General features: G+C 71.9%; 13 protein-coding genes and 1 tRNA gene (2 of these 14 cut by a window edge). 10 read left to right on the forward strand and 4 right to left on the reverse strand.

The window, feature by feature from the left end:
- The 9 genes from cydB to AB3X07_RS13435 all read left to right on the forward strand — a co-directional run.
- On the forward strand, positions 1 to 695 hold the 3' portion of the coding sequence (gene cydB / locus AB3X07_RS13395; RefSeq protein WP_369939094.1) for a cytochrome d ubiquinol oxidase subunit II. 457 nt of this gene lie to the left of the window's left edge; 695 of the gene's 1152 nt are visible here — the last part of the coding sequence; the start codon falls outside the window, past its left edge; the stop codon is at positions 693 to 695.
- 34 nt (positions 696 to 729) lie between these two features.
- Positions 730 to 840, forward strand: a complete 111-nt coding sequence (cydX, locus tag AB3X07_RS13400; RefSeq protein ID WP_145700529.1) for a cytochrome bd-I oxidase subunit CydX — start codon at positions 730 to 732, stop codon at positions 838 to 840.
- 60 nt (positions 841 to 900) lie between these two features.
- Positions 901 to 977, forward strand: a tRNA-Pro gene (locus AB3X07_RS13405).
- A gap of 485 nt (positions 978 to 1462) precedes the next feature.
- Positions 1463 to 2377 (forward strand): hypothetical protein, encoded by a 915-nt coding sequence (locus AB3X07_RS13410; RefSeq protein ID WP_369939095.1) that lies wholly within the window; start codon positions 1463 to 1465, stop codon positions 2375 to 2377.
- Between the two features lie 1278 nt (positions 2378 to 3655).
- Complete coding sequence (locus AB3X07_RS13415; RefSeq protein WP_369939096.1) at positions 3656 to 5428, forward strand: ABC transporter ATP-binding protein; 1773 nt, start codon at positions 3656 to 3658, stop codon at positions 5426 to 5428.
- 54 nt (positions 5429 to 5482) lie between these two features.
- Entirely contained in the window at positions 5483 to 33274 is a 27792-nt protein-coding gene (locus AB3X07_RS13420; RefSeq protein WP_369939097.1) for a non-ribosomal peptide synthase/polyketide synthase, read from the forward strand.
- Positions 33255 to 49535 (forward strand): amino acid adenylation domain-containing protein, encoded by a 16281-nt coding sequence (locus AB3X07_RS13425; protein WP_369939098.1) that lies wholly within the window; start codon positions 33255 to 33257, stop codon positions 49533 to 49535. The genes AB3X07_RS13420 and AB3X07_RS13425 overlap by 20 nt, the downstream gene beginning before the upstream one ends.
- 44 nt (positions 49536 to 49579) lie before the next feature.
- Positions 49580 to 50845 carry a pyridoxal phosphate-dependent decarboxylase family protein gene (locus AB3X07_RS13430; protein WP_369939100.1) on the forward strand — a complete coding sequence of 422 codons (1266 nt, stop codon included), beginning with the start codon at positions 49580 to 49582 and terminating at the stop codon, positions 50843 to 50845.
- A 31-nt stretch (positions 50846 to 50876) separates the two neighbouring features.
- Positions 50877 to 51095 carry an MbtH family protein gene (locus AB3X07_RS13435; RefSeq protein WP_369939101.1) on the forward strand — a complete coding sequence of 73 codons (219 nt, stop codon included), beginning with the start codon at positions 50877 to 50879 and terminating at the stop codon, positions 51093 to 51095.
- Between the two features lie 84 nt (positions 51096 to 51179).
- On the opposite strand, the gene AB3X07_RS13440 is transcribed toward AB3X07_RS13435, so the two are convergent.
- Entirely contained in the window at positions 51180 to 53096 is a 1917-nt protein-coding gene (locus AB3X07_RS13440; protein ID WP_369939102.1) for a CocE/NonD family hydrolase, read from the reverse strand.
- A gap of 146 nt (positions 53097 to 53242) precedes the next feature.
- Between AB3X07_RS13440 and AB3X07_RS13445 the strand changes: the two genes are divergently transcribed.
- Positions 53243 to 54469: a sensor domain-containing diguanylate cyclase gene (locus AB3X07_RS13445; protein ID WP_369939103.1), complete on the forward strand. Its 1227-nt coding sequence runs from the start codon at positions 53243 to 53245 to the stop codon at positions 54467 to 54469.
- Between the two features lie 289 nt (positions 54470 to 54758).
- On the opposite strand, the gene AB3X07_RS13450 is transcribed toward AB3X07_RS13445, so the two are convergent.
- The 3 genes from AB3X07_RS13450 to proB all read right to left on the reverse strand — a co-directional run.
- Positions 54759 to 55532: a hypothetical protein gene (locus AB3X07_RS13450; protein WP_369939104.1), complete on the reverse strand. Its 774-nt coding sequence runs from the start codon at positions 55530 to 55532 to the stop codon at positions 54759 to 54761.
- Between the two features lies 1 nt (position 55533).
- A complete protein-coding gene (locus AB3X07_RS13455; RefSeq protein ID WP_369939105.1) occupies positions 55534 to 56781 on the reverse strand; it encodes a glutamate-5-semialdehyde dehydrogenase in 1248 nt (415 codons plus the stop codon).
- Between the two features lie 113 nt (positions 56782 to 56894).
- Positions 56895 to 57671, reverse strand: the 3' portion of a protein-coding gene (proB, locus tag AB3X07_RS13460) for a glutamate 5-kinase (protein ID WP_369939106.1). Its footprint extends 414 nt past the window's final position; the window shows 777 of its 1191 coding nt (coding positions 415-1191); its start codon lies off the right edge, out of view; it ends in the stop codon at positions 56895 to 56897.

Below are 57671 nucleotides of genomic sequence, written 5' to 3' on the forward strand. Positions count from 1 at the left end.
TCGACGACACCCTGCGGGTGTTCTACACCGGCAGCTTCTTCGGCCTGCTGATGCCGTTCGCCCTGCTCGCCGGCCTGCTCAGCGTGAGCATGCTGGTGGCGCACGGCGCGGCGATGCTGGTGCTGAAGACCGACGGCCCGGTGGCCGAGCGCGCCGCCCGCTACGGCAGCGTGGCGGCGCTGGTGGCCTGCGCGCTGTTCGCCGGCGCCGGCGTATGGGTGGCGATGGGCCTGCCCGGCTATGCGGTGACCTCGCAGGTGATCACCGACGGCGCCACCAACCCGCTGCTGAAGACCGCGGTGCTGGGCGAGGCCGGCGGCTGGATGCACAACTACCAGACCATGCCGCTGACCGCGCTGGCGCCGGCGGTCGGCCTGCTCGGCCTGCTGGCGAGCGCGCTGCTGCTGCGCCAGCGTCGCGGCGGCCTGGCCTTCATCGCCTCCGGCAGCGCCATCGCCGGCATCATCCTCACCGTGGGCTTTGCGATCTTCCCGTTCCTGCTGCCGTCGTCCAGCCAGCCCGGCTCCAGCCTGACCGTCTGGGACGCCTCCAGCAGCCGCCTGACCCTGTGGATCATGCTGCTGGCCACCGCGGTGTTCCTGCCGATCATCATCGGCTACACCACCTGGGTGTACCGGGTGCTGAAGGGCAAGGTCACCGCCGCGTCGATGGACGACAACCCCAACGCGTACTGACGCGCCCCTCCCTGACCGCTTTAGGAGATTGACCATGTGGTACTTCGCCTGGATTCTCGGTGTCGGCCTGGCCTCCACCGCCGCCATCCTCAACGGCATGTGGTTCGAGGCCCGCGAGGGCGCCGCCCCCGACGCCAAGGACTGAACTTTTTTCGCAAAGGATCTTGCAGGATACGGATGACCCCCGTATCATGTGCGGCTCCTTCGGGGTGTAGCTCAGTCTGGTAGAGCGCTACGTTCGGGACGTAGAGGTCGCAGGTTCGAATCCTGTCTCCCCGACCAGTTTCAAGGTCACAAGAAACCTGGAAAACGCGAGTTTTCCGGGTTTTTTTGTGTCCGCGGTATTGCCTCCACGCAGCGCGCGACCGGCTCGGCCCGCGCGCACCACCGCTCTGGCGGCGCAACGCAGCGCTCAGATCTTGGCGCTGCACAGGCGAGATGCCGCCGCCGCAAGGCGCCTAGGGGACGCACGCGGCGCGGCGGTGCCCGGCTTCGGCAAGCACCCCCACGGCATCGCAAGAAGAGCCAGCATGCACCTGCGCAACGGAACCACATCCGATCCCCGCAGGAGCGAGCACACGCCACTCCCCGCGCCTCGACACCGGCAACCTCGGCACGCGCACCCTGACCGGCATGCAGCACCGGCCGGATCGCCATGCCGTCGCGGTCGAGCGGTTCCCTGATGCTCCTACGGGAACAATTCCTACGACATGTCGGCGCGAACAGCGTCCATGCCTTGGCTAGACTTGTGCGCAAGAGCGACTGGCATGGGAGCCGGCATGGTCACTGGAAGAACAGCAGGCAAGAACGTCACGCGCGCCGCCACAGGTCCGCTCCGATACGCGCTGGGCGTGGCATTCGCGGTCGCGCTGGGGTCCGCGAGCGCGGCCGACACCAAACCCGCGCCCGATGCCGCGCAACGCAGGCTGCAGGACACCGCGTGGGTCCTGTACCAGGTCAACGATGCACATGGCAACGCCATCGCGCCGTTCGCGCAGGGCGCGGATGGCAACAGATCCATCCTGCCGGTGCTGTTCCGCGCCGACTACCTGGAATTCGCGACGGCCTGCGGCAGGCGCGTGGCGCCGTACCGCGAGGAAAACGGACACGTCGTCATCGCGCAGGCCTATGCATCGCAGGACGCCTGCAAGGCGGACGCGGCACTCGCGCCGTCGATCGCGCGTTTCCGCGGTGAATTCTCCATCTCGTTCGTCCGGATCGCCGGCACCGACAAACCGGCCCTGCGGCTCAAGGCGCCATCGGGCGAGGAGTTCCTGCTCTACGACAACGGACAACTGCGTTTCACCGATCCGGCCGACGTTCTTCCGCAGCCGCGCGTCCTTTACCTTCAAGTCGGGCCAGACACCATGGGCTGCGGGTACAACGGGCCAGATATTCCGGGACGCCCGGAAAACGTCTGCGTCGTGGCGCGGACGGTAACGCAAGGCGCCGACGGCGCATGGCACGCCGACTCGACGCCGTATCCCGTCATGCCCTTGATCCGAGGATTCGAGCCGCCCCCTGGAAGTCGAAGCATCGTGCGCATCCTGCGTTACGAACTGGCCGATCCCGACATCCATGCCTCACGCTATCGCGACGTGCTCGACATGGTCATCGAACAGGAGCTTCCCGAGAAGCCGCCGACGGAGTATCGCAACCCTCCTTATCACTGGATCCCGTGATCGGTCTGCCGGCACACGCATCCGCGCGCGCGCCGGCGAGGAGTGAGTCCGCAGGCGTGCAGCACGCCATGAAGCGCGCTTGCGAGACGCCATCAGACAATGCCGAAGACCTCCACGTTCGATACAACCTCAAAAAGCACCAGCGCTTAACACGGCGATGATCGCGATGTCGCCAGTCCTCGCCGCGTCCTCCCCGACCACCCTGCCGCGACATACACACCGACACGGCACTACTGCCGACCTCGGCCTGTGACCTCGACAATCGCCATCGCAGGGACCAGCCATGCACGCCACTCCCCTCAACTGGCGGAGCACAAATGCACTGGAGCGCGGATGACATCGAACCGTGTCGACATGATGCGACGCACAACGCCGTAATAGCGGACCAATGCGACAACATCATGTCGCATCGCGCGCCAAGATCAGCAAATGAATCATGCGCATCGAAGCCTCCTCGATGCACGATTCGCCCATGGCAACAAGCCGAATCCATCGCTGCCGCGCCTAGCACCACACTGCACTCACGATCGCTTCCGTCATGAAACTGCGTCGCGCGCCATGTGACAACGGCATACGCATCTGCGCTCTTCTGCATTCTTCACACCGCGGCATCACGTTTGCGCGCGACATGCGGAAGCGTACACAAGAAGTGTCTACGCCACCGTCCATGTGCACACATCATTTGCTTCACACTAGTTTCGCGACAGGGGAAAAGAACTTCCAAGAATGGAAGTGAGCAGCAAAGAACAGGAGCCGTCATGACGGACGTAGTGTTCGGACAGCATTCCCCGGGCGTGTGCTGATGGATTGTTTCGCGCGACACGCCTCGCATCCTGATCGTTCGCAAGCATGCTGTGCAGCGCGAACACCGCGATCACCTCGCCGACGTTGGCGCCGTGCTTCGACGCCCCCTTTGGCACCGGCGGCCCCTGCGAACCGCGCCGCGCTGCGTGCGGGCAAGCCTCCGATCCTTGGCATCGAGCTTCGCGACACTCGCCGTTGCGGCAGCGCGCCCGCCACCACCCGCAGCCGGACATGCGACCTCAATGCCGGACGGGAACATGCCATGCCGCTTGATGCCAGAACACACGCGGCTCGGTACTTCGCACGCGCAAAACTCCGGCCATGCAGTCTCCGTTCGCGATGCCCCGCGCACGGCATGCACGCCGATGCATCGCGGCGGCAAATCGCCACGAACACGCCAACACTGCAGCATGCGGACGCATGCGATCGCGCGCACGGATGGCCGATGCCGCCAGCGCACGCTGCGGAACTGCCATGACCTCGTCCTCCAACCGCGACCTCTGGCGCCTGCTGCGCGGTGCCCGCCCGTCGCCCGCTGCGCTGGCCATGGCCACGGTGATGGCGATGGCATCGGTCGCGGGAACCTTGTTCTTCCCCATCCAGACCAAGGCGATGATCGATGGCTTCGGCCGCAATGGACTCGATCCGTGGCCGATGCTCGGCCTGGTCGGGATTCTGGCCGCCGCCGCATTGCTCAATGCCGGTTCGGCGTATCTGTTGGCGCGGGTCGGCTACCAGGTGGTCGCGCAGCTGCGCCTGCAACTGGTCGACAAGTTGTTGCGCCTGCCGATCGCTTCGTTCGACAGCGAGGGCAGCGGCGAGCGCGTCAGCCGCGTGGTGCGCGACTGCGAGTCGATCTCCGAGTTGATCGCGCGCCAGACCGTGAATCTGGTCACCGGGATCCTGCTGCTGTTGGGTTCGGTCGTGGTGCTGCTGCTGCTGGACGTGCGCCTGACCCTGACCTTGCTCGGCTCGATCGGCGCGGCCTTCGCGATCATGATTCCGATCGCCTTTCTGCTCGATGGCCTGTCGCGCCGCATCCAGGACCGCACCGCGCGTTTCAGCGGCATCCTGACCCACATCTTCCAGGAAATCCGCCTGGTCAAGGCCTTTACCGCCGAGCGCCGCGAGCGCGACCGCAGCCGCACGGAGATCGACGGGCTCAAGCGCCTCGGCCTGCGCGTGGCGCGGATCAACGTATTGTTGGAGCCGCTGATGGGCCTGGCGATGACCCTGGCGATCCTGGTCATCCTGGTCTATGGCGCCGCGCGCGTGTCCGCCGGCGAGATCACCGTCGGAACCCTGACCGCGTTCATCCTCTACATTTTCAATGTCGCCACGCCGTTGATGCAGCTGACCCATTTCACTGCCGAACTGCAGAAGGCCAAGGGCGCCTCGGTGCGCATCGCGGCGATGCTGCGCGAAGACGAGGAAGAGGCCCGCCCTGGCCGCGCCGAACGCAGGCCGGGCAAACCCCTGGAATTCCAGGACGTGTGCTTCGCCTATCCCGGACGCGCCACGCCGGTGCTGCGCGGCATCGATCTGCGCCTGGAGCCCGGACAGACCGTGGCCCTGGTCGGCGCCAGCGGCAGCGGGAAGTCCAGTTTGCTGGCGCTGATCGAGCGTTTCTACGAACCCAGCAGCGGGCGCATCCTTTACGACGGCCACCCGATCGGCGAGTTCCCGCTGCGGCAGTGGCGCGGCAGCATCGGCTATGTCGCGCAGAACGCGCCGGTGATGCCGGGCAGCGTGCGCGACAACATCGTCTACGGACTGGAAGGCGAGTTCGGCGACGAACAAGTACGCTCGGCGGCGCATCGCGCCGGCGCGCTGGACTTCATCGAGGCCATGCCGCAGGGGCTGGACACGGTCCTTATCGAACAGGGCAACAACCTCTCCGGCGGCCAGCGCCAACGCATCGCCATCGCCCGCATGTTCCTGCGCGATCCGGACATCCTGATTCTCGACGAAGCGACCTCCGCGCTCGACAGCGAGACCGAGCATCAGGTCAAGCTCGCTCTGGACGAGCTGATGCAGGGCCGCACCAATATCGTCGTCGCGCACCGGTTGTCCACGGTGATGCACGCCGATCGCATCTGCTTCCTCGACGGCGGCTGCCTCTCCGGCATCGGCAGCCACTTGCAACTGTTGGCGACCCACCCTCCCTACGCGCGCCTGGTCGAGCGCCAGTTTCAGCGCCCAACGCACGCCGAGTCCGTCGCCGAACCCACGCTCGCCGCGAATTGAACCCGCGCGCGCGCCTTGCGCCGCGCCTCTCCGCATCCGATCCATGGTGACCCCATGAGCTGCGCATTGAAGCAACCGTTGTGGCACCCGTTGTCGGCTCCGCAGTTGGAAATGTGGTTCGCGCAGGCGTTCGAGCCGACCAATCCGTACTACGACGTCCGTGGCTACCTGGAGATCCATGCGGCAATCGATGTCCATGCCTGGCGCGAGGCGGTGGTCGCTTGCGTTGCCGAGACCGACGCACTGTGGTTGCATCTGGAAACCGGCGAAGCGGGGCCACGCCAGCGCGTGATGGAGCAGCCTCCATGCGTCGCCTTCGATGTTGTGGACGTGTCGACCGATCCCGATCCGCGCGCGCGCTCTCTCCGGCTGATACACGACAGAGCCGCACGCGTGCTGGAGCTGCCCTGCTCTCCGGGCGGCGCGCCCGCGTTCGAACATGCGCTGTTCAAGCTCGGGCCCGCGCACTACCGCTGGTACCAGCGTTATCACCATGTCGCGATCGATGGCTATTCCTATTCGTTGCTGACCGCTCGACTGATCGAGCTGTACGACGCGAACAGGCGCGGCGCCCCGATGCCGACGCCCCGCTTTGGAAGCGTACTGGCGTTGATCGCCGAGGACGCCGACTATCGCGGGTCCGAGCGCTACGCCAAGGATGCGTCCTACTGGCTAGAGCGCATGCGGGGCGCCCCCGAACGCGTGGCCCTAGATGGCCGCGCACCGCGGACGACGCCGGGTTTCCATCGCAGCACCACCCCGCTGCCTACCTCGCTCGTGGAAGCGCTACTGCGCACCGAGGCGAGCAGCGGAATCAAGTGGCCGCAATTGATGACCGCCGCTGTCGCGGCGTATCTGCAACGCATCGCCGGGCGCGAACGCATGCTGTTCGACTTCCCCGTTGCCTCGCGCTCGCGCACCAGCCGCGACATTCCCGGCACCGTCGCCAACGTGCTGCCGTTGTTGCTGGACTTTCCCGCCGATGCCACGCTGCAGACGGTCGCGACCGAGGCCTCGCGCGAGATCGGCCGCAGCCTGCGACATCAGGCCTACCGCGGCAAGGATCTGCTGCAGGCCATGGCCGACGGCGGCCAGCAGCGCTGTTTCGGTCCGCGCATCAACATCATTCCGTTCGATTACGCCTTCGATATCGAAGGTGGCAGTGCGACGGTGCATTCGCTTTCCAACGGCCAGGTCGGCGACGTGGCGGTGAGCCTGCAGGGAAAGATCGACCGGCCGGGGTGTGAGCTGCACCTCGACGGCAATTGCGAGGCCTACGCGCAGGCCGAGGTCGAAGCACACATGCGTCGTCTTCTGCGCTTCGCCGAGACCACCCTGACCTCGCCGGAACGCGCGTTGCGCGACATTCCGCTGCTCGATCCGCACGAGCGGCGGACCGTGCTGGAGACTTGGAACGCCACCACGCACGAGGTGGCGGTGGAGTCGGTGGCGGCCGCGTTCGCGCGCCAGGCCGCAGCGACGCCGGACGCGATCGCGGTGGTCGGCGAACACGTCGCATGGTGCTATGCCGAACTGGAGCGACGCGCGGATGCGCTCGCGCACGCACTGCGGCGGCACGGCGCCGCCGCCGAGCGCGGCGTCGGGATTCTGATGCAGCGCTCGCCCGAGCTGATCGTCGCGGTGCTCGCCGTGCTCAAGACCGGCGCCTACTACGTGCCGCTGCACGCCGCGCATCCGGACGCCCGCCTCAGCGCCCTGCTGGCCCAGACCGGCGCGCAGTTGCTCGTCGCCGACGCGTCCGCGCACGGACGCAGCATCGCCGCCGCCCACACGGTGCGCGTGGACGCCTTCGGGTTCGACGTGGCCGAGCCCGACGACCGGCCCGCTGCCGCCATCCACCCGGAGCAGTTGGCCTACGTCATGTTCACCTCCGGCTCCACCGGCATCCCCAAGGGCGTGGCCGTGCGCCAGCGCGACATCGTCGCCCTCGCCCGCGACCGCCGCTTCGACCACGGCCATGCCACCGTCCTGCTGCATTCCAGCCACGCCTTCGACGCCTCCACCTACGAACTGTGGGTGCCGTTGCTGCGCGGGGGCCGCGTCGCCGTGCTCGATGCCGACGCCGGCGATGCCCGCGACTACCAGCGCGCCATCAAACGCCACGGCGTCAGCGCCCTGTGGCTCACCGCCGGCCTGTTCCACGAGTTCGCCGACGCCGCGCCGGACCTGTTCGCGCCGCTGCAGCAGGTGCTGGCCGGCGGCGACGTGCTGCACCCCGCCGCGATCCGCCGCCTGCAGGCCCGTCATCCGCGCCTGCGCATCGTCAACGGCTACGGCCCGACCGAAACCACCACCTTCGCGCTCGCCGGCGCCGTCGAGCCCCTGGGCGAGGACGCCCCCAGCGTCGCGCTCGGCACCCCGCTCGACAACATGCAGGTCTATGTGCTCGACGCGGCCCTGCAGCCGGTGCCGGTCGGCGCGACCGGCGAGCTCTACATCGCCGGCGCCGGCCTGGCCCGCGGCTACCTCGGCCAAGCCGCGCTCAGCGCCGAGCGCTTCGTGGCCAATCCGTTCGCCGCCGGCGCTCGCATGTACCGCTCCGGCGACCTCGCCCGCTGGCGCGCCGATGGCCGCATCGACTTCCTCGGCCGCAGCGACCAGCAGGTCAAGCTGCGCGGCTTGCGCGTGGAGCTCGGCGAGATCGACGCGGCGCTGGCCGACCTGGGCGACGCGCCGGCCGCCACGCTGCTGCGCGAGGACCGGCCGGGCCAGAAGCAGCTCGTCGCCTATCTGGTCGCCGACGCGGTCGATGCCGATGCCCTGCGCGAGCGGCTCGCGCAACGTCTTCCGGCGTACATGCTGCCGGCCGCCTTCGTCGCCGTCCCCGCCCTGCCGCTGACCGCCAACGGCAAGCTCGACCGCCGCGCCCTGCCGGCGCCGTGCTTCGCGCCGGTCGCCGCGCGCGCCCCGCGCAACGCCGACGAAGCCGTGCTCTGCGAACTCTTCGCGCAAACGCTGGGGCTGGAGAACGTCGGCATCGATGACGATTTCTTCGGCATCGGTGGCCAGTCGCTGCTGGCCACCCGGTTGGTCGGCCACGCCCGGGCCGCGCTCGGCACCGAACTGAGTCTGCGCGACGTGTTCGAGGCGCGCACCCCCGAAGCGCTGGCACGCCGCTTGGCGCCCAGCCGGCACGCGCGCGCGGCGCCGACCGCGCAGCCGCGCCCGGCGCGCCTGCCGCTGTCCTACGCACAGCAGCGCCTGTGGTTCCTGCACCGGCTGGAAGGCCCAAGCCCCACCTACAACATCCCGCTCGCGCTGCGTCTGCAGGGCGCGCTCGATCTGCCTGCCCTGACCCGGACGCTGGCCGATGTCGTCGAGCGCCACGCCCCCCTGCGCACGGTGTTCGCCGATGGCGCCGACGGGACGCCCGAACAGCGCGTGCTGCCTGCGTTCGTGCCGGCATTGCATCACGCGCAATGCGCCGAGGACGAGGTCGCCGAGGCCTTGGCCGCGGCCGCGCGACACGCTTTCGACCTGGGGCGCGACGCGCCGCTGCGCGCGTCCCTGTTCGCCACCGGCGAGCGCCGCCATGTCCTGTTGTTGCTGTTGCACCACATCGCCGCCGACGGTGCTTCGCTGGCACCGCTCTGCGACGACCTCGGCCATGCCTATGCCGCGCGCGTGCGCGGCGCGGCGCCGGACTGGGCCCCGCTACCGCTGCACTATGCCGACTACGCGCTGTGGCAGCGGGCCACGCTCGGCGACCCGGCCGACCCGGATTCACCGTTGGCGCGCCAGCTCGCGCACTGGACCAGGGCGCTCGCCGAACTGCCCGAATACACCGAGCTGCCACGCGACCGTCCCGCCCCGGCCACCCCCAGCCAGCACGGCCGCAATCTGCGTTTCGCGCTCGACGCCGAGCTGCACGCCGCACTGCGACGGCGCGCCGGCGACTGCGGCGCGAGCGTGTTCATGCTGCTGCAGGCGGCACTCGCGGCGACGCTGAGCCGGCTCGGCGCCGGCAGCGACGTCGCCATCGGCACACCGGTGGTCGGACGCGACGATCCGGCGCTGGAACGCCTGGTCGGCATGTTCGTCAACACCCTGGTGCTGCGCACCGACACCTCCGGCAACCCGCGCCTGCAGGACCTGATCGAGCGCGCCCGCGCCAGCGCGCTGGCGGCCTATGCGCATCAGGACCTGCCGTTCGACCACCTGGTCGAGGCGCTGAACCCACAGCGCAGCCTGTCGCGCCATCCGCTGTTCCAGGTGATGCTGTCGCTGCAGTCCGGCACCGTGCCCGCGCCGCGCCTGCCGGGCCTGGAGTGCGCGGTGCTGGCATTCGACGCCGACGTCGCCAAGTTCGATCTGAGCTTCGACTTCACCGAACGCGGCGACGGCGGCGGCATCGACGTGCAGCTCGAGTACGCCACCGAACTCTTCGAGGATGGCACTGCCCGCGCGATCGCCGAGGCATTGCAACGCATGCTGCGGGCCATGGTGGAGGATCCCCGCGTACGTCTCGGCGACGTCGTCCTGGCCGACGCCAAGGAACTGCAACGCCGCCTGCTGGCCTCGCAGGGTCCGGATCTGGCCTGGGACGAGACCCTGACCCTGGCCGATGCATTCCAGGCCCAGGCCGCCGCGATGCCAGAGGCGGTGGCCCTGGTGTTCGGCGAGGAGGAACATCGCTACGTCGAGCTCGAGCGGCGCGCCAACCGCCTGGCGCAGGCACTGATCCAGTCCGGTGCCGGTCCCGGCGATCTCGTCGCCATCGCCCTGCCGCGCAGCGCCGACACCGTCGTCGCCATGCTCGCCGTGGCCAAGGCCGGCGCGGCCTGGATGCCGGTGCAGCTCGACGGCGACGTCGCGCGCCAGCGCGACCTGCTGGACGCCGCCGCGCCACGGGCGATCGTCGCCGACCGCGCCGGCGCGACCGTGCTCGGTGCCGACCCGGGCCGCTGCCTGCTGCTCGACGATCCCGCCTTGCAGACGCGCCTGGGCACCCTGCCCACGCATCCGCCGCGTGCCGGCGAACGCCGGCGCGCGCTGACGCCGGGCCATCCGGCGTACCTGATCCACACGTCCGGTTCGACCGGCAAGCCCAAGGGCGTGCTGGTCGCACAGGCCGCGCTCACGCACCTGTTCCAGCATCAGCGGGCCACGCTGTTCCGCGCCGCCGCCGCCGACGCCAGCGAACCGCGCCTGCGCGTCGCCCTGACCGCGCCGTTCGCCTTCGACACCGCGATCGAGGGCTTGCTGTGGCTGTGCGCGGGCCACGAACTGGACCTGATCGACGACGACGTCCGCCGCGACGGCGAACTGTTGATCGCGCACCTGCGCCAGCGCCGCATCCACGCCGTCGACCTGACCCCTGGCCACTTCGAGCAATTGCATGCGCGCGGCCTGCTCGACGCCGACCATTGGCATCCACGCAGCGTGATCCTCGGCGGCGAAGCGATCGCGCCGCACGTGTGGGCGCTGCTGGCATCGAACCCGCACGTCCGCGGCTACAACGTCTACGGGCCGACCGAGTACACGGTCGATGCCGCGTGCGCGGCCATCGCCGGCGATCGGGTCCAGGTCGGCCGGCCGCTGTCCGACACCCGCGCCGTGGTGCTGGACAACTGGCTGCGCCCGGCCGCCGACGGCGCCGCGGGCGAGTTGTACCTGTCCGGGCCAGGCCTGGCGCAAGGTTATCTGGGCCGCGCCGCGGCGACCGCCGAGCGCTTCGTCGCCGATCCGTTCGCACCCGGCCAGCGCATGTACCGCAGCGGCGACCGCGCGCGCCGCTGCGCCGACGGCGCGATCGAGGTGCTGGGCCGCGCCGACGAGCAGATCAAGATCCGCGGCTTCCGCATCGAGCCCGGCGAGGTGCGCTCGGCGCTGGCCGCGCTCGGCTTCGCGTCCAGCGCGGTGCTGGCGTTCGCCGACCATGCCGGGCGCAAGCGCCTGGTCGCCTACCTCGTCGCCGAGGCGTTCGACGCGGACATGGTGCGTGCGCAGTTGGCGACGCGGCTGCCGGACTACATGGTGCCCGTGGCGCTGCTGCGGGTGGACGCATTGCCGCTGACCGCCAACGGCAAGCTCGACCGCAAGGCGTTGCCGGTGCCTGACCTAGAACGCGGCGCGGGGCACGGCATGGCGGCGCGCAACGACACCGAGCGGGCGCTCGCCGCCGCCTTTGCGCAGGTCCTCGGCCTGCACGAGGTCGGCATCGACGATGGCTTCTTCGCCCTGGGCGGGGACAGCATCAGCTCGATCCAACTGCTCGGCCGCGCCCGCGAGGCCGGCCTGGCGTTGAACGCGCGCGACGTGTTCCAGCACCAGAGCGTGCGCGCGCTGGCGGCCATCGCCGTGCCGCTGGCGCCGCAGAACGCGACGCGGCGGCCGCAGGTTGCGCGCGACGGGCAGTTCCCGGCTCTGCCGGCGATGGCCGAGTTGTTCGCGCAGACCCGCCATTACCACCAGTTCCAGCAATCGCTGCTGCTGCGCGTGCCGATGCTGCAGGCCGACGTGCTGGAGGCCGCATTGCGCGCGCTGCGCGACACCCACGATGCGCTGCGTCTGCGACTGGACGACGATCGCGGCCCGCGGATCGAAGCGGCGGACGCCGCGCAGCCGGTCGCATTGCGGCGCATCGACGCCCTCGCCCTCGATGCCACAGGGCTCGAGCGCTGCATCGCCGAGCAGGCCCAGGCCGCGCAAGAGCGGCTGGACCCGCATGCCGGCCGCGTGCTGGAAGCGGTCTGGTTCGACCGTGGCGCCGATTCGCGCCTGCTGCTGTGCGCGCACCATCTCGCGGTGGACGGGGTTTCCTGGCGGATCCTGGTGCCGGATCTGCGCAGCGCCTACGCGCAGGCCGCGCGCGGCGGCGATATCGCGCTCGCGCCGGTGCCGACGTCGCTGCGGCAATGGGCACTGGCCTTGCCGCGCGCCGCGCAGGAGCGTCGCGCGCAACTGGACGGCTGGATCGCCGCATGCGCCGGCGAAGATCCCTTGCCATTGCCGCGCACGCCCGATCCGAGCCGCGACACCCTGGCCACGCAGCGCCGCCTGAGCCTGCGGCTGGACGCCACCACCACCCGCACGCTGCTGACCCACGCGCCCGAATTGGTGCGTGGCCGCGTCAACGACGTGCTGCTGACCGCCTTCGCCCAGGCCCTGAGCGGCTGGCACGGGGGCGATGAGGCCTGGATCGACCTGGAAGGCCACGGCCGTGAAAGCGGCCTGCTCGAAGGCTGCGACCTGTCGCGCACGGTCGGCTGGTTCACCAGCGTGGCGCCGCTGCGCCTGCGACTGCCGGCCGGCGGCGATGCGCTGCGCGCGCTGAAGTCGATCAAGGAGCAATTGCGGGCGGTGCCCGACAACGGCGTCGGCTACGGCCTGCTGCACTATCTCGACGACATCGGCCGCGCCGCGCTGGGCGCATGCGCGGCGCCGGCGGTCGGGTTCAACTACCTTGGCCGCTTCGATCTGGACGGTGGCGGCGACTGGAGCGTCGTCGACAGCGCGGCGCTGGGCAGCGGCGGCGAACCGCAACAGGCGCTGGCGCACGCACTGGAACTCAACGCGCTGACCGTGGCCGGCCGCGATGGCCCCGAACTGTGCGCGCACTGGAGCTGGGCCGACGGACTGCTGGAGGAAGCGCAGGTGCGCGCGGTCGCCGACGCCTGGTTCCAGCGCCTGCGCGCGATCGTCGCACTCGCCGGCGCGGACGCGACGCCGCGGCTCACGCCTTCGGACCTGGAGCTGGTGGCGCTCGAGCAGGACCAGATCGAGCACCTGGAGCGCGAACGCCCGCTGGCGGAGATCCTGCCGCTGTCGCCGCTGCAGGATGGCCTGCTGTTTCATGCCCTGTTCGACCGCACCGCGCCCGATGCCTACCTCACCCAGATGGTGTTCGCGCTCGATGGCGCGCTCGATCCGGACCGGCTCGAACGCGCCGCCAACGCGTTGCTGGTGCGCCATCCGCACCTGGGCGCGGCGTTCGCGCACGCCGGGCTGGCGCAGCCGGTGCAACTGATCGCCCGGCACATGCGCGCGCCTTGGCACATCATCGACCTCAGCGCGCTGAGCGACGCCCACCGCGAAAGCGAACTGCAGGCGCGACTCGCCGACGACGCGCAGCGCGGCTTCGATCCGGCCCGGCCGCCGCTGCTGCGTTTCAGCCTGCTGAGGCTGGAACCGGCACGCCACCTGCTCGCCTTCACCAGCCACCACCTGCTGCTCGACGGCTGGTCCTCACCGATCCTGATGCGCGAACTGTTCGCGCTGTACCGCGACGATGGCGATGCCGCACTGGCGCCGGCCACGCCGTTTCGCGATTACCTGCGCTGGCTGCGCTCGCGCGACACCGAAGCCGCCGCCACCGCGTGGCGCGAGGCGCTGGCGGACCTGGACGAACCGACCCGCATCGCCCCGACCGCTACCGCCACGCCGGGGGCGGCGGTGCAGGTGCACGCGCACCGTCTCGACGCCGCGCTGAGCGCGCGCATCGACGCGCAGGCACGGCAGCTGGGCGTGACCAAGGCGACCCTGATCCAGGCGGCCTGGGCGCTGGTGCTCGCCCAGTTCGCGCACTGCGACGACGTGGTGTTCGGCGCCACCGTGGCGGTCCGTCCGGCGGAACTGGCCGGCGCCGAGGACATGGTCGGCCTGTTCATCAACACCTTGCCGCTGCGGCTGCGGCTGCGCCCGCGGGAGCGCGTGGCGCAGTTGCTGCGTCGCCTGCAGAACGCGCAATCGCGATTGCTCGAACACCAGCATCTGGGCCTGAGCGAGGTACACCGACTCAGCGGCCATGGCGAGCTCTTCGATACCCTGGTGGTGTTCGAGAACTTCCCCATCGGCGGCGATCCGTCCGGCGCGGGCGATGCCGGACCGGGATTGCGCGTCCACTTCCACAGCCATCGCGGCGGCGACGCCTCGCACTACCCGCTCGGCCTGACCGCGGTGCCGGGCGAGCGCCTGCACTTGAAGATCGGCTACCGCCCCGACCTGTTCGGCCGCGGCGCCGTGCAGGCGCTGGCCGCGCGCCTGGAGCGCGCGCTCGACGGGCTGGCCGACGATCCGCAGCGACGCGTGGCCGCGATCGACCTGCTCGGCGAGGCCGCGCGCGCGCAGGCGCGCGCCTGGAACGACACCGCGCACGCGTTCCCCGACGCCACCTTGCCGGCGCTGTTCGCCGAACAGGCCGCGCGCACGCCCGACGCGATCGCCGTCGCCTTCGATGGCCAGTCGCTGCGCTATGGCGAACTCGATGCGCGTGCCAATCGTCTGGCCCGCGTCCTGGTCGCCGAGGGCGTCGGCCCGGAGTGCGTGGTCGGCGCGGCCTTGCCGCGTTCGCTGGACCTGATCGTCGCGCTGTACGCGATCCACAAGGCCGGCGCCGCCTATCTGCCGCTGGATACCGACTATCCAGCCGAGCGCCTGGCGTACATGCTCGCCGATGCGCGCCCGCAGCGCGTGCTGACTCGCCTGGACGTGCGCGCGCGGCTGCCGGCCGAGGCGCCCATGCTGTGCCTGGACCAGGCCGATTTCGCCGCGCGCGTGGCCGCCGCCGACGCGCGGCCACTGGTCACGGCCGAGCTGCGCGCGCCGCTGCGGCCACAGCATCCCGCCTACGTGATCTACACGTCCGGCTCGACCGGCCGGCCCAAGGGCGTCGTCAACAGCCATCGCGGCATCGTCAACCGCCTGACCTGGATGCAGCACGCCTATGCGCTGCACGCCGACGACGCGGTGCTGCAGAAGACGCCATCGAGCTTCGACGTCTCGGTGTGGGAATTCTTCTGGCCGTTGCTGCACGGCGCGCGCCTGGTCGTGGCCAGGCCCGACGGCCACCGCGATCCGGCCTACCTGGCCGAGCTGATCGAGCGCGAACGCATCACCACCGTGCACTTCGTCCCGTCGATGCTCGACGCCTTCCTCGCGTCCTTCGCTGCGCGGCCCGGCGCCGACCCCGCCGCGGCCTGCGCCAGCCTGCGCCGGATCCTGTGCAGCGGCGAAGCCCTGCCCGGCGAACTGCGCGACCGCGTGCGCACGTGCATCGGCCGGCCGCTGCACAACCTCTACGGCCCCACCGAAGCGGCGGTGGACGTCACCGCCTGGGCCTGCCGCGACGACGAGCATGACGCCTGCGTGCCGATCGGCGCGCCGATCTGGAATACCCGCCTGTACGTGCTGGACCCTGCACTGCGCGCGCTGCCGGCGGGCGTGCCGGGCGAGCTGTATCTGGCCGGTGCCAACCTCGCCCGCGGCTACCTCGGCCGCCCGGGACTGAGCGCGGAGCGCTTCGTCGCCGATCCCTTCGCCGCCGACGGCAGCCGCATGTACCGCAGCGGCGACCTGGCGCGATGGCGCGAGGACGGCGTGGTCGAGTACCTCGGCCGTGTCGATCAGCAGGTCAAGATCCGCGGCCTGCGCATCGAACTGGGCGAGATCGAATCGGCGCTGGCCAGTGCCGGTTACGCGCACAACGCCGTGATCGCGCGCGAAGATCGGCCTGGGGACAAGCGCCTGGTCGCGTACGTCGCCGCGCCTGCGTTCGATGCGGACGCGGCTCGCGCGCACCTGGCGCGCGCCCTGCCGGACTACATGGTCCCGGCCGCGTTCGTGCGTCTGGATGCGCTGCCGCTCTCGCCCAACGGCAAGCTCGAGCGCAAAGCGCTGCCAGCGCCGGAGTTCCAGGCCGCCGCGTCGACGCGCGGCCCGCGCGATGCCAGCGAGGCGCGGCTGTGCGCGCTGTTCGCGCAGGTGCTCGGTATCGAACGGGTGGGCATCGACGACAACTTCTTCGCCCTCGGCGGCCACTCGCTGCTGGCGACGCGGCTGATCGGCCGGGTGCGCGCCGAACTGGACGTGGAACTGCCGATCCGCGCGCTGTTCGAAGCGCCTACGGTCGCCGCCTTCGCCCAACGGCTGCGCGAGGGCGGGCGCGCGCGCGCGCCGTTGCGGCCGCGCCCGCGGCCCACCGTGCTGCCGCTGTCCTATGCGCAGCAACGGCTGTGGTTCCTGCATCAGCTCGAAGGCCCGAGCGCGGTCCACAATGTCGCGCTGACGCTGCGCCTGCGCGGCGCGCTCGACCCGCTGGCGCTGCAGCGCGCGCTGGACGACGTGGCCACGCGCCACGAAATCCTGCGTACCGTGTTCGATGGCGGCGATACCCCGAGCCAGCGCGTGCTCGACCGAGGCCCGGCGACGCTGCATCGCGCCGCGTGCTCGCCCCAGGATCTCGACCACGCCCTGCAGCAAGCCGCGGCCCACGCCTTCGACCTGGAACACGAGGCGCCGCTGCGCGCGACGCTGTTCGCGCTCGACCGGGACGAACACCTCCTGCTGATCCTGCTGCACCACATCGCCGCCGACGGCGGTTCGCTGGCGCCGCTGCTGGAGGATCTCGCCTGCGCCTACGGCGCGCGCATCGAAGGCCGCGCGCCGGCCTGGACGCCGTTGCCGGTGCAGTACGCCGACTACACGCTGTGGCAGCGCGAACTGCTCGCGCGCGACGCCGCCGACGGCCCGCATGCGCGGCAACTGGCGTGGTGGCGCGAACGGCTGCACGGCCTGCCCGAGCAACTGAGCCTGCCGAGCGATCGGCCGCGCCCGGCGCGCGCCAGCTATCGCGGCGGCAGCCTGCCGCTGGCGATCGAGCCCGGCCTGCACCGGCGCCTGAGCGAACTGGCCGCGCAGCGCCACGCCACCCTGTTCATGGTGTTGCAGGCCGCCCTGGCCGCGCTGCTGACCCGCCTGGGCGCAGGCACCGACATCACCATCGGCAGCCCGATCGCCGGCCGCACCGATGCGGCGCTGGAGCCGTTGGTCGGCCTGTTCCTCAATACCCTGGTGCTGCGCACCGACACCGCCGGCAATCCGTCCTTCGACCAATTGCTTGCCCGCGTGCGCGAGGCCGACCTGGCCGCCTACGAGCACCAGGACCTGCCGTTCGAGCAACTGGTCGAGGCGCTCAATCCGGCGCGCTCGATGGCCCACCACCCGCTGTTCCAAGTGATGCTGGTGCTGCAGAACCACGCACCGGCGCAACCGCGGCTGCCTGGCCTGGCATGCAGCGAACACCCGCTGCCCTCGCGCAGCGCCAAGTTCGACCTGAGCTTCGATTTCGCCGAGCGCCCCGCCGCCGGCGGGATCGACGGCACGCTCGAGTACGCCCTGGACCTGTTCGACGCCGACAGCGCGCGGGCGCTCGGCGAGCGCTTGTTGCGCGTGCTCGACGCGGCGGCCGCGGCACCGTCGCGGAGCATCGCCGCGATCGACCTGCTCGGCGTGGACGAGCGCCGGCGCCTGTTCGCGCATGCCGAGTCCACGGCGCGTGCCCAGCCCGGACAGACGCTGCCCGCGCTGCTGCAGGCGCAGGTGCGGCGCAGCCCCGACCGCGTGGCCGCGCGCTGCGGCGACGCGGCGTGGAGCTATGCGGCGCTCGATGCGCGCGGCAACCGGCTCGCCCACGCGCTGATCGCGCGCGGCATCGGTGCCGAAGACATCGTCGCGGTCGCGCTGCCGCGATCGCTGGACATGCTCGCGGCCCTGCTCGGCACGCTCAAGGCCGGCGCCGCCTACCTGCCGCTGGATCCGGACTATCCGGCCGAACGCCTGAACGACATGCTCGCCGACGCGCGTCCGGCCTGCGTGCTCGGCGACCGTGCGACGCTGGCGCGGCTGCAGACCGGCGCCTGCCCGTCGCTGGCCCTCGACGATGCGGCGGTCCAGGCCGAGCTCGAAGGCCGCCCCGCGCACGTTCCCGACGACGCCGAGCGCCCGCGCGCGCTGCATCCGCGCCATCCGGCCTACGTGATCTATACCTCCGGTTCGACCGGCCGGCCCAAGGGCGTGCAGATCGAACACCTCGCCCTGGAGAACTTCCTGTGCGCGATGCAACGCGCACCGGGCCTGCGCGGCGGGGAGCGGCTGCTCGCGCTGACCCCGATCTCGTTCGACATCGCCGCGCTCGAGCTGTTCCTGCCGCTGCTGTGCGGCGCCGAGGTGGACATCGCCCCGCGCGCGCTGGCCGGCGACGGCGAACGCCTGCGGGCCCACATCGAAGCCACCGCGCCGACCACGATCCAGGCCACGCCCGCGACCTGGCAGATGCTACGCGGTGCCGGCTGGATGCCGTCGCCCGCGTTGCGCGCCCTGTGCGGCGGCGAGGCGCTCCCGGCGGAACTGGCGCAGTTCCTCGCCGCTGGCGCCGGCGCGCTGTGGAATCTGTACGGTCCGACCGAGACCACCATCTGGTCGCTGGCCGGTCCCGTCCACGGCGGCCAGCCGGTGCGCATCGGCGTGCCGATCGACAATACCCGCGTCTACCTGCTCGACGCCGCGCTGCAGCCGGTCCCCATTGGCGTGAGCGGCGAGCTGTATCTGGCCGGCGACGGCCTCGCCCGCGGCTACTTGCACCGTCCAGGCCTGAGCGCGGAACGCTTCGTCGCCGATCCGCATGCCGGCGCCGGGCGCGCCGGCGCGCGCATGTACCGCACCGGCGACCTCGCGCGCTGGTGCGCCGACGGCAGCCTGGAGTTCCTCGGCCGCGTCGATCACCAGGTCAAGATCCGCGGCTTCCGCATCGAACTGGGCGAAATCGAATCGGTACTGGCCGAACTCGGTCATGCCCGCAACGTGGTGGTCGCGCGCGACGACGCGGACGGGTTGAAGCGCCTGGTCGCCTACGTCGTGGCCGACTCGCTGGATGCCGTCGCGCTGCGGCGCGCGCTCGCCGTGCGCCTGCCCGAGCACATGCTTCCCTCCGCGTTCGTCGCGCTCGCGGCGCTGCCGCTGACACCGAACGGCAAGATCGACCGCCTCGCGCTGCCCGCACCCGGGCGCCAGCGCGAGGCCTACCGCGCGCCGCGCACACCGCAGCAACGGCACCTGTGCGATCTGTTCGCGCAGGTGCTGGGACTGGATGGCGCCGATGGCCAGGCCATCGGCCTGGACGACCACTTCTTCGCCCTCGGCGGCCATTCGCTGCTCGCCACCCGCCTAGTCAGCCGTATCCGCGCCGAACTGGCCGTGGATCTGCCGCTGCGCACGCTGTTCGAAGCGCCAACCGTCGAGGCCCTGGCGCAGGCCCTGGCCGGCGCCGACGGCGCGCGTCCGCCGCTGCGCCCGCAGGCGCGACCGCCGCGACTGCCGCTGTCCTACGCGCAGCGGCGGCTGTGGTTCATCCAGCAGTTCGAGCGCCAGTCCGGCCACGGCGGCGCCGGCGCCGGCGCCGGCGCAGCCTACAACATCCCGATGCCGCTGCGCCTGCGCGGACGCCTGCAGCGTGGCGCGTTCGACGCCGCCGTCGCCGACGTGCTGGCGCGCCACGAAAGCCTGCGCACCGTGTTCCCGGAGATCGACGGCACGCCTTGCCAGCACGTCGTCGCCGCCGAGGACGCGCGCAACGTGCTCCAGTTCGCCAGCGTCGACGCGCGGGCGCTGGACGAGGAACTGCGCGCGCGCGCCCTGCACGTGTTCGACCTCGCCGCCGAACTGCCGCTGCGCGTCGCCGTGCTGAGCGTGTCGGACGACGACCACGTGCTGCTGCTGGTGCTGCATCACATCGCAGGCGACGGCTCCTCGCTGGCGCCGCTGGCGCGCGACCTGGGTCGCGCCTACGCCGCGCGCCTGCAGGGCGCGGCACCGGACTGGGCGCCGCTGCCGGTGCAGTACCCCGACTACACCCTGTGGCAGCAGCGCCTGCTCGGCAGCGAACGCGATCCCGCCAGCCTGATCGCGCGGCAGTTCGACTACTGGCGCGGACAGCTCGCCGGCCTGCCCGAGCGCATCGAACTGCCGACCGACCGCCCGCGTCCGGCGGTGGCCAGCCTGCGCGGACGGCAGTGGGCCCTGCGCATCGACGCGCCGCTGCACGCGCGTCTGTTGCGCCTGGCGCTGCAGCACAATGCCAGCCTGTTCATGGTGTTGCAGGCCGGCCTGGCGGCGCTGCTGCACCGGCTCGGCGCCGGCGAGGACATCGCCATCGGCAGCGCCATCGCCGGTCGCAACGACCAGGCGCTGGACGACCTGGTGGGCTTCTTCGTCAACACTTTGGTGCTGCGCGCCGACCTGTCCGGCCGCCCCGACTTCACCACCCTGCTCGGCCGCGTGCGCGCCACCGCGCTGGCCGCCTACACCCATCAGGACGCGCCGTTCGAGCGGCTGGTGGAACTGCTCAATCCAGCGCGCTCGGTCGCGCACCACCCGCTGTTCCAGGTCGGGCTGGTGCTGCAGAACGTCGAGGAGGCCATGCTGGAACTTCCGGGCCTGGAGGTCTCTGACTACCCGGCCGACTTCCGCACCGCCAAGTTCGACCTTTTCTTCAACCTCGGCGAGCGCCATGCGGCCGATGGCGCGCCGGCCGGCCTGGACGGCAGCATCGAATACGCCAGCGATCTGTTCGACGAGGCCAGCGTGGCGCGGCTGTGGCAGCGCCTGGTGAGGCTGCTCGAGGCGGCCTGCGCCGATCCGGCGCGCCGCATCGCCGACATCGCGCTGCTCGATGCGGACGAACGCGCCGAACTGCACAAGCGCGCCAGCGACGGCGCGCCGGCGCCGGCGCTGGCGACCATCGTCGAACTGTTCGAACGCCAAGTCGCGCGCCACCCCGACGCGCCGGCGCTGCTGTACGGCCGCAGCCGCCTGAGCTATGCCGAACTCGACCGCCGCGCCAACCGCCTGGCGCATGCGCTGATCGCGCGCGGCGTCGGCGCCGAGGACCGCGTCGCCATCGCCTTGCCGCGCTCGCCGGAGATGGTGATCGCCGCGCTCGGCGCGCTCAAGGCCGGCGCCGCCTACCTGCCGCTGGATCCGGACTATCCGCCGGAACGGCTGGCCTACATGCTCGCCGACGCCAAGCCCGCGCAGTTGATCAGCCTGCGCGAAATCGAGGCAGGCCTGCCCGCGCACGGGGTCACGCCCTGGCTGTTCGACACGGCCGAGACCGCGCAGGCGCTGGCCGCGCAACCGGCACAGCCGCCGCGCGGACGCATCGCCTCGCCGCAGCAGGCCGCCTACGTCATCTATACCTCCGGCTCCACCGGCTGGCCCAAGGGCGTGGTGGTCAGCCATGCCGGCGTGCCGAGCCTGCTTGCCGCGCAGATCGACGCGTTCGCGGTCGGCCCCGGCGCGCGGGTCCTGCAATTCGCCTCGCTGAGCTTCGACGCCGCGTTCTGGGAGTTGTGCATGGCGCTGCTGTCCGGCGCGGCACTGGTGATCGGCGACGCCGAACAGGTGCGACCGGGCGAGGCCCTGACCGCGCTGATCGAGGCGCACGGCGTGACCCACGTGACCCTGCCGCCGGCCGCGCTGCCGGTGCTCGACCCGGTGGCGCTGCCTCGCCTGCGCGACCTGATCGTCGCCGGCGAGGCCTGCGCGCCGCCGCTGGTGCAGGCATGGTCGCGCGGGCGCCGCCTGACCAATGCCTACGGCCCGACCGAAACCACGGTCTGCGCGACCATGAGCGCGCCGCTGGCCGGCGCGATCGACGCGCCGATCGGCGCGCCGATCCGGGGCGCGCGCGTCTACGTGCTAGATGCCGGCCTGCAGCCGGTGCCGAGCGGCGTCCCCGGCGAGTTGTACATCGCCGGCGCCGGCCTGGCGCGCGGCTATCTCGGCCGCGCCGCGCTCACCGCCGAGCGTTTCCTCGCCGATCCGTTCGCCACCGGCCAGCGCATGTACCGCAGCGGCGACCTGGTCCGCTGGAACACGCATAGCCAGCTCGAATTCCTGGGCCGCATCGACCACCAGGTCAAGTTGCGCGGTTTCCGCATCGAACTCGGCGAGATCGAGTCGGCGCTGCAACGCCATCCGGCGGTGGCGCAATCGGTCGTGATGGCGCGCGAGGACGTGCCAGGCCACAAGCAGCTGGTCGGCTATGTCGTGCTCAAGCGCGAGCCGGAGGCGCGCGACCAGGACCGCGAGGCACGCCAGATCGGCGAATGGGAAACCATCTACCAGGATCTCTACGGCGATGAGTCGCTGGACGGCGCCTATGCCTTCGGCGAGAACTTCCATGGCTGGAACAGCAGCTACGACGGCAGCCCGATCGCGCTGGAGCAGATGCGCGAATGGCGCGCGCACACGGTGCATCGCATCCTCGCACTCAAGCCCGCACGGGTGCTGGAGATCGGTGTCGGCAGCGGCCTGATCCTGTCGCAGGTCGCGCCGCACGTGCGCACCTACCATGGCACCGACCTGTCGGCGGCCACGGTCGAGCGGCTGCGCGCCGAAGTCGCGCACCAACCCGCGCTGGCCGGCAAGGTGATGCTGCATGTGCGCCCGGCCCACGCCATGGACGGGCTGGACGCAGGGCTGGACGACGCCGACTCGGCGCAGGGCACTGGCTTCGACGTCGTCGTGATCAACTCGGTGCTGCAGTACTTCCCCAGCGGCGAGTACCTGGCCGGGGTGATCCGCCAGGCCATGAAGCTGCTCGCGCCCGGTGGCGCACTGTATCTGGGCGACGTGCGCAACCTGCACCTGCAGCGCAGCTTCGCCACCGCGATCGCGCTGCACCAGGCCGACCCCGACGCCGACCCGGCCGCCGTGCAGCGCCGCGCCGAACAACTGCGCCTGGCCGAGAAGGAATTGCTGGTCGCACCGGAATTCTTCGCCGAGTTGGGCATGCGCGAGCCGGCGATCTGCGCGGTCGACATCCAGACCAAGCGCAGCGACTACGCCAACGAACTCAGCCGCCATCGCTACGAGGTGGTGTTGCGCAAGGGCCCGCTACCGCTGCGCTCGGCGGCGACCTGGCCGGCGCTGGCGTGGACGCCCGCGCTTGCCGACGACGGTGCGTTCGCGCAACTGCTGCGCGAACGCGGCGACGGCCTGCGCGTGACCGGCGTGCCCAACGATCACCTGTGCGCCGAGTTCCACGCGCTGCGTGCGCTGGCCGACGGCGAGGACGTGGCGGCCGCGCGCGCGCACCTGCTCGACGCCGCCACGCGGCCAGCGGCGGCGCGCAGCGAGCGCCTGCTCGCCAGCGCGGCCGAACTCGGGCTGCGCGCCGCCGGCACCTGGAACGGCGACGGCGACGCGGCGACGCTCGATCTGCTGTTCTGGCGCGAGGACGGTCGCGTCGTCGCCGATCTCTACCGCGCCGCGCCGGTGTCGGCGCTGTCGGCCTGCACCAACCAGCCCTCGGCCATCGACCAGTTCGCCGACCTGCGCCGACAGCTCGTCGCGCAGTTGCCGGACTACATGCAGCCACTGTTGATGCTGTTGCCGCAGTTGCCACTGACCCCGAACGGCAAGATCGACCGCAAGGCGCTGCCCGCGCCCGAGCTTGCTGCCGGCCAGCACCGTGCCGCCGGCAATCCGCGCGAGCAGACCCTGGCCGCGTTGTATGCGCAGGTACTGGGCCTGCCGCGCGTCGGCGTCGGCGACAGCTTTTTCGACCTGGGCGGCGACAGCATCCTGTCGATTCAGCTGGTCGGCCTGGCGCGCAAGGCCGGGCTGCTGGTCACCCCGCGCGAGGTGTTCCAGCACCAGAGCGTGGCCGCGCTGGCGCGGATCGCGCGCGATGCCGAAGGCGGCACGCCAGCGCCTGTCGATGAGCCGGTCGGCACGCTCGCGCCGCTGCCGATCCTGCAATGGTTCCTCGACCGCGAGGCGCCGCTGGACGGCTTCAACCAGAGCGTGCTGCTGCGCGTGCCGGGCGGTTTGCGCGAGGCGACGCTGCGAACCGCGCTGGCCGCGCTGGTCGACCACCACGACGCCCTGCGCCTGCGCCTGCGCCGTGACGACGGCGCCTGGTCGCTGGAGGTCGCCGCCGCCGACCAGGCGCGCTTCGGCCTGCGCCGGGTCGCCAGCGCCGGGCTCGACCACGCCGCGCTGCAGGCCGCGCTCGACGCCGCCGCCGCGCAGGCCGCGCGCGACCTGGACACCGGCACCGGCGCATTGCTGCAAGCGGTATGGTTCGACGCCGGCGACGCGGCCAGCGGCCGCCTGCTGCTGTGCATCCATCATCTCGCCGTGGATGGCGTGTCCTGGCGCATTCTGGTTCCCGACCTGCGCGACGCCGTCGAGGCCATCGCCGCCGGTCGCGCGCCGGCCCTCGCCGCGCGCAGCCACTCGCTGCGTGCCTGGAGCGCGCAGCTGCGCGAGCAGGCGACCGCGGCCGCGCGTCTGGCCGAACTGCCGCACTGGCGCGCACTGGCCGACGGCAACGACCCGCCGTTGTCGCCAGTGGCGCTGGATCCGGCCCGCGATACCGGCGCTGCCTGCGGCCACCTCAGCCTGCGCCTGCCGGCGTCCGTGGCGACGCCGCTGCTGAGCACCCTGCCGGCGCGCTTCCATGCCGGCATCAACGACGTGTTGCTCAGTGCGTTCGCCCTGGCCCTGCGCGACTGGCGCCGGCGCCGCACCGGCCAGTCCTGCGAGGGCGTGCTGTTCGATCTGGAGAGCCACGGCCGGGAAACCGCGCACAGCGAACTGGACCTGTCGCGCACGGTGGGCTGGTTCACCAGCCTGTATCCGGTGCGACTGGATCTGGACGGCATCGACCAGGCGCAGGCGCTCGGCGGTGGGCGTGAACTCGCGCGCGCGCTCAAGCGGGTCAAGGAACAACTGCGCGCCGTTCCCGACCACGGCCTGGGCTACGGCGTGCTGCGCTGCTTCAATCCGCAGGCCGCCTCCGCCCTGGCGGCGCTGCCGCAGCCACAGGTCGGCTTCAACTACCTCGGTCGTTTCGCCGCGACCGGATCCGGCGACGTTGGCGAGGACTGGATCGCCGCCGCCGAAACCCCCGCGCCGGCCGGGGCCGAGGCGCTGCCGATCGCGCACGCGATCGAGCTCAACGCCCTGGTCCAGGACCGCGACGACGGCCCCGAGTTCGTCGCCACCTGGTCGTGGCCGCATGCGCTGTTCGCGCAGGAGCAGATCGAAGACCTCGCCCACACCTTCGCCCGCGCCCTGCGCGCGCTGGCCGCGCTCGCCGGCGACGCGCAGTGCGGCGGCCTGAGTCCGTCGGATGTGGCGCCGACCGCACTCGACCAGGAGGCGATCGAGCGGCTGGAACGCGACTGCCGCGACACCGGCGGCGTCGCCGATCTGCTTCCGCTCACCCCACTGCAGCATGGCCTGTTGTTCCACACCCTGTACGCGCACGACGGCCCGGATTGCTATCTGGTGCAGGTGCGCTTCGACCTCGACGGACCGCTCGATCCGGCCGCCCTGCAAGCGGCCGCGCATGCGTTGATGCAGCGCCATCCGCACCTCGCGGCGCGGTTCGTGCACCACGGCCTGGAGCGCCCGGTGCAGGTGATTCCACGCGATGTTCCGCTCGACTGGCGCCATCTCGACCTGTCCGCGCATCCGGCCGACACGCGCGCGGCGGAGGCCATGCGCATCGCCGAACGCGACCGCGCCGAGCGCTTCGACCTGGGCCAGGCGCCGTTGCTGCGCTTCACGCTGCTCGCGCTCGGCGCCGACGCCGACGGCCGCGCCCGCCACCGCCTGCTGATCACCAACCACCACATCCTGCTCGACGGCTGGTCGCTGCCGCTGCTGGTGCAGGAACTGTTCGCGCTCTACTCCGGTTCCGCGCTGCCGCGCCCTGGCGCCTATCGCGACTACCTGCGCTGGCTGCACGCGCGCGATCCACTGCAGGCCGAACGCGCCTGGCGCGACGCGTTGGACGGCCTCGACGCGCCGACCCTGCTGCTGCCCTCGCAGCCGCACGCCTCCGGCCGCCAGAGCGAGCACGCGCTGGAGTTGCCAGAAGACGCATCGCGCGCCCTCGCGCAACTGGCGCGGCGCCTCGGCCTGACCCTCAACATCCTGGTGCAGGGCGCCTGGGGCCTGTTGCTCGGCCGCATGCTCGGCCGCGACGACGTGGTCTTCGGCACCGCAGTGTCGGCGCGCCCGCCCGAGTTGGCCGAGGCCGACCGCATGATCGGCCTGTTCATCAACACCGTCCCGGCCCGCCTGCGCCTGGATCCCAAGCGAAGCTTCGCCGACCTGCTGCAGGAACTGCAGCGCCAGCAGACCGCGCTGATGGATCACCAGCACCTCGACCTGGCCCAGGTGCAACGCTACGCCGGTTTCGAGCGCCTGTTCGATACCTTGTACGTGTTCGAGAACTATCCGGTCGACCACGCCGGCCTGGCCAGCGCGCTGGGCGAGCTCCGTCTTGGCGGCTTCGCCAGCAGCGACGCCACCCACTATCCGCTGAGCCTTCTGGTCACGCCCGGGCAGCGCCTGTCGCTGCGTTTCAACTTCGACCCGGCGCGGCTGCAGGAACCTAGCGTGGCCTGCCTGGCCGCACGTCTGGCGCGGCTGCTCGGCGCGGTCGCCGCGCATCCGCAGCGCAACCTGGAGGATTTCGACCTGCTGGACGAGCAGGAGCGCCGACACGTCCTGTACGCCTGCAACGACAGCGCGCGCGCCGTGCCGGCGCTGACCGTGCCGGCCTGGTTCCAGCAGCGCGCCGCCGCCACGCCGGAGGCGATCGCCGTGGCCGATGGCCAGGGCGCGTTGAGCTACGGCGCGCTCAACCGCCGCGCCAACCGCGTCGCGCACGCGCTGATCGCGCGCCGCATCGGCCCGGAAGACCGCGTCGCCCTGGCGATTCCGCGTTCCGTGGACACCATCGTCGCCATGCTGGGCATCCTCAAGGCGGGCGCGGCCTATCTGCCACTGGACGCCGATCATCCGCACGACCGATTGCGCGCCACCCTCGACGATGCGCGTGCGCGCTGCGTACTGACCACCGGCGCCACCGCCGCGCGCCTGCCGCAGGGTGCGCCCGTGTTGCTGATCGACGACACGACCGCGTTCGGCAACGAGATCGCCCAGGCCGCCGGCCACGATCCCAGCGACGCCGAGCGCATGCAGGCGCTGTCGCCGCAGCACCCGGCGTATGTGATCTACACCTCCGGTTCGACCGGCACGCCCAAGGGCGTGTGCGTCACCCACGCCGGCATTCCCAGCCTGGTCCACAGCCAGGTCGAGCGCTTCGGCCTGGACGCCGACAGCCGCGTGCTGCAGTTCGCCTCGATGAGCTTCGATGCGGCCACGATGGAAATCCTGATGTGCTTGGCGGCCGGCGCGACCCTGGTGCTACCGCCGCCGGGCCTGCTGCTCGGCGCCGCGTTGGCGCGCGTGCTGGGCGAACAGCGCATCAGCCACAGCCTGATCCCGCCGAGCGCGCTCGGCAGCCTGGATCCGGCGCAATCGCCGTGGCCGACCACGCTGATCGTCGGCGGCGAAGCCTGCCCCGCACACGTCGCCGCGGCGTGGTCGCGCGACGGCCGCCGCCTGGTCAACGCCTACGGCCCGACCGAGATCACCATCTGCGCGACGATGAGCCAGGCGCTGGACGCGGCCGGCCTCGCCGGCGCCGCGCCGCCGCTCGGCGGCCCGGTCGCCAACACCCGCCTGTACCTGCTCGACGCGCGGTTGCGGCCGGTGCCGGTTGGCGTCGCCGGCGAACTGTACATCGCCGGTCCGGGCCTGGCCCGCGGCTACCTGGACCGGCCCGGCCTGAGCGCCGAACGCTTCGTCGCCGATCCCTTCCACGTCGGCCAGCGCATGTACCGCTCCGGCGACCTGGCGCGGCGACGCACGGACGGCCAGCTCGACTATCTCGGCCGCGTCGATCAGCAGGTCAAGCTGCGCGGTTTCCGCATCGAGCTGGGCGAAGTGCAATCGGCGCTGGCGGACTGCGGCTATCCGGGCAACGTGGCGTTGGTGCGCGAGGACCGCCCGGGCCATCCGCAGTTGGTCGCCTACCTGGTCAGCGCCGAACCCGTCGATGGCGACGCGCTGCGCAAGCGCCTGGCCCGGCGCCTGCCCGACTACATGGTGCCGGCCGCATTCGTCGCGCTCGCTGCGCTGCCGCTTACCGCCAACGGCAGCAAGCTCGACCGCAAGGCGCTGCCGGCGCCGCAGTTCGCCGTGCCGGCGCAGTCGCGCGGCCCGGCCGATGCCACCGAGCAACTGTTGTGCGCGCTGTTCGCCGACGTGCTGGGATTGGAACGGATCGGCGTGGAGGACGATTTCTTCGCTTGCGGCGGCCATTCGCTGCTGGCCACCCGCTTGATCGGACGCATCCGCGCGACCTTCGGCGTCGAGTTGCCGATCCGCGCGCTGTTCGACGCGCCCAACGTGGAGGCGCTGGCGCGGCAACTGCCCTCGGGCGCCGCCGCGCGCGAAGCGCTGACCTCGCAGCCGCGTCCGGCCCTGCTGCCGCTGTCGTTCGCGCAGCAGCGGCTGTGGTTTCTGCACCGCTTCGAAGGCCCCAGCGCGACCTACAACGTCCCGCTGGCGCTGCACCTGGACGGCGAGCTCGACGCCGACGCGCTGGAAGCGGCCTTGAACGACGTGGTCGCGCGCCACGAAAGCCTGCGCACCCTGTTCCCGGCCGGCGACGCGCCGCAGCAGCGAGTGCTGCCGCCAGACCAGGCGGCGCTGCGGCTGCACCGCGCCCGCGGCGACGACGACGGACTGCACGCGGCACTGTCGGCGGCGGCCGCGCACTGCTTCGACCTGACCCGCGAGCTTCCGCTGCGCGCGCGCCTGATCGAACTCGGCCCGCAGCGCCACGCGCTGCTGCTGTTGCTGCACCACATCGCCGGCGACGGCGCCTCGCTGCAGCCGCTCGCGCGCGACCTCAGCCACGCCTACGCGGCGCGCCTGCGCGGCCGCGCGCCGATGTTCGCGCCGCTGCCGGTGCAGTACGCCGACTATGCCCTGTGGCAACGCCGCACGCTCGGCGACGAGGACGATCCCGGCAGCCGCCTCGCGCAGCAGATGCGGTACTGGAAGCACCAGTTGGCCGCGTTGCCCGAACGCATCGCGCTGCCGTGCGACCGCCCGCGGCCGCCGCACTCGAGCTATCGCGGCGGCCGGGTGCCGCTGTCGATCGACGCCGCGCTGCACGCCCGCCTGACCGCATTGGCCCGGCGCCAGGGCGCGACCGTGTTCATGGTGCTGCAGGCGGCGCTGGCGGCGACGCTGGGCAGGCTCGGCGCCGGCGAGGACATCGCGCTCGGCACGCCGATCGCCGGCCGCAGCGACGAGGTCCTGCACGCGCTGGTCGGTGTGTTCCTCAACACGCTGGTGCTGCGCACGGACCTATCCGGCGATCCCCGCTTCGCCGAGCTGCTCGAGCGCGTGCGCGAGACCGATCTGGCCGCCTACGAGCACCAGGACGTGCCGTTCGAGCGGTTGGTCGATGCGCTGCAGCCGGCCCGCTCGATGGCCCACCACCCGCTGTTCCAGGTGATGCTGTCGCTGCAGAACCACGCCGCCGGCGAACTCGCCCTGCCCGGACTGCGGACACGCCCGGCCGGGTTCGCGCTGGACGTCGCCCAATTCGACCTGAGCTTCGATTTCAGCGAAGCCCACGACGCGCGCGGCGCGCCGGCCGGGCTGCATGCCAGCATCGAGTACGCCAGCGACCTGTTCGATGCCGACACCGCCCGGCACATCGGCCTGTGCCTGCAGCGCATGCTCGCAGCGGTCTCGGCCGATCCGCGCCGCCGCATCGGCGAGGTCGAGCTGCTCGATGACGCCGAGCGCCGGCAGTTGCTGCGCGATGCGCAAGGACCGCAGGTGGCGCCGTCCGGGCGGCTGTTGCCGCAGTGGTTCGAACGCCAGGCCGCCGCCACGCCGGATGCCGTGGCGATCGTGTGCGGCGCGCAGTCGCTGAGCTTCGCCCAGCTCAACCGTCGCGCCAACCGCATCGCCCATGCGCTGATCGCGCGCGGGCTCGGTGCCGACGATCGGGTCGCCCTGGCCCTGCCGCGGTCGGCCGACACGGTCTGCTGCATGCTCGGCGTGCTCAAGGCCGGCGCGGCCTGCCTGCCGCTGGATACCGAGCATCCCGGTGAGCGCCTGCGCGAGCTGGTCGCCGACGCCGCGCCTGCGCTGCTGCTCGGCCACGCCGCGGTCCGCGCCGCGCTCGCCCACGCCGGCCCGGCGTTGCTGCTCGACCAGGACGCGGGCCGCGCGGAACTGCAGGGCATGCCCGAGCGCGATCCGCACGAACGCGGCGTGGGCCGGCATGCCGGCGACCGCGCGCCGCTGCATCCGCAGCAGACCGCCTACGTGATCCACACCTCCGGTTCGACCGGCAAGCCCAAGGGCGTGGTGGTGCCGCACGCGGCGCTGGCCAACCTGTTCGAGCAGCAACGCGACGGCCTGATCGCCGACGCCGCGCGCCACGCCGGCGGCCGCGTGCGCTTCGGCCTCACCGCCACCTTCGCCTTCGACACGTCGTTGGAAGGCCTGCTGTTCCTGTGCGCCGGCCACGAACTGCACGTGTTCGACGACGTGCTGCGCCGCGAGGGCGACGCGTTGCTGGCGCATCTTCGCGCCGCGCGCATCGACGCGCTCGACCTGACCCCGACGCACTTCGAGCAATTGCAGCGCCTGGGCCTGCTCGTCGGCCACGACGACCGCCCCTGCCCGGGTACGCTGATCCTCGGCGGCGAGCCGATCGGCGCATCGCAGTGGCGCACCCTGCGTGGGCACGCCACGGTGCGCGGCCACAACTACTACGGCCCGACCGAGTACACGGTCGACGCCGCCGGCCTGGCCCTCGACGACGGCGACGAGCGCCCGAGCGTCGGCCGGCCGCTGCGCAATACCCGCTTGCACGTCCTCGACGCGCGCCTGCGCCCGGTACCGGCCGGCACCGTCGGCGAGCTGTACATCGCCGGCGCCGGCCTGGCGCGCGGCTATCTCGGCCGCCCAGGCCTGAGCGCGGAGCGCTTCGTCGCCGATCCGTTCGCGGCCGGCGCGCGCATGTACCGCTCCGGCGATCTGGCGCGTTGGCGCCGCGACGGCCAACTCGAACTGCTCGGCCGCGCCGATCTCCAGGTCAAGGTCCGCGGCTTCCGCATCGAGCCGGGCGAGATCGAGTCCGCGCTGGCCCAGCTCGGCTTCGCCGCCAACGCGGTGATCGCGCGCGAAGACCGGCCCGGGCACAAGCAACTGGTCGCCTACCTCGCCGCGCCGGCGCTGGACGCGGCCGATCTGGCCACGATCAAGCGCGAACTGGCCGAACGCCTGCCCGATTACATGGTGCCGGCGGCGTTCGTCGCCCTGCCCGAACTGCCCCTGACCCGCAACGGCAAGCTCGACCGCGACGCGCTGCCGGCCCCGCAGGCGGCCGCGCCGTCGGCCGGCCTGGACGAGAGCGCCAGCGAACGCGAGCGCACCCTGGCCGCCCTGTTCCGCGACGTGCTGAACCTGGAAGCGGTGGGCCTGGACGAAGGCTTCTTCAGCCTCGGCGGCGACAGCATCAGCTCGATCCAGTTGGTCGGGCGCGCCCGCCAGGCGGGACTGCAACTGAGCGCGCGCGACGTGTTCCAGCAGCAGAGCGTCCGCGCCCTGGCGGCGGTGGCGAGCGAGGCGAGCGCCGCCTGCGCGCCGGCGGTGGCGCCGGTCGGCGCGCTGCCGGCCACGCCGATCATGCGCGATCTGTTCGAACAGGACGCGCCGTGCGCCCAGTACCAGCAATCGATGCTGCTCAAGGTGCCGGCGCTGCAGGCGCGCGCGCTGCTGGTGGCGCTGCAGGCGCTGCTCGACCACCACCACGCGCTGCGCCTGCGCGTGCTCGACCGCGAACGCCTGGAGATCGCGCCGGTCGGCGCGGTACGCGCCGACGACTGCCTGCTGGCGATCGACGGCGCCACGCCCACCGCCGCGGAGGTCGCCGCGCAGGCCGACGCCGCGCAGCGGCGCCTGGACCCGGCTGCCGGGCGCCTGCTGCAGGCGGTCTGGTTCCACGCCGGCGAGCGGTCGCGCCTGCTGCTGATGATCCACCATCTCGCCGTCGACGGCGTCTCCTGGCGCGTGCTGCTGCCCGACCTGCAGGCGGCCTACGCGCAGGCGCTGGCCGACGCCGACCGCATCGAACTGGAGCCGAGCCCGACCTCGCTGCGCGAATGGGCGCTGCACCTGCCCGAGGCCGCACGGCGGCGCCGCGACGAGTTGCCGCTGTGGCGCACGATGCTGGCCGGCGACGGCGGCGCGTGGCTGCCGCGCGCGCTCGATCCGCGCCATGACACCATGGCGACGGCGCGCACCCATCCGGCCTGCCTGGACGCGGACACCACCCGCGTCCTGTTGACCCAGGCGCCGGAACGCATCAACGGCCGGATCAACGACGTGTTGCTGGCCGCGTTCCTGCTGGCCGCCCTGCACTGGCGGCGGGCGCGCGGCGAACACGATGCGCACGCGGTCGCCTTCGACCTGGAAGGCCACGGCCGCGAGACGGCGGCGGTGGACGGTCTGATCGACGGCGCCGACCTGTCGCGCACGGTCGGCTGGTTCACCAGCCTGTTCCCGCTGCGCCTGGACGGTGCGGATATCGACCTCGACGACGCGATGGCCGGCGGCAACGCGCTGGAACGCGCGCTCAAGTCGGTCAAGGAACAACTACGGCAGGTGCCCGACCAGGGCATCGGCTACGGTTTGCTGCGCCACCTCGACCCCGAGGCGCGCGCCGAACTGGCCGCACTGGCGCCGCCGTCGCTGGGTTTCAACTACCTCGGCCGCTTCGCCGTCGCCGCCACGGAGCACGGCGCCGACGACGCGGACTGGCAGCCGGTCGGCGCGGACGGCGGCTTCGGCGGCGGCGGCGACCCTGGGCAGCCGCTGGCGCACGCATTGGAACTCAACGCGCTGGTCCGCGACGACGCCGACGGCCCGCGCCTGCAGGCGAACTGGAGCTGGGCCGGGGCGCTGCTCGACGAGGCGGCGGTGGCCGCCTTCGCCGAGGCCTGGTTCGACGCCCTGCGCCGCATCGCCGACTTCGCCCGCGACGCCGACGGCGCCGCGCTGACCCCATCCGACGTGCCTCTCGTCGCGCTCGACCAGTCCGACATCGAGCTCCTGGAATCGCTCTATGCGCCACTCGCAGATTGAAGACATCCTGCCGCTGACGCCGTTGCAGCACGGCTTCCTGTTCCACGCCTTGTACGACGACGCCGTGCAGGACAGCTATGTGGTGCAGATGACCTTCGTCCTCGACGGCGCGCTCGATCCGGCCGCGCTGCGCGCCGCCGCCGACGCGCTGCTGCGCCGCCACGCCAGCCTGCGCGCGGCGTTCGTGCACCACAAGATCAAGGAACCCGTGCAGGTGATCCAGCGCGAGGTGCGCGCCCCGTGGCGCGATCTGGACCTGTCGACGCTGGCGCCGGACGCGCGCGAGGCCGCGCTGGCGCAGGCCATCGCCGATGACGCGCAGGAACGCTTCGACCTGACCCGCGCGCCGCTGCTGCGCTTCGTGCTGGTGCGCGCAGCGGCCGCGCGGCACTATCTGATCTTCACCAGCCACCACATCCTGCTCGACGGCTGGTCCACGCCGATCGCGCTGCAGGAGCTGTTCGCGCTGTATGCCAATGGCGCGGACATCGACGCACTGCCGCGAGTGGCGCCGTACCGCGACTACATGCGCTGGCTCGGCGGGCGCGATCGCGCCGCCGCGCGCGAGGCCTGGGCTGCGGCCTTCGCCGGCTTCCAGGAGCCGACGCGGATCGCCGCCGCCAGCACCGCGCCGGCGGTGCCGGAGACGCTGCGCATCGACCTGCCCGAGGACCTGGTAAGCCGCCTGACCTGGCAGGCGCGCGCCCTCGGCGTCACCCTCAACACCCTGGTCCAGGCCGCCTGGGGCGTGTTGCTGGGCCGGTTGACCCACCGTCGCGATGTCGCCTTCGGGACCACCGTCTCGGGCCGGCCGCCAGAGCTGGCCGGTGTCGAGCAGATGGTCGGATTGTTCATCAATACCGTACCGCTGCGCCTGCAGTGGCGCCCGGACGAGACCGTCGCCGTGCTGTTGCAGCGCCTGCAGCGCGACCAATCCGCCCTGCTCGACCACCAGCACCTGGGCCTGACCGAAATCCAGCGCATCGCCGGCCATGGCGAACTGTTCGACACCCTGGTGGTGTTCGAGAACTTTCCGCTCGGCGACGACGGCGACGGCGCGCAGGACCTCGCCGTCGCCGTGCACAGCCACCAGGGCGGCGACACCTCGCACTACCCGCTCGGCCTGGCGCTGATCCCGGGCACGCCGTACCAGCTCAAGCTCAGCTACCGCCCCGACCTGCTGGCAAGCGAACAGGTCTTGCGCCTGGGGCGCCGCTACCAGCGCCTGATCGAGGCCTTCGCCGCCGACCCGCAGCAACCGCTCGGCCGGATCGACCTGCTCGACGCCGACGAAGCCCAGCGCGTCGTGCGCGACTGGAACGCGACTGCCCACGCGGTACCCGAGACGACCCTGGCGACGCTGCTGTCCGCTCAGGCCGCGCGCACCCCCGACGCGATCGCGCTGCGTTTCGAAGGCCATTCGCTGCGCTACGCCGAACTGGAAGCGCGCAGCAACCGCCTGGCGCGTGCGCTGATCGCCGCGGGCATCGGCCCTGAATCCATCGTCGGCGTGGCGCTGCCGCGCGCGCTGGAGTTGCCGGTCGCGCTGTGCGCGGCCCTCAAGAGCGGCGCCGCCTACCTGCCGCTGGACACCGACTATCCGCCAGAGCGCCTGGCCGAGATGCTCGCCGACGCCGCGCCGGCGTGCGTGCTCACCCGCCATGACGTGGCCGACCGCCTGCCGGCCGGCACGCCGCAATGGCGGCTCGACGAGATCGCGCTGGGCAAGCGCTTGGTCGCACTGCCGGCCCATGCGATCGACGATGGCGAGCGCCGCGCGCCGCTGCGGTCGCAGCACCCGGCCTATGTGATCTACACCTCCGGCTCGACCGGCAAGCCCAAGGGCGCGGCGATCCCGCACCGCGGCGTCGTCAACCGGCTCGCCTGGATGCAGCACGCGTATGGGCTGCGCGGCGACGACGCCGTGCTGCAGAAGACCCCGATCAGCTTCGACGTCTCTGTCTGGGAACTGTTCTGGCCGCTGACCCAGGGTGCGCGCCTGGTGCTGGCGCGGCCGGAAGGCCAGCGCGAACCGCGCTATCTCGCCCGCCTGATCGAGCGCGAGCGCGTCACCACGGTGCACTTCGTCGCCTCGATGCTGGACATGTTCGTGTTGGAGGCCGACGCATGGCAATGCGCGAGCCTGCGCCGTGTCGTCTGCGGCGGCGAAGCGCTGTCGGCCGACCTGCACCGACGCGCGACCCAGCGTCTGGGCCGGCCGTTGCACCATTCCTACGGCCCCACCGAGACCTCCATCGGCGTGGCCGCATGGCCCTGCCGCGAGCACGAGGACGGCCCCATCCCGATCGGCGGCCCGATCGCCAACACGCGCTTCTACGTGCTCGACGCCGCGTTGCGACCGGTGCCGCCAGGCACCCTGGGCGAGCTCTACATCGCCGGCGCCTGTCTGGCCCGCGGCTATCTCGGCCGCGCCGCGCTCAGTGCCGAACGCTTCGTCGCCGACCCGTTCGCCCACGGCGAACGCATGTACCGCTCCGGCGACCTGGCGCAATGGCGCGAGGACGGCGTCATCGTCCATCGCGGCCGCGCCGACCACCAGGTCAAGGTGCGCGGGCTGCGCATCGAGCTGGGCGAAATCGAGAGCGAACTGGCCCGCGCTGGTTACCCTCGCAACGCGGTGATCGTGCGCGAGGACCGCCCGGACCAGCGCCGGATCGTCGGCTACGTCGCCGCCGCGGCCGGTTTCGATGCCGATGCGCTCCGCGCTCGGCTGGCGCAGCGTCTGCCCGAGTACATGGTGCCCGCCGCCCTGGTCGCGCTGCCGGCGCTGCCGCAGCTGCCCAACGGCAAGCTCGACCGCAAGGCGCTGCCGGCAGTGGAGCATGCGCCGACCAGCCAGCGCGCGCCGCGCGACGCGCGCGAGCGCGCCCTGTGCGGGCTGTACGCCGAAGTGCTGGGGGTCGAGCGAGTCGGCATCGACGACAGCTTCTTCGCGCTGGGCGGGCACTCGCTGCTGGCGATCCGCCTGATCAGCCGCATCCGCGCCGAACTGGACATCGAACTGCCGATCCGCGCCTTGTTCGAAGCGCCTGGCGTGGCCGCGCTGGCGGCGGTGCTGAATCCGCACTCCGCGCGTCGCCCCTTGCTGGAAAAGCAACAGCGCCCGCCCCGCCTGCCGCTGTCGTTCGCGCAGCGCCGGCTATGGTTTCTGCACCGGTTCGAAGGCCCGAGCGCCACCTACAACCTGCCGCTGGCGCTGGAGTTGCACGGTCCATTGGACCTTCCGGCGCTACGCGCGGCCCTGGCCGATCTGGTCGAGCGCCACGAAAGCCTGCGCACGGTGTTTCCCGATGCCGAGGTTCCGCACCAACAGGTGCTGGCGCCGCTGGCGCCGCCGCTGCACGAGCGCGTGATCGCGCAGTCGATGCTGGCCGGCGCGTTGGCCGAGGACGCGGCGCATGCGTTCGACCTCGCCAGCGAGATTCCGCTGCGCGCTACCCTCTACAGGTTCGATTGCCAGGCCACGCGCGACTCCGGCGAACAGCGCCATGCGCTGCTGTTGCTGTTGCACCACATCGCCTGCGACGGCGCCTCGATGGCGCCGCTGGCCGCCGACCTCGCCGACGCCTACGCGGCGCGCCTGGCAGGCGGTTCGCCGCGACGCGCGCCGTTGCCGGTTCAGTACGCCGACTACACCCTGTGGCAGCAGCGCACGCTCGGCGATGATGGCGATCCCAGCAGTCTGATCGGCGCGCAGATCGGCTATTGGCGCGAGCGCCTGGCCGGGCTGCCCGACTGCCTGGTGCTACCGATCGACCGGCCGCGCCCGCCCCGCGCCAGCTATCGCGGCGCGCAGCACCCGTTCGCGGTGGACGCCGAGACGCATGCGCGGCTCGCGGCGCTGGCGCGGGCGCATGGCGCCTCCCTGTTCATGGTGCTGCAGGCGGCGCTGGCCGCGACCCTGACCCGGCTCGGCGCCGGCACCGACATCGCCCTCGGCACGCCGGTGGCCGGGCGCAACGATGAAGCGCTGCACGACCTGGTCGGGCTGTTCCTCAACACCCTTGTGCTGCGCAACGACACCTCCGGCAATCCGCGCTTCACCCAATTGCTGGCGCGGGCGCGCGACACCGCCCTGGCCGCCTACGAGCATCAGGATCTGCCGTTCGAACAGCTGGTCGACCTGCTCAGGCCCGAGCGCTCGCTCGCCCACCATCCGCTGTTCCAGGTGCTGATCGTGTTGCAGAACACCGCGCGCGCCGAACTGGACCTGCCTGGCTTGCGCGTGCGCGCGGCCCAGTTCGACCACAGCGTGGCCAAGTTCGACCTGAGCTTCGCCTTCAACGAGCGCTTCGACGCCGCTGGCGCGCCGTGCGGCCTGGATGGCGCGGTCGAATACGCCCTGGATCTGTTCGAGCCGGCGAGCGCGGCGGCGATCGCCGCGCGGCTGCAGCGGATGCTGGTGGCGGTGGCGCGCGATGGCGAGGCACCGATCGGGTCGGTCGAGATGCTCGATCCGCACGAGCGGCGGACCGTGCTGGAGACCTGGAACGCCACCGCGCACGAGGTAGCGGCGGAGTCGGTGGCGGCCGCGTTCGCGCGCCAGGCCGCAGCGACGCCGGACGCGATCGCGGTGGTCGGCGAACAGGTCGCATGGTGCTATGCCGAACTGGATCGGCGCGCGGATGCGCTCGCGCACGCACTGCGGCGGCACGGCGCCACCGCCGAGCGCGGCGTCGGGATCCTGATGCAGCGCTCGCCCGAGCTGATCGTCGCGGTGCTCGCCGTGCTCAAGACCGGCGCCTACTACGTGCCGCTGCACGCCGCGCATCCGGACGCCCGCCTGAGCGCCCTGCTGGCCCAGACCGGCGCGCAGCTGCTCGTCGCCGACGCGTCCGCGCACGGACGCAGCATCGCCGCCGCCCACACGGTGCGCGTGGATGCCTTCGGGTTCGACGTGGCCGAGGCCGACGACCGGCCCGCTGCCGCCATCCACCCGGAGCAGCTGGCCTACGTCATGTTCACCTCCGGCTCCACCGGCATCCCCAAGGGCGTGGCCGTGCGCCAGCGCGACATCGTCGCCCTCGCCCGCGATCGCCGCTTCGACCACGGCCATGCCACCGTCCTGCTGCATTCCAGCCACGCCTTCGACGCCTCCACCTACGAACTGTGGGTGCCGTTGCTGCGCGGGGGCCGCGTCGCCGTGCTCGATGCCGACGCCGGCGATGCCCGCGACTACCAGCGCGCCATCGAACGACACGGCGTCAGCGCCCTGTGGCTGACCGCCGGCCTGTTCCACGAGTTCGCCGACGCCGCGCCGGACCTGTTCGCGCCGCTGCAGCAGGTGCTGGCCGGCGGCGACGTGCTGCACCCCGCCGCGATCCGCCGCCTGCAGGCCCGTCATCCGCGCCTGCGCATCGTCAACGGCTACGGCCCGACCGAAACCACCACCTTCGCGCTCGCCGGCGCCGTCGAGCCCCTGGGCGAGGACGTCTCCAGCGTCGCGCTCGGCACCCCGCTCGACAACATGCAGGTCTACGTGCTCGACGCGGCCCTGCAGCCGATGCCGGTCGGCGCGACCGGCGAGCTCTACATCGCCGGCGCCGGCCTGGCCCGCGGCTACCTCGGCCAAGCCGCGCTCAGCGCCGAGCGCTTCGTGGCCAATCCGTTCGCCCCCGGCGCTCGCATGTACCGCTCCGGCGACCTCGCCCGCTGGCGCGCCGATGGCCGCATCGACTTCCTCGGCCGCAGCGACCAGCAGGTCAAGCTGCGCGGCTTGCGCGTGGAGCTCGGCGAGATCGACGCGGCACTGGCCGACCTGGGCCACGCGCCGGCCGCCACGCTGCTGCGCGAGGACCGGCCGGGCCAGAAGCAGCTCGTCGCCTATCTGGTCGCCGAATCGGTCGATGCCGACGCCCTGCGCGAGCGACTCGCGCAACGTCTTCCGGCGTACATGCTCCCGGCCGCCTTCGTCGCCGTCCCCGCCCTGCCGCTGACCGCCAACGGCAAGCTCGACCGCCGCGCCCTGCCGGCGCCGTGCTTCGCGCCGGTCGCCGCGCGCGCCCCGCGCAACGCCGACGAAGCCGTGCTCTGCGAACTCTTCGCGCAAACGCTGGGGCTGGAGAACGTCGGCATCGATGACGGCTTCTTCGCCCTCGGCGGCGACAGCATCGGCTCCATCCAACTGGTCGGCCGCGCCCGCCAACGCGGACTGCAGTTCTCCGCGCGCGACGTATTCGAACACAAGAACGTCCGCGCGCTGGCGCGCATCGCCCGGCGCGAGCACGCAGCCGACGCCGCGCCCGCGCAGCCTCCGTGCGGCCCGCTGCCGGCCACGCCGATCCAGCGCTGGCTGTTCGAACAACCCGGTCCGCACGCGCATTTCGCTCAGAGCATGCTGCTGCAGGTGCCGGTGCTCGAGGCTGCCGCGCTACGCGCGGCGCTGCAGGATCTGCTCGATCACCACCACGCGCTGCGTCTGCGCTGCGATGCCGCCTGCGCGCTGGACATCGCGCCGGTCGGCGCGGTGCGCGCCACCGACACGCTCGAACGGATCGACCTGCACGGCATCGGCGGCGACGCCCGCGCCGCGCGCATCGCCGACGCCACCGCCGCGGCGCAGGCGCGCCTGGACCCGTCCACGGGCCAGGTGCTGCAAGCGGTTTGGTTCGACGCCGGCGACGACGCATCGCGCCTGTTCCTCGCCATCCACCACCTCGCCGTCGATGGCGTGTCCTGGCGCATCCTGGTGCCGGACCTGCAGGCCGCTTACCAGGCCCGCGCGGACGGTCAAACGCCGCTGCTGCAACCGGCGCCGACCTCGCTGCGGCAATGGGCGCTGGCGTTGCCGCAGATGGCGGCCGCGCGCCGCGCCGAGTTGCCGTTCTGGCAGACGATGAGCACCGCCGACACCGCGCCACTTGGCCTGCGTGCGCTCGATTCCGCGCGCGACACCGCAAAGCGGCAGCGCCACCTCGCCCTGCGCCTGGACAGCGCCACGACCCGCATCCTGCTGACCCGCGCCAGCGAACGCATCGGCGGGCGCGTCAACGACGTGCTGCTGACCGCGTTCGCGCTGGCCGTCGCCGATTGGCGCCACGCTCGCGGCCGCGATGCCGACACGGTGCACTTCGACCTGGAAGGCCACGGGCGCGACGCCGCGGTGGCCGGCGCCGACCTGTCGCGCACGGTTGGCTGGTTCACCAGCCTGTTCCCGCTGGCGCTGTCGCTGCGCGGCATCGACCGCACCGCCGCACTGGCCGGCGGCGACGCGCTCGACCGCGCGCTCAAGTCGGTCAAGGAACAATTGCGCGCGCTGCCCGACCACGGCATCGGCTATGGCCTGCTGCGCTATCTGGACCCCGAAGGCGGCGCCGTGCTCGGCGCCTGCGCGGGCGCGCAGATGGCCTTCAACTACCTCGGCCGTTTCGCCGTCGCCGCTCCGTCCGGCGCGGATCAGGCGTGGACCCTGGCCGCCGACGCCGGCCTGGTCGGCGCCAGCCAGGAAGCCAGACCGCTGGCCCACGCGCTGGCGCTGAACGCCGCCACCGAGGACCGCGCCGACGGCCCGGTGCTGTGCGCCGACTGGAGCTGGGCCGAGGAACTGTTCGCGCCCGCGGATATCGAGACGCTGGGGCAAGGCTGGTTCGCGGCGCTGCGCCGCATCGCCGCCAACGCCGACGCCCCGCCACGACTGACCCCCAGCGACGTGCCGCTCAGCGGCCTGGACCAGGCCGAGATCGAAGCGGTCGAAGCCACGCAGCCGCCGCTCCAGGACCTGCTGCCGCTGTCGCCGCTCCAGCACGGCTTCCTGTTCCACGCGCAGTACGGTGCGGCGGCGCCCGACGCCGCCCGCGATCGTGGCGAGGCCGACAGCTACGTCGTGCAGATGGCCTTCACCCTCGACGGTGCGCTGCAGCCGGCCGCGCTGCGCCACGCCGCACGGGCCTTGCTGCGACGCCATCCGAACCTGCGCGCGGCGTTCCTGCACCAGGGGCTGCGCGTACCGGTGCAGGCGATCGTGCGCGAGGCCGAACTGCCGTGGCGCGACGTCGACCTGCCTGCCGCATCCGCGCCACGCGCGGCGGCGCTGGACCTGCTGCTGCGCGAGGATCGCGCGCGCGGCTTCGACCTGCAACACGGCCCGCTGCTGCGCGTGACGCTGGTACGCGAGCATGCCCTCCGCCACGTGCTGGCGCTGACCTATCACCACATCCTGTTCGACGGCTGGTCGCTGCCGGTACTGCTGGAGGAGTGGTTCGCGCTCTACCGCAACGGCGGCGACGACACTGCGCTGGCACCGCCAGCCCCCTACCGCGACTACCTCGCCTGGCTCGCCGGCCGCGACCAGGCGGCCGCGGAACGGGCCTGGCGCGAGGCGCTGGCCGGGCTCGACGAGCCGACCCTCGTCGCCAGCCGACGCGGCCGCGGCGACGCGGCCACGCGGGTCCTGGCGCAAGCGCTGCCGCAGCCGCTGTCGCAGCGCCTCGGCGAACGCGCGCGCGCGCTCGGCCTGACCCTCAACACCCTGATCCAGGGCGCCTGGGCCGTGCTGTTGGGCCGCATCGTCGGCCGCGATGACATCGTCTTCGGCACCACGGTTTCCGGCCGGCCACCGGAACTGCCCGGTGTGGAGCGGATGCTCGGCCTGCTGATCAACACCGTGCCGGTACGCGTGCGGCTGTCGCCGCGGCTGCGCCTGGATGAACTGCTGGCGGGGATGCAGGCGCAGCAATCGGCCCTGCTGGAACACCAGCATCTGGGCCTCAGCGCGATCCAGCGCCTGGCCGGCATCGGCGACCTGTTCGATACACTGACCGTGTTCGAGAACTATCCGGTCGACGCGCGCGCGCTGGCCGGCGCGGATGCCGCCGACGCGCTGCGGATCGGCCGCCACAGCCAGTACGGTGGCGACGCCTCGCACTATCCGCTGGGCCTGGCGGCGATGCCCGGCGAGCGTTTGCGCCTGAGCCTGAGCTACCGCGACGATGCGTTCGACGCCGACCGCGCCGGCCGCCTGCTCCACGCCTATCAGCGCGTGCTCGCCGCCATCGCCGAGGATCCGGCGCAGCGGCTCGGCCGCATCGACCTGCTCGACGCGACCGGCATGATCGAGGTCGCCGCATTCAATCGCGACGCCGAGGACCGCGCCGCGTCGGCCACGCTGCACGGCATGTTCGAACGCCAGGCCGCGCTGACGCCGCACGCCGTTGCGCTGATCGCGGGAGAACAACGTATCCCTTACGCGGCGCTGGATGCGCGCGCCACTGCGTTGTCCGCGCGCCTGCGCGCGCGCGGACTCGGTCCTGGCCACCTGCTGGCCGCGGCGCTGCCGCGCGGCATCGATGCCATCGTCGTATTGCTCGCCACGCTCAAGAGCGGAGCGGCATGGTTGCCCATCGACCCGGACCACCCGGCGGAGCGTGTCGCGCACGCGCTCGCCGATGCGGCGCCGTCCTTGCTGGTCGCGGAGGCGGGCTTCGCCGAGCGCCATCGCGGCGCCGGCATCGCGCTATTTTCGCTCGACGCCGACAACGAACACGAGCAACCGGCGTCTCCCGCACGCGCGGTCGGCCCGTACGACCTGGCCTACGTCCTCTATACCTCCGGCTCGACCGGTCGCCCCAAGGGCGTGGCGGTCGAACACCGCCAGGCGGTGAACGCGATCCGCGCGCGCGCCACACGCTACCCGCGCCATGCCAGCGCGGTGCTGCTGCCGTCGCTGGCCTTCGACGCCGCCCTGGCGCCGGTGTTCGCCAGCCTCGCCAGCGGCGCCACGCTGGTGCTGCCCGCGCCCGGCGAAGAAAGGGACGCCGCCGCGCTCGCCGCGCTGGTACGGTGCCACCGCGTAGAGCAATGGATCAGCGGCCCGGCGTTGTACGCGGCCGTGCTCGAGCATGCCGGCGGCGGACCCGGTGCGGCGCTGGCATCCCTGCGCAGCGTGATCCTGGGCGGCGAGAACATCGCCGCCGCAGTGCCGGCCGCGCATGCCGCGCAGGCGCCGAACGCGATCCTGCACAACGAATATGGCCCAACCGAAGCGACGATCTGGTGCGCATCGGGGCGCTTCCGCCACGATGCGCCGACCTGCATCGGCACGCCGATCGAAGGCGCGCGCTGCTACGTGCTCGACCGCGCGCTGCGGCCGCTGCCGCCGGGCATCGTCGGCGAGCTGTACGTCGCCGGCGCCGGTGTCGCCCGTGGTTACCTCGGCCGCGCCGCGCCCAGCGCCGAGCGTTTCGTCGCCGACCCGTTCGCCCAAGGCGAGCGCATGTACCGCACCGGCGACCTGGTGCGCTGGGGCGCGGACGGCGCGTTGGAGTTCCATGGCCGCACCGACCACCAGATCAAGCTGCGCGGCTATCGCATCGAGCCGGCCGAGATCGAGGCCGCCCTGGCCAGCGCCGGCTATCCGCGCAACGCGGTGATCGTGCGCGAGGACGCGCCAGGCCGGCGCCGCCTGGTCGGCTACGTCGCCGTGGCCGACGGCGGTTTCGACGCCGACGCCCTGCGCGCGCAACTGGCGCAACGCCTGCCCGACTACATGGTGCCGGCGGCACTGCTGGCGCTGTCCGAGCTGCCGCTGACGCCGAACGGCAAGCTCGACCGCGACGCGCTGCCCGCGCCGGAACCGCACGCCGACGGCGCCGGACGCGCGCCGCGCACGCCGCAGGAAGCGGCGTTGTGCGCGTTGTTCGCGCAGGTGCTTGGATTGGAGGCGGTCGGCGCGGACCAGGGCTTCTTCGCCCTGGGCGGTGACAGCATCGGCTCGATCCAACTGGTCGCGCGCGCCCGCGTCCAGGGGTTGCACTTCAGCGTTCGCGACGTGTTCGAACAACAGACCGCGCAGGCGCTGGCGCGCGTGCTCGGCACGGGCAAGGCCGTTGCCGATCGGCTCGGCGCGCTGCCGCCGGTCGCGCCATCCGGACCGCTGCCGGCCACGCCGATCATGCACTGGCTGTTCGAACGCCCGGGCGATCATGACGATTTCGCCCAGACCCTGCTGCTGAACGTGCCTGCGCTGCAGGCCGAACCGCTGCGCGCCGCCGTGCAGGATCTGATCGACCACCACGACGCGCTGCGCCTGCGCCTGCTCGACGGCAATGCCCTGGAGATCGGTGCGCGCGGCAGCGTGCCCGCGGCCGATCTGATCACCCGGGTGGACCTGGCCGGTGGCGATATCGCGGCCACTATCCAATGCATCGCCGAGGCTTCGGCCGCCACGCAGCGCCGCTTGGCGCCGCGCGCCGGACGCATGCTGCAGATGGCGTGGTTCGACGACGGCGCCAGGTCGCGCCTGTTCCTCGCCATTCACCATCTCGCCGTCGACGGCGTATCGTGGCGCATCCTCGTGCCCGACCTGCGCGCCGCGTACGAAGCGCGCGCCGCCGGCCGCGCGCCCGTGCTGGAACCGGTGCCGACCTCGCTGCGGCAGTGGGCGCTGGCCCTGCCGCAGGCCGCCGCCGCGTACCGCGACGAACTGCCGTTCTGGCAGGCGATGGACGAGGCCAGCCCGGCACCACTCGGGACGCGCGCGCTCGACCCGCGGCGCGACACGCTGGCCAGCCAACGCCACCTGCCGCTGCGCCTGGACGGCGACACCACCCGCATCCTGTTGACCCGCGCCACCGAGCGCATGGGCGGGCGCGTCAACGACGTCCTGTTGAGTGCGTTCGCGCTTGCGATGCTGCAGTGGAACGCGGAGCGCGGCCATGCCGAGGACAGCGTGCACTTCGAACTGGAAGGCCACGGCCGCGACACCCGGGTGGCCGGCGCCGATCTCAGCCGCACGGTCGGCTGGTTCACCAGCCAGTTCCCGCTGCGCCTGGCGCTGCACGGCGTCGACCGCGCCGCGGCATTGCGCGGCGACGCCGAACTCGACCGCGCGCTCAAGGCGATCAAGCAGCAGCTGCGCGAAGTGCCCAACCATGGCGTGGGCTACGGCCTGCTGCGCTATCTCGACGACCTCGGCCGTGCCACGCTGGCGACGCGGGCACCGGCGCCGATCGGCTTCAACTACCTCGGCCGTTTCGCGGTCGGCGACGGCGACGCGCCGGCGGGGTGGATGCCCGCCGCCGACGTCGACCTCGGGGGCGACGGCGACGCCTGCCGCCCGCTCGCCCACGCCCTGTCGCTTGCCGCCACCACCGAAGACCGCAGCGCCGGCCCGGTGCTGTGCGCGACGTGGAGCTGGGCCGGCGAGCTGTTCGCCAGAGCCGATATCGAGCGTCTGGCGGCGCTCTGGTGCCAGGCCCTGCGCGCGATCGCCGCGCGCGCGGCCGAGTGCGCGTCCCTGCTGACCCCAGCCGACCTGGCGCTGGTGACGCTGGATCAAGCGCAGATCGACGCGCTGCAGGCCGAAGCCCCGCCGCTGCTCGACGTATGGCCATTGTCGCCGCTGCAGCACGGCTTCCTGTTCCACAGCCTGTTCGAACAAGGCGGCGACGGCGAAGCGCAGACCGCCGAGCGCTACCTGGTCCAGTTGGGCTTCACCCTGCACGGCCCGCTCGATCCGCAGCGCCTGCGTGGCGCGGCGCAGGCGCTGTTGCAGCGCCATCCCAACCTGCGCGCCGGGTTCGCCCACCATGGCCTGCCCGCGCCCGTGCAGACGATCCCACGTCAGGCCGAACTGCCCTGGCATGAGCTCGCGCTGGACGGCGACGCCGCCGCGCGCAAGGCCGCGCTGGAACGTTTCATGGACCAGGACCGCGACCGCCGCTTCGACCTGACCCGCGGTCCAGCGCTGCGCTTCGCCCTGCTCCGCGACGGCGATGCGTGCCGCCACCATCTCGTGTTCACCAGCCACCATCTCCTGCTCGATGGCTGGTCCTCGCCGATGCTGCTGCGCGAGCTGTTCACGCTGTATCGCGAGGGCGACGGCGCGCTCGAGGCGCCAGCGCCCTACCGCGACTACCTGGCCTGGCTGCATGCGCGCGACCAGGACGCTTCGCGCCGGGCCTGGCGCGAGGCGCTGCATGGCCTGAGCGAACCGACCCGGCTGACCGCGGCCTCGAACGCGGTGACCGTGCCGCGGATGCTGAGCGCGCACGTCTCGGCGACGCTCGCCGCCGCGCTGATCGCGCACGCGCGCGAACGCCAGCTGACCCTCAACACCCTGGTCCAGGCGGCGTGGGCGATGGTGCTCGGGCATCTGACCCGGCGCGACGACGTGTGCTTCGGGGTCACGGTTTCCGGGCGTCCGCCGGATGTCGCCGGGGTCGAGCGCATGATCGGATTGTTCATCAACACGGTGCCGCTGCGCCTGCGGCTCCGCGGGCAAGAGCGACTGGACGAATTGCTCGACCGCCTGCAGGCGCAGCAGACCGCGCTGATCGGCCATGAGTATCTGAGCCTGGCACAGATCCAACGCGAGGCCGGCGGGGGCGAACTGTTCGACACCCTGCTGGTGTTCGAGAACTTTCCGGTCGAACCCGCCGCGGCGGGCGACGGCGGCGGCGATGCGGCGGCGTTGGCCGTGTCGCTGCTCGGCAATCATGGCGCCGCCGCGACCCATTACCCGCTTGGCCTGTCGATCTTGCCACCGGCGCCGGGCGAACCGCTGCGCCTGGAGGTGAGCTATCGCCCGGACCTGCTCGATCCCGGCCAGGTACGGCGCATCCTTGCCCGCTTCGAGCGCGCGCTGACGGCCATCGTCCACACGCCCCGGCTGCGGGTGGCCGCGCTCGACCTGCAAGCGGACGAAGAGCGTGCGCTGGCCGAGGCCCGCAATGCCACGGCGCGCGCCTACCCGTCGGACACCGCGATCAGCCGCTTCCGTGCCCAGGCCGCGCACACGCCCGACGCGGTGGCCGTGCACTTCGGCGCACGTCGCATCCGCTACGCCGAACTCGACCGCCGCGCCGAGCGCGTAGCGCGCCGCCTGCAGGCACTCGGCGCAGGGCCGGACCGCATCGTCGGCCTGTGTCTGGAGCGGTCGCCCGAGGCGATCGTCGGTCTGCTCGGCATCCTGATGAGCGGCGCGGCCTATCTGGCGCTGGACCCGGATTACCCGGCGCAACGCCTGGCCTACATGCTCGACGACGCGCGTCCCATGGCGGTACTGACCCAGGTGGCGCTGCGCGACCGGCTGCCCGCCTGCGCCGCGCAGATCCTCGCGATCGACGCGATCGACGCCGAGCCCGACGCCGCGCCGCCGCTGCGCGCCGTTCCGCGCCCCGACCACCTGGCCTATGTGCTCTACACCTCCGGCTCCACCGGCAAGCCCAAGGCCGTGATGGGCACCCACCGCAGCCTCGCCGCGCGCCTGCACTGGGACGTCGCGCCCGACCGCGCACCGATCGCCGAGGTCTACGCGCAGAAGACCACCGTCAACTTCATCGACGTGTTGTGGGAGCTGCTCATGCCGTTGGTGCGCGGCGAGCAACTGCTGGTACTCACCCGCGAGCAGGCGACCGACCCGGAGGCGATGATCGACGCGCTCGCCCGCGGCGGCGCCACCCGCATCGTGCTGGTGCCTTCGCTGCTGCGCGCGCTGCTCGACAGCGGCCAGGCGCTCGCCGCGCGGTTGCCGAATCTGTACTACTGGGCGTGCAGCGGCGAGGCGCTGAACCCGGAACTGGCCAGGCGCTTCAAGGCGCAACTGCCGCGGGCGCGCCTGCTCAACGTCTATGGCACCTCCGAGTTCTGGGACGCCACCAGCCACGACGTGCGCGTGGACGAACGCGACGCGCACGGGGTGCCGATCGGGACGCTGCTCGACAACGTGCGCGCCTACGTGCTCGACCCGTTCCTACGCCCCGTGCCGCCCGGCACGCCGGGCGAGTTGTACGTCGCCGGCGACGGGCTCGCGCGGGGCTACCTGGGCCGCGCCGCGCTCAGCGCCGAGCGCTTCGTCGCCAATCCGTTCGAGCGCGGCGCGCGCATGTACCGCTCCGGCGATCTGGTGCGCTGGCGCGAGGAGGGCGGACTGGACTACCTGGGCCGCGCCGACCGCCAACTCAAGATCCGCGGCCAGCGCGTGGAGACAGGCGAAATCGAGGCATTGCTCTCGGCCGACCCCGGGATCGCCCGGTGCGCGGTCGGCCTGCACCATGCGCCGTCCGCCCGGGAAAGGCTGGTCGCCTATCTGGTGCCGGCCGGCAGTGGCGCGGCGGGGTTGGACACCGCCGCGCTACGCGAGCGCCTGGCCGCGCAATTGCCGGCGCACATGCTGCCGTCCGCGTTCGTCGTCCTCGATGCGCTACCGCTGCTGCCCAACGGCAAGATCGACCATGCCGCGCTGCCCGCACCCGACGTTGCGCCGCTGCGGCCCGCCTCGTCGCCGCAGCAACAGGCGCTGTGCGCGCTATTCGCCGAAGTGCTGGAACGCGACGAGGTCGGCGTCGACGCGGACTTCTTCGAACTCGGTGGCCACTCGCTGCTGGCGCCGCGGCTGGTCGCACGCATCCGCGACGTGCTCGGCGCGCGCGTGTCGGTGCGCGACGTGTTCGAGGCGCCGACCGTCGCCCTGCTGGCCAAACGCCTGGATGCGCCGCTGCGCGCGTTGTCCTCGTTCGAGGCGGTGTTGCCGATCCGCGCCCGGGGCGAGCTGGCGCCGCTGTTCTGCCTGCCCCCGGCCGGTGGCCTGGGCTGGTGGTACCAGGGCCTGTCGCGCCATCTCGATCCGCGCCGACCGATCTACGCCTTGCAAGGCCGTGGGCTGCGCGCGCACGAACCCCTGCCGCACAGTCTGGAAGAAGTGGCCGAAGCGTGCCTGGCGCAGATCCGCGCGTTGCAGCCGAACGGGCCGTACCACCTGCTCGGGTGGTCGTATGGAGGGACGCTCGCCTTCGAGGTCGCGCAACGCATGCAAGCGCAAGGCGACACCGTCGCCCTGCTCGCCCTGCTCGACAGCTACCTGCTCACCGCCCTGCCCGGCTTCGACGCGGACGCCAACCGCAAGCCGCACGCGCGCATCCTCGCCGATTTCCTCGACGTCTCCGGCTGCGCTCCGGACGACTGCGATGCCGAATCGCTCGACTACGAACGCGCCGCGCAGCTACTGTCCGACAGCGTGTACTCCGGATTCGACGCCGACCAACTGCAGCGTCTGGTCGCGGCCACCGCCAACGACGTCGACCTGCTCGGCCGCTATCGGCCGGGCGCGCGGCCGCGCATGGACGCGGTGTACTTCAACGCCACCGCCGGCAAGCAAGAAGCCTCGCCCGGCCCGGCCGAGTTCGCCGCCGCGCTCGACGGTCGCCTGCATGTCCATGACCTCGACTGCCGCCACGACGAGATGGCGCATCCGCAGCACCTGGCGCGGATCGGCCGCGTACTCGCGCAGCGCTACCGGTTGTGACCACGGCCGTTCCCGCTCGCCCCCGCCCCAATCGAGACAGCCGCATGACCCGCCTCGCCATCGACCGCCGCAAGACCCTGCCCGAGCAAGGGCTGCCCTGGAACGCGCTGCAGGACGCCATGTCCGACATGCGCAGCGGCGACGCCGACTGGCGACACGGACGCACCCCGCTGCACGTCTATTACGCCGGCGAGGACGTGCTGGACGTCGCGCGCCGTGCCTATGCGATGTTCATCAACGAGAACGCGCTCGCGCCCGCGGCCTTTCCCAGCCTGCAACGCATGCAGGACGACATCATCGACATCGCGCTGTCGCTGCTCGGCGGCGGCGCGCGCGGCGGCGGCAGCATGACGTCCGGCGGCACCGAGAGCATCATCCTGGCCGTACGCAGCGCGCTGCGCGCCTTCCGCCACCGGCATCCGCGCATCGCGCGGCCGCGTCTGTTGCTGCCGACCAGCGCCCATCCCGCCTACGACAAGGCCGCCGACCTGATGCAACTGGATGTGCTGCGGGTGCCGATCGGCCAGGACTACCGCGCCGACGTCGAGGTGCTGGCGCAGAACCTGACAGCGGACACCCTGATGATCGTCGCCTCGGCGCCGTCGCTGCCCTTCGGCGTCATCGATCCGGTCGAATCCATCGCCCGGCTGGCGCGCGAGCACGGCGTCTGGCTGCATGTGGACGCCTGCATCGGCGGTTTCCTGGCCCCGCACGTGGCGAAGTTCAAGCCGGGACTGCCGCGCTTCGATCTCTCCGTCCCCGGCGTGCGCTCGCTGTCGGCCGACCTGCACAAATTCGGCTACAGCGCCAAGGGAGCGTCGGTCATCCTCTACGCCGACGCCGAGGACATGGCCTACCAGCACTTCGAATACTTCGACTGGCCCAAGGGCATGTATCGCACCCAGACCCTCACCGGCACCCGCCCCGGGGGCACCGTCGCCGCGGCTTGGGCGGTGCTGCACTACCTGGGCGAGAACGGCTATCGCGCCCTGGCGCAACGGGTGATGCGCCTGCGCGATCGCTACATCGCCGGGATCCGCGCCATTCCCGACCTGCACCTGTTCGGCGAGCCGGACCTGAGCGTGATCGCCTACGGTTCGCAGGAATTGGACATCCATGGCATCGGCGATGCCATGCAGACGCGCGGCTGGTACGTCAGCCGCCTCTCGCACCCTCCCGCGCTGCATATGACCGTCACGCCGGGCCATGACCTTGGCGTGGACGCCTATCTTGCGGACCTGGCGCAGTGCGTGCACACGCGCGAACGCGGCAAGCCGGCCAATCTGGCCAGAACGATCGTCACCTACTGAACCGTCCCATCCATCACCACAGGAGCACTCCATGAGCAACCCCTTCGACGATGCCGACGGCGTCTTTCTGGTCCTGGTCAACGACGAGAACCAGCATTCGCTGTGGCCGGAATTCGCCGCGATTCCGGAAGGTTGGCGCCAGCTGCACGGCCCCGACACGCGCCAGGCCTGCCTGGAGTACATCGAGACCCATTGGACCGATATGCGGCCGGCCAGCCTCATCCGCGCCATGCAGGAAGACGCGAACTGAGACGAGCCGCGAAGAGGGCTTCCGCGGTCGCCGCCGCGGACGCCGCTGCTCCCGGGTACGACGCGCCCCGCGTCGTCGTCGCGCTCAGCGCACCGGCAGACTGATGTAGCTCGCCTGCTGCGGCGTATGCCAGATGCGCTGCGTCGCCTTCTGGTAGTCGCCGGGCTTGGCGAAGTAGATGTTGGGCACGTAGGTCTGCGGATTGCGGTCGTACAGCGGGAACAGGCTCGACTGCACCTGCACCATCACCCGGTGGCCGCGCTGGAAGGTGTGGTTGGCGGTGGGCAGGCCGAAACGGTAGGCGAGCGGCTGGTTCGGCGCGATCGGCTTGGGCGTTTCGAAGCTCTCGCGGTAGCGGCCGCGGAAGATCGCCAGCGACACCGGCAGTTCGTAGCCGCCCAGCTTGGGATCGGACGCCATCTGCTCCGGATACACGTCGATCAGCTTCACCACCCAGTCGCTGTCGCTGCCGCTGGTAGAGGCCTGCAGGTGCACTTCCGGAGCGCCGGCGATGCTGAGCGGGGCGTCCAGCGGTTCGCTGACGTAGGTCAGCACGTCGGTGCGGCCGTCGACGAAGCGCTGGTCGTGCACCAGCCAGGTGGTCCACATGTCGCGGTCGCCGAACTCGACCGGGCGCGGCACGAACGGCACCGGCTTGGCCGGGTCGGACACGTACTCCTCGTATTCGCCCTGCCCAGCCTGCGGCGCGTCGAACGACAGCTTGCCGCCGGCCGCCAGGTACAGCGGCTTGCTGCGCGACGCGCAGCCCTGGGCGCAGCTGCGCGGCCACGCCTGCAGGCGGTCCCAGTGGTTCTCGCCGGTGTTGTAGATGAACACCGGCGGGGTGTCGGCCTTGGGCGCGCCATCGACCAGATACTGGTCGAAGAACGGCTTGAGCACATCGCGGCGGAACTGCAGCGCGGTGTCGCCGTCGAACTTCAGCGCGCCCAGCGCCGACCCGTCGTAATTGACCTGGCTGTGCCGCCACGGGCCCATCACCAGATAGTTGCGGTCGTTGCCGGTGTCGCGCGGCTCCATCGCGGCGTAGCTGTGGATCGCGCCCCACATGTCCTCCTGGTCCCACAGCCCCTGCAGCCACATCGTCGGCACCTTCAGCGGCGTGCGCGCCATCACCTTGTCCAGCGCCTGCTCCTGCCAGAACGCGTCGTAGGCCGGGTGCTCGGTGAGCTTGCGCCACCACGGCAGTTGCTCCAGGCCCGCGGCCTTGGCGTAGTCGCCGGCCGAGCCGGCGCGCAGGAAATTGCTGTAGTCGTCGTAGCCCTGGCGCGGGATGCCCGCGCCCTTGCCGCGCTTGCTGAGCTGGCCGGTGAAGTAGTCGAAGTTGACCTGGCGGAAGGCGCCGTAGTTGAGCCAGTCGTCGCCCATCCAGCCGTCGATCATCGGGCTTTCCGGCGCGGCCACCTTCAGCGCCGGGTGCGGGTCGGTCAGCGCCATCACCACGGTGAAGCCTTCATAGGACGAGCCGATCATGCCGACCTTGCCGTTGGACTCGGGCACGTGCTTGACCAGCCAGTCGATGGTGTCCCAGGCGTCGGTGGCGTGGTCGACCTTGCTGCCGTTGAGCGGGCCGCGCAGCGGCCGGGTCATCACGTAGTCGCCCTCGGAACCGTACTTGCCGCGGATGTCCTGGAACACGCGGATGTAGCCGCCATCGACGAACACTTCGTCGCCCTGCGGCAGCAGGTCGCGCATGTGCGGCGAGGCCAGGCGGCTGGCGCGGCCGCTGGCGTCGTAGGGCGTGCGGGTCAGCAGGATCGGCGCGCCGTGCGCGCCCTTGGGCAGCACGATCACCGTGTGCAGCTTGACGCCGTCGCGCATCGGGATCATCACCTCGCGCTTGATGTAGTCGTTGGCCGCGGTCGGCGCCACGAACGGCTTGCCGGTGATGTCCGGCGTCATCGGCGCGGTCTGGGCCTGCGCGGCGGTGTCCAGGGCGGCGGCGATCAGGGTGGCGAGCAAGCGGGCGGCGATGGGTCGCATGGGACCTCCGAACAGTGAGGAGGCGACTGTAGGCGCAATTGCCGCCGGCGCGGAAGTGTCGCCGCGACGACGGCCGCCGCGCGCGGCATCGCGAATCCGCACGGCGGTGGCGGCCCCGCGCGTCCGTCACGGAGCGATGGGCGATAATGGATGTTTTCCGAGACGGCCTGCCTGGCATCCTCGTGTGCCGGCCGCAGGTCTTCGCTGCCGCCATGGTCGATGTCCCCACGCTGCTCGGCTACACCACCGTGCTGCTGCTGTGCCTGTCGCTGCTGGTGCTGGTCGCGCGCCCGAGCGCGGGCAATCGCCTGTGGCTGGCGATGCCGTTCCTGGCCGGCGCCTGCGGCTGCGGCTTGCTGATCCAGCCGCAGGCGTTCCCCGGCCGGCTCGGCCTGCAACTCGGCGCGTTCTGCATCACCCTCGCCTACGCGTTCGGCTGGCAGGCGATACGCGCGTTCTACGAGCGTCCGCCGAAATGGGGCTGGCTGCTGTTGCCGGGCCTGCTGTGGCTGGGCCTGGCCATCGCCGTGTTCGGCCGCTACGGCTGGACCACGGCCAACGCCAGCCTGCGGGTCGGGCTGGTCTGCCTGTACAGCGCGCTGCCGGCGTGGGAACTGTGGCGCCGGCGCAAGGGCGGCGTGCCGTCCACCGGCCTGCTGTCGCTGGTGTTCTGGGTAGCCGCGGCGCTGGCCGCGCTGGCCACGGTCTTCGCCCACTGGTTGCCGCAGCCGCTGGGCGCGGCGCCCACCCAGACCTGGGCGGTGGTGTTCTACAACGTCAGGATCCTGCTGCACGTGCTGCTGGCCAGCGCGCTGCTGGTGGCGATGCACAAGGAGCGCGAGGCGCTGCGCTACTACGACGACTCGGTGCGCGACCCGATGACCGGCCTGTACAACCGCCGCTTCTTCCAGCAGCGCACCGAGGAATGGCGCGACCGCGGCGCGCGGCGGCGCTCCGTGCTGTTCTTCGACATCGACCATTTCAAGCGCATCAACGACCGCCATGGCCACCGGCTCGGCGACGCGGTGATCGTGCTGGCCGCGCAGGTCGCGCGACGCAGCCTGCGCAAGGGCGACTGGATCTTCCGCTTCGGCGGCGAAGAGTTCGTCTGCGTGCTGCCCGATAGCGACCTGGCGCAGGCAAGCGCCCTGGCCGAGCGCTTGCGCCTGGCGTTCATGGCCCAGGCCAGGGAGGTGGAGGGACGCCGCCTCGACGCGACCATCAGCGTCGGCGTGGCGACCTCGATGGGCGGCGCGCTGCCAGTCGAGGCGCTGGTGGCGCAGGCCGACCGCATGCTCTACCGGGCCAAGGCCGCAGGACGCAACCGCACGGTGTCGAGCGGCGACGACCATCCGTTGCGCGCCGACTCCTAGCGCGCGCCGTCAGCGGCACCACGCGAAGCGCAGCACCGCGACGTCGCGGCATACGCGCGGTGCCGCGCCTGGCCCCTCGCCGCCTGGCCCCTCGCCGTGCGCAGCGCTTCGTGGTGGACCTGGAATGGCGCGACGGCAAGGCGACGCGGATCGCGCCGCGCAGCGTCGGCGGGCGCGCCTATCGAACACACGCGCTCAACGGAACGCGGCTAACGCTGGGGCTGGCACGCTGCGGCGCCACGCACGTGCCGCGACGATCGCCGGGCAGTCGGGACGCGCAACGGACGCATCAGCCCAAGCGGATGCCCGGCCCCAACACCGCGACGAACCACAGGCTGGCCAATGCGCCGGCGACCCGCCAGCCGATGCCCAACCGCAGCCCATCGCGCTCGACTGGCGCGGGAGGCAGCAAGGATGGCAGCGCCAGCATGCCCGCCATGGCCAGGAATCCCGTCGCCACACCCGAACTCAACACCAGCGCCCAGCCGACCGGGTTGAACAGCGCGCCCAACGTGAGCAGCAGCCCGAAGCCGAGATAGGAGACGCGACAGGCACGCGCGGCTTGCGTGGCGGACAAGACGCCATCGGCGCACAGCGTCGCCAGCGCGGCCGACGCGACCCGCATGGCCGCCCAGTAGCCGACGACGCCGGCGATCCCCAGCGGAATCCGCCAGGCCGCCGCATTGCCGATGGCAGCGAACACCGTCGCCCAATCGCCGCTCCCCAGCAGCGCCGAATAGACCAGATAGGCCGCTGCATTGAACAGATTGAACGTGCCGACGACCCAGGCGGCATAGCGCCATGCTGCTGGCAGACCGGAGCGACGCGCCAGGGCGAGCGTGAGCGCGGCACAGAGATTGAACGCCGGGCCGGCCAGGGCGATCCACGGCGAGGTGCCGACGCTGCTCAGGCCGATGGTCGAAAGCAGCCGCATGCTCACGCCTGGCGTGAACATCGCGACCACGGTGTGCGCGAGTTCGTGCCCGGTATCGCCGACCACAGCGGCCAGCGCGGCGACGGCCAGCAGCGAGAGGAAGCTCAAACCGCCATGCCCGGTCCGCATGTCAGTGCCGCACCTGGCCTTCGCCGCGCACCACGAAGCGCTCCACGGTCAGCGCTTCCAGGCCCATCGGGCCGTAGGCGTGCAGGCGCGTGGTGGAGATGCCGATCTCCGCGCCCAGGCCGAGTTCGCCGCCGTCGGAGAAGCGCGAGGAGGCGTTGACCATCACCACCGCCGCGCGCAGCGCCTGCACGAAGGCCTCGGCGTTGGCTGGATCCGCGGTGGCGATGACTTCGGTATGGTCCGAGCCGTAGCGGCGGATGTGCGCGATCGCCGCGTCCAGGTCCGGCACCACCGCGATCGCCAGGATCAGGTCCAGGTACTCGGCGGCGTAGTCGTCGTCACTGGCGCTGTCGATGTCCGGCAGCAGCGCGCGGGTGGCGGCGTCGCCGCGCAGCGCCACCCCGCGCGCCTGCAACGCCTGCGCCGCCAGCGGCAGGAAACGCGCGGCCACGTCGGCGTGCACCAGTAGCGTCTCCAGGGAATTGCAGGCGGCCGGCCGCGTGGTCTTGCCGTCGACCAGCAGCTTCACCGCCAGTTCCAGGTCGGCCGAGGCGTCGACGAACAGATGGCACACGCCCTTGTAGTGCTTGATCACCGGCACCCGCGCATGTTCGGCGACGAAGCGGATCAGGCCCTCGCCGCCGCGCGGGATCGCCAGGTCGACAAGGTCGTTGAGCTGCAGCAGTTCCAGCATGGTCTCGCGGCGCAGATCCTCGACCAGGGTCAGCGCGGCCTCGCCGATGCCTGCCTCGCGCAGTGCCCGACGCAGCGCCGTGGCGATGGCGGTGTTGGAGTGGATTGCCTCGGAACCCCCGCGCAGGATCACGCCGTTGCCGGCCTTGATGCACAGCGCGGCGGCATCGGCGGTGACGTTCGGGCGCGCCTCGTAGATCATCGCCACCACGCCCAGCGGCACACGGATCTTCTGCACGCGGATGCCGTTGGGACGCACGTCGTCGCGGGTGACCTGCCCAACCGGATCGGGCAAGGCCGCCACCTCGCGCAGCGCCGCGGCGATGCCGTCCAGGCGCTTGGCGTCCAGCGCCAGCCGATCGAGCATCGCGCTGCCGACGTCCTTGGCCCGCGCCGCGTCCAGATCGCGCGCATTGGCGGCGAGGATCGCCTCCGCATCCGCTTGCAGCGCCGCTGCCATCGCCTCCAGCAAGGCTTGTTTGGCAGACGACGACAACTGCGCCAGTGCTTGCGCGGCGTCGCGGCACTGCAGGGCCTGGGTGCGGATGGAGGTCATTGGGGGTTCCGGGGGCTGGATGGGGATTCGGGATTCGGGATTCGGGAAAGGCTACGCGCGGTGCTGGAAGGTTCGAAGGGACGGACGCAATACGGCCTGCATAGAAGCCACGCTTATGCCGATTCCCCACTCCCGATTCCCGATTCCCGCACCACCACCAGATCATCGCGATGGATGACGTTCTCGCCATAGTTGTAGCCCAGGATCGCCTCGATGTCGCGCGAGTGGCGGCCGGCGATGCGGCGGATGTCCACCGCCGCGTACTGGCTGACCCCGCGCGCCAGGCAGCGCTCGCCGGCCGCGTCGCGCAGGCGCACCTCCACCATGTCGCCGCGGCGGAACTCGCCCACGGCACCGGCGACGCCGCCCGGTAGCAACGAAGCGCCCTTGTCGAGCAGCGCGGCCGCGGCACCGGCATCGACCAGGATCGCGCCCGGCTCCACCGGCACGTGGCGCAGCCAGTACTTGCGCGCGGCGATGCGGGTGCGCGCGGCGTGGATGCGGGTGCCGCGCAGGCGGTCCTGGGCCAGGCCGCGCACCACCTCGGCGCTGCGGCCATTGAACAGATAGGTCTCGATGCCGGCGGCGCCGGCCTTGGCCGCGGCCTCCAGCTTGGTGCGCATGCCGCCGGTGCCCACGCCGCTGCCGCTGCCGCCGGCCATCGCCAGCACCGCCGCGCTCAGCTCCTGCACCTCGTGCAGCGGCTGCGCCTGCGGGTCGCGGCGCGGGTCGGCGGTGTACAGGCCGTCGATGTCGGTGGCGATGAACAACGCATCGGCATCGACCAGCGCGGCGACGATCGCAGCCAGGTTGTCGTTGTCGCCGAGCTTGAGTTCGTCCACCGAGACCGTGTCGTTCTCGTTGACCACCGGCAGCGCCCCCAGCCGCAG

The sequence above is a fragment of the Xanthomonas sp. DAR 35659 genome (genome assembly GCF_041242975.1).
Taxonomy (GTDB): Bacteria; Pseudomonadota; Gammaproteobacteria; order Xanthomonadales; family Xanthomonadaceae; genus Xanthomonas_A; species Xanthomonas_A medicagonis.

Bases quoted from the DNA above. Each gene is read 5' to 3' on its own strand.
- cydX (WP_145700529.1), top strand. From the start codon at position 730: ATGTGGTACTTCGCCTGGATTCTCGGTGTCGGCCTGGCCTCCACCGCC.
- AB3X07_RS13410 (WP_369939095.1), top strand. From the start codon at position 1,463: ATGGGAGCCGGCATGGTCACTGGAAGAACAGCAGGCAAGAACGTCACG.
- AB3X07_RS13415 (WP_369939096.1), top strand. From the start codon at position 3,656: ATGACCTCGTCCTCCAACCGCGACCTCTGGCGCCTGCTGCGCGGTGCC.
- AB3X07_RS13420 (WP_369939097.1), top strand. From the start codon at position 5,483: ATGAGCTGCGCATTGAAGCAACCGTTGTGGCACCCGTTGTCGGCTCCG.
- AB3X07_RS13425 (WP_369939098.1), top strand. From the start codon at position 33,255: ATGCGCCACTCGCAGATTGAAGACATCCTGCCGCTGACGCCGTTGCAG.
- AB3X07_RS13430 (WP_369939100.1), top strand. From the start codon at position 49,580: ATGACCCGCCTCGCCATCGACCGCCGCAAGACCCTGCCCGAGCAAGGG.
- AB3X07_RS13435 (WP_369939101.1), top strand. From the start codon at position 50,877: ATGAGCAACCCCTTCGACGATGCCGACGGCGTCTTTCTGGTCCTGGTC.
- AB3X07_RS13440 (WP_369939102.1), bottom strand. From the start codon at position 53,096: ATGCGACCCATCGCCGCCCGCTTGCTCGCCACCCTGATCGCCGCCGCC.
- AB3X07_RS13445 (WP_369939103.1), top strand. From the start codon at position 53,243: ATGGATGTTTTCCGAGACGGCCTGCCTGGCATCCTCGTGTGCCGGCCG.
- AB3X07_RS13450 (WP_369939104.1), bottom strand. From the start codon at position 55,532: ATGCGGACCGGGCATGGCGGTTTGAGCTTCCTCTCGCTGCTGGCCGTC.
- AB3X07_RS13455 (WP_369939105.1), bottom strand. From the start codon at position 56,781: ATGACCTCCATCCGCACCCAGGCCCTGCAGTGCCGCGACGCCGCGCAA.